The 57,671-nt window shown below is 73.5% G+C and carries 52 protein-coding genes and 1 pseudogene (2 of these 53 cut by a window edge); 37 read left to right on the top strand and 16 right to left on the bottom strand.

The window, feature by feature from the left end; translation table 11 throughout:
• Positions 1-1,036: the 3' portion of a phosphatase PAP2 family protein gene (locus O7600_RS08475; RefSeq protein ID WP_281593120.1), read on the top strand. The gene continues 23 nt to the left of window position 1, outside the view; the window shows 1,036 of its 1,059 coding nt (coding positions 24-1,059); its start codon lies beyond the left edge, outside the window; it ends in the stop codon at positions 1,034-1,036.
• Between the two features lie 7 nt (positions 1,037-1,043).
• On the opposite strand, the gene O7600_RS08470 is transcribed toward O7600_RS08475, so the two are convergent.
• The 3 genes from O7600_RS08470 to O7600_RS08460 form a co-directional block, all read right to left on the bottom strand.
• Entirely contained in the window at positions 1,044-2,312 is a 1,269-nt protein-coding gene (locus tag O7600_RS08470) for a PH domain-containing protein (RefSeq protein WP_281593119.1), read from the bottom strand.
• Between the two features lie 335 nt (positions 2,313-2,647).
• Positions 2,648-3,175, bottom strand: a complete 528-nt coding sequence (locus tag O7600_RS08465) for a PH domain-containing protein (RefSeq protein WP_281593118.1) — start codon at positions 3,173-3,175, stop codon at positions 2,648-2,650.
• Positions 3,176-3,227: 52 nt separating this feature from the next.
• Complete coding sequence (locus O7600_RS08460; RefSeq protein ID WP_281593117.1) at positions 3,228-3,455, bottom strand: hypothetical protein; 228 nt, start codon at positions 3,453-3,455, stop codon at positions 3,228-3,230.
• A 239-nt stretch (positions 3,456-3,694) separates the two neighbouring features.
• Between O7600_RS08460 and O7600_RS08455 the strand changes: the two genes are divergently transcribed.
• The 7 genes from O7600_RS08455 to O7600_RS08425 all read left to right on the top strand — a co-directional run bounded on the left by O7600_RS08455 (position 3,695) and on the right by O7600_RS08425 (position 10,782).
• Complete coding sequence (locus tag O7600_RS08455) at positions 3,695-4,801, top strand: MoxR family ATPase (RefSeq protein WP_281593116.1); 1,107 nt, start codon at positions 3,695-3,697, stop codon at positions 4,799-4,801.
• Positions 4,780-5,772 carry a DUF58 domain-containing protein gene (locus O7600_RS08450; RefSeq protein WP_176559001.1) on the top strand — a complete coding sequence of 331 codons (993 nt, stop codon included), beginning with the start codon at positions 4,780-4,782 and terminating at the stop codon, positions 5,770-5,772. Before O7600_RS08455 ends, O7600_RS08450 begins: the two co-directional genes overlap by 22 nt.
• A complete protein-coding gene (locus tag O7600_RS08445) occupies positions 5,769-6,719 on the top strand; it encodes a VWA domain-containing protein (protein ID WP_091573473.1) in 951 nt (316 codons plus the stop codon). Before O7600_RS08450 ends, O7600_RS08445 begins: the two co-directional genes overlap by 4 nt.
• Positions 6,720-7,303: 584 nt before the next feature.
• A complete protein-coding gene (locus O7600_RS08440; RefSeq protein WP_281593115.1) occupies positions 7,304-8,008 on the top strand; it encodes a beta-ketoacyl-ACP reductase in 705 nt (234 codons plus the stop codon).
• Between the two features lie 24 nt (positions 8,009-8,032).
• On the top strand, positions 8,033-8,800 hold the full coding sequence (gene fabI, locus O7600_RS08435) for an enoyl-ACP reductase FabI (protein ID WP_281593114.1): 768 nt from the start codon (positions 8,033-8,035) through the stop codon (positions 8,798-8,800).
• Positions 8,801-8,934: 134 nt separating this feature from the next.
• A complete protein-coding gene (locus O7600_RS08430; RefSeq protein ID WP_091573476.1) occupies positions 8,935-9,966 on the top strand; it encodes a ferrochelatase in 1,032 nt (343 codons plus the stop codon).
• 36 nt (positions 9,967-10,002) lie between these two features.
• Positions 10,003-10,782, top strand: coding sequence for an HAD-IIA family hydrolase (locus O7600_RS08425; RefSeq protein ID WP_281593113.1), 780 nt, complete (start codon positions 10,003-10,005; stop codon positions 10,780-10,782).
• A gap of 9 nt (positions 10,783-10,791) precedes the next feature.
• On the opposite strand, the gene O7600_RS08420 is transcribed toward O7600_RS08425, so the two are convergent.
• Entirely contained in the window at positions 10,792-11,586 is a 795-nt protein-coding gene (locus O7600_RS08420) for a hypothetical protein (RefSeq protein ID WP_091573478.1), read from the bottom strand.
• 161 nt (positions 11,587-11,747) lie between these two features.
• Here O7600_RS08420 and O7600_RS08415 point away from each other — a divergent pair, with 161 nt between their 5' ends.
• Positions 11,748-12,557, top strand: a complete 810-nt coding sequence (locus tag O7600_RS08415; protein WP_281593112.1) for a DUF3097 domain-containing protein — start codon at positions 11,748-11,750, stop codon at positions 12,555-12,557.
• 635 nt (positions 12,558-13,192) lie between these two features.
• Here the strand turns inward: O7600_RS08415 and O7600_RS08410 are convergent.
• Entirely contained in the window at positions 13,193-14,494 is a 1,302-nt protein-coding gene (locus tag O7600_RS08410) for a serine hydrolase domain-containing protein (protein ID WP_281594097.1), read from the bottom strand.
• An 88-nt stretch (positions 14,495-14,582) separates the two neighbouring features.
• Between O7600_RS08410 and O7600_RS08405 the strand changes: the two genes are divergently transcribed.
• The 4 genes from O7600_RS08405 (at position 14,583) to O7600_RS08390 (ending at position 19,407) form a co-directional block, all read left to right on the top strand.
• The gene (locus O7600_RS08405) at positions 14,583-15,056 is read left to right on the top strand and encodes an NfeD family protein (RefSeq protein WP_281593111.1); all 474 of its coding nucleotides are present in this window, start codon (positions 14,583-14,585) and stop codon (positions 15,054-15,056) included.
• A gap of 5 nt (positions 15,057-15,061) precedes the next feature.
• Positions 15,062-16,168 carry an SPFH domain-containing protein gene (locus O7600_RS08400; protein ID WP_281593110.1) on the top strand — a complete coding sequence of 369 codons (1,107 nt, stop codon included), beginning with the start codon at positions 15,062-15,064 and terminating at the stop codon, positions 16,166-16,168.
• 130 nt (positions 16,169-16,298) lie between these two features.
• Positions 16,299-17,102, top strand: a complete 804-nt coding sequence (locus O7600_RS08395) for a hypothetical protein (protein WP_091573481.1) — start codon at positions 16,299-16,301, stop codon at positions 17,100-17,102.
• 103 nt (positions 17,103-17,205) lie between these two features.
• A complete protein-coding gene (locus O7600_RS08390; RefSeq protein ID WP_281593109.1) occupies positions 17,206-19,407 on the top strand; it encodes a transglycosylase domain-containing protein in 2,202 nt (733 codons plus the stop codon).
• 23 nt (positions 19,408-19,430) lie between these two features.
• On the opposite strand, the pseudogene O7600_RS08385 reads toward O7600_RS08390, so the two are convergent.
• Positions 19,431-19,583, bottom strand: a pseudogene (locus O7600_RS08385) (thymidylate kinase); the annotation flags it as partial.
• 136 nt (positions 19,584-19,719) lie between these two features.
• Here O7600_RS08385 and O7600_RS08380 point away from each other — a divergent pair.
• From O7600_RS08380 to O7600_RS08365, 4 genes are all read left to right on the top strand, one after another.
• Complete coding sequence (locus tag O7600_RS08380) at positions 19,720-20,280, top strand: dihydrofolate reductase family protein (RefSeq protein WP_348651380.1); 561 nt, start codon at positions 19,720-19,722, stop codon at positions 20,278-20,280.
• A gap of 30 nt (positions 20,281-20,310) precedes the next feature.
• Positions 20,311-21,120 carry an RNA methyltransferase gene (locus tag O7600_RS08375; RefSeq protein WP_281593107.1) on the top strand — a complete coding sequence of 270 codons (810 nt, stop codon included), beginning with the start codon at positions 20,311-20,313 and terminating at the stop codon, positions 21,118-21,120.
• A 44-nt stretch (positions 21,121-21,164) separates the two neighbouring features.
• Positions 21,165-22,616 carry an argininosuccinate synthase gene (gene argG, locus O7600_RS08370; RefSeq protein WP_281593106.1) on the top strand — a complete coding sequence of 484 codons (1,452 nt, stop codon included), beginning with the start codon at positions 21,165-21,167 and terminating at the stop codon, positions 22,614-22,616.
• Positions 22,617-22,690: 74 nt separating this feature from the next.
• Complete coding sequence (locus tag O7600_RS08365) at positions 22,691-24,442, top strand: PucR family transcriptional regulator (protein ID WP_281593104.1); 1,752 nt, start codon at positions 22,691-22,693, stop codon at positions 24,440-24,442.
• 125 nt (positions 24,443-24,567) lie between these two features.
• Here O7600_RS08365 and O7600_RS08360 read toward each other — a convergent pair whose 3' ends face one another.
• The gene (locus O7600_RS08360; RefSeq protein WP_281593103.1) at positions 24,568-25,917 is read right to left on the bottom strand and encodes a hypothetical protein; all 1,350 of its coding nucleotides are present in this window, start codon (positions 25,915-25,917) and stop codon (positions 24,568-24,570) included.
• 87 nt (positions 25,918-26,004) lie between these two features.
• On the opposite strand from O7600_RS08360, the gene murD reads away from it, so the two are divergent.
• The gene (murD, locus tag O7600_RS08355) at positions 26,005-27,351 is read left to right on the top strand and encodes a UDP-N-acetylmuramoyl-L-alanine--D-glutamate ligase (protein ID WP_281593102.1); all 1,347 of its coding nucleotides are present in this window, start codon (positions 26,005-26,007) and stop codon (positions 27,349-27,351) included.
• Between the two features lie 59 nt (positions 27,352-27,410).
• On the opposite strand, the gene O7600_RS08350 is transcribed toward murD, so the two are convergent.
• The gene (locus O7600_RS08350) at positions 27,411-28,370 is read right to left on the bottom strand and encodes a hypothetical protein (RefSeq protein ID WP_348651378.1); all 960 of its coding nucleotides are present in this window, start codon (positions 28,368-28,370) and stop codon (positions 27,411-27,413) included.
• A gap of 261 nt (positions 28,371-28,631) precedes the next feature.
• On the opposite strand from O7600_RS08350, the gene O7600_RS08345 reads away from it, so the two are divergent.
• Both O7600_RS08345 and O7600_RS08340 read left to right on the top strand, forming a co-directional pair.
• Positions 28,632-29,933 carry an aspartate aminotransferase family protein gene (locus O7600_RS08345; RefSeq protein WP_281593099.1) on the top strand — a complete coding sequence of 434 codons (1,302 nt, stop codon included), beginning with the start codon at positions 28,632-28,634 and terminating at the stop codon, positions 29,931-29,933.
• Positions 29,930-31,420: a CoA-acylating methylmalonate-semialdehyde dehydrogenase gene (locus O7600_RS08340; protein ID WP_281593098.1), complete on the top strand. Its 1,491-nt coding sequence runs from the start codon at positions 29,930-29,932 to the stop codon at positions 31,418-31,420. Before O7600_RS08345 ends, O7600_RS08340 begins: the two co-directional genes overlap by 4 nt.
• Here O7600_RS08340 and O7600_RS08335 read toward each other — a convergent pair.
• Entirely contained in the window at positions 31,392-32,867 is a 1,476-nt protein-coding gene (locus O7600_RS08335; RefSeq protein ID WP_281593097.1) for an acyltransferase, read from the bottom strand. The two genes, O7600_RS08340 and O7600_RS08335, sit on opposite strands and share 29 nt — an antisense overlap.
• Before the next feature lie 162 nt (positions 32,868-33,029).
• On the opposite strand from O7600_RS08335, the gene ngcE (O7600_RS08330) reads away from it, so the two are divergent.
• The 7 genes from ngcE (O7600_RS08330) to O7600_RS08300 all read left to right on the top strand — a co-directional run bounded on the left by ngcE (O7600_RS08330) (position 33,030) and on the right by O7600_RS08300 (position 38,075).
• Complete coding sequence (ngcE, locus tag O7600_RS08330) at positions 33,030-34,445, top strand: N-acetylglucosamine/diacetylchitobiose ABC transporter substrate-binding protein (protein WP_281593096.1); 1,416 nt, start codon at positions 33,030-33,032, stop codon at positions 34,443-34,445.
• 7 nt (positions 34,446-34,452) lie between these two features.
• The gene (locus tag O7600_RS08325) at positions 34,453-35,361 is read left to right on the top strand and encodes a sugar ABC transporter permease (protein ID WP_091573498.1); all 909 of its coding nucleotides are present in this window, start codon (positions 34,453-34,455) and stop codon (positions 35,359-35,361) included.
• Between the two features lie 128 nt (positions 35,362-35,489).
• Entirely contained in the window at positions 35,490-36,263 is a 774-nt protein-coding gene (locus tag O7600_RS08320; RefSeq protein WP_281594096.1) for a carbohydrate ABC transporter permease, read from the top strand.
• A gap of 86 nt (positions 36,264-36,349) precedes the next feature.
• Entirely contained in the window at positions 36,350-36,877 is a 528-nt protein-coding gene (locus tag O7600_RS08315) for a hypothetical protein (protein WP_281593095.1), read from the top strand.
• 86 nt (positions 36,878-36,963) lie between these two features.
• Positions 36,964-37,338 carry a VOC family protein gene (locus O7600_RS08310; RefSeq protein WP_281593094.1) on the top strand — a complete coding sequence of 125 codons (375 nt, stop codon included), beginning with the start codon at positions 36,964-36,966 and terminating at the stop codon, positions 37,336-37,338.
• Positions 37,331-37,651, top strand: coding sequence for a metalloregulator ArsR/SmtB family transcription factor (locus tag O7600_RS08305; protein WP_091573500.1), 321 nt, complete (start codon positions 37,331-37,333; stop codon positions 37,649-37,651). Before O7600_RS08310 ends, O7600_RS08305 begins: the two co-directional genes overlap by 8 nt.
• A complete protein-coding gene (locus O7600_RS08300) occupies positions 37,644-38,075 on the top strand; it encodes an SRPBCC domain-containing protein (protein ID WP_281593093.1) in 432 nt (143 codons plus the stop codon). The genes O7600_RS08305 and O7600_RS08300 overlap by 8 nt, the downstream gene beginning before the upstream one ends.
• Positions 38,076-38,438: 363 nt before the next feature.
• Here the strand turns inward: O7600_RS08300 and O7600_RS08295 are convergent, their stop codons facing one another.
• Positions 38,439-39,428, bottom strand: a complete 990-nt coding sequence (locus O7600_RS08295; protein WP_281593092.1) for a BadF/BadG/BcrA/BcrD ATPase family protein — start codon at positions 39,426-39,428, stop codon at positions 38,439-38,441.
• Positions 39,429-39,581: 153 nt separating this feature from the next.
• Here O7600_RS08295 and O7600_RS08290 point away from each other — a divergent pair, with 153 nt between their 5' ends.
• From O7600_RS08290 to O7600_RS08260, 7 genes are all read left to right on the top strand, one after another.
• A complete protein-coding gene (locus O7600_RS08290) occupies positions 39,582-40,544 on the top strand; it encodes a MurR/RpiR family transcriptional regulator (protein ID WP_281593091.1) in 963 nt (320 codons plus the stop codon).
• The gene (locus O7600_RS08285; RefSeq protein WP_098747937.1) at positions 40,541-41,290 is read left to right on the top strand and encodes an SIS domain-containing protein; all 750 of its coding nucleotides are present in this window, start codon (positions 40,541-40,543) and stop codon (positions 41,288-41,290) included. Before O7600_RS08290 ends, O7600_RS08285 begins: the two co-directional genes overlap by 4 nt.
• 24 nt (positions 41,291-41,314) lie before the next feature.
• Positions 41,315-42,727 carry an N-acetylglucosamine/diacetylchitobiose ABC transporter substrate-binding protein gene (gene ngcE / locus O7600_RS08280; RefSeq protein WP_281593090.1) on the top strand — a complete coding sequence of 471 codons (1,413 nt, stop codon included), beginning with the start codon at positions 41,315-41,317 and terminating at the stop codon, positions 42,725-42,727.
• A 22-nt stretch (positions 42,728-42,749) separates the two neighbouring features.
• A complete protein-coding gene (locus O7600_RS08275) occupies positions 42,750-43,691 on the top strand; it encodes a sugar ABC transporter permease (RefSeq protein WP_091573506.1) in 942 nt (313 codons plus the stop codon).
• Positions 43,692-43,704: 13 nt separating this feature from the next.
• Entirely contained in the window at positions 43,705-44,661 is a 957-nt protein-coding gene (locus O7600_RS08270) for a carbohydrate ABC transporter permease (protein WP_281593089.1), read from the top strand.
• 157 nt (positions 44,662-44,818) lie between these two features.
• On the top strand, positions 44,819-46,492 hold the full coding sequence (locus tag O7600_RS08265) for a bifunctional 3'-5' exonuclease/DNA polymerase (RefSeq protein WP_281593088.1): 1,674 nt from the start codon (positions 44,819-44,821) through the stop codon (positions 46,490-46,492).
• 143 nt (positions 46,493-46,635) lie between these two features.
• Complete coding sequence (locus O7600_RS08260) at positions 46,636-47,229, top strand: nucleotidyltransferase family protein (RefSeq protein WP_281593087.1); 594 nt, start codon at positions 46,636-46,638, stop codon at positions 47,227-47,229.
• Between the two features lie 30 nt (positions 47,230-47,259).
• Here the strand turns inward: O7600_RS08260 and O7600_RS08255 are convergent.
• Positions 47,260-48,059 (bottom strand): IS5 family transposase gene (locus O7600_RS08255; protein WP_281593086.1). Its coding sequence is split into 2 segments (ribosomal slippage): positions 47,260-47,723 and positions 47,723-48,059, totalling 801 coding nucleotides; the frame shifts between segments, so codons are not numbered across the junction.
• Positions 48,060-48,228: 169 nt separating this feature from the next.
• Here O7600_RS08255 and O7600_RS08250 point away from each other — a divergent pair.
• Positions 48,229-48,561: a TfoX/Sxy family protein gene (locus tag O7600_RS08250; protein WP_281593085.1), complete on the top strand. Its 333-nt coding sequence runs from the start codon at positions 48,229-48,231 to the stop codon at positions 48,559-48,561.
• Between the two features lie 96 nt (positions 48,562-48,657).
• Positions 48,658-49,377 carry a VOC family protein gene (locus O7600_RS08245; protein ID WP_281593084.1) on the top strand — a complete coding sequence of 240 codons (720 nt, stop codon included), beginning with the start codon at positions 48,658-48,660 and terminating at the stop codon, positions 49,375-49,377.
• Positions 49,378-49,440: 63 nt separating this feature from the next.
• Here the strand turns inward: O7600_RS08245 and O7600_RS08240 are convergent, their stop codons facing one another.
• The 5 genes from O7600_RS08240 to O7600_RS08220 form a co-directional block, all read right to left on the bottom strand.
• Positions 49,441-50,343, bottom strand: coding sequence for an amidohydrolase family protein (locus tag O7600_RS08240; protein ID WP_281593083.1), 903 nt, complete (start codon positions 50,341-50,343; stop codon positions 49,441-49,443).
• Positions 50,340-51,149: a metal-dependent hydrolase gene (locus O7600_RS08235; protein ID WP_281593082.1), complete on the bottom strand. Its 810-nt coding sequence runs from the start codon at positions 51,147-51,149 to the stop codon at positions 50,340-50,342. The genes O7600_RS08240 and O7600_RS08235 overlap by 4 nt, the downstream gene beginning before the upstream one ends.
• 199 nt (positions 51,150-51,348) lie before the next feature.
• Positions 51,349-53,766, bottom strand: a complete 2,418-nt coding sequence (locus O7600_RS08230; protein ID WP_281593081.1) for a serine/threonine-protein kinase — start codon at positions 53,764-53,766, stop codon at positions 51,349-51,351.
• Positions 53,767-53,843: 77 nt separating this feature from the next.
• Entirely contained in the window at positions 53,844-55,169 is a 1,326-nt protein-coding gene (locus O7600_RS08225) for a glycosyltransferase family 4 protein (RefSeq protein WP_281593080.1), read from the bottom strand.
• 127 nt (positions 55,170-55,296) lie between these two features.
• Entirely contained in the window at positions 55,297-57,240 is a 1,944-nt protein-coding gene (locus tag O7600_RS08220) for an amylo-alpha-1,6-glucosidase (RefSeq protein WP_281593079.1), read from the bottom strand.
• Positions 57,241-57,282: 42 nt separating this feature from the next.
• On the opposite strand from O7600_RS08220, the gene O7600_RS08215 reads away from it, so the two are divergent.
• Positions 57,283-57,671, top strand: partial view of a glucosidase gene (locus O7600_RS08215; RefSeq protein ID WP_281593078.1) — the 5' portion only. 2,314 nt of this gene lie beyond the right edge of the window; 389 of the gene's 2,703 nt are visible here — the first part of the coding sequence; it begins with the start codon at positions 57,283-57,285; the stop codon falls past the right edge of the window.

The following is a 57,671-nucleotide window of genomic DNA, read 5'->3' as shown; positions in this document are numbered from 1 at the left end:
GCCCCCCGCCCCCGCCGGACCGACCGCGTCCCCCGACGGCGGGCGCCGTCGTGTGATCGCGATGACCGTCTGGGGCATCGCCTTCGTGGCCGCGTGGCTCGCCATCGGCCTGCCCACCGACCCGGCGTACGCGTTCCTGTGGATCTGGGCCGGCACGGTCGCCTGGAACTCGGCCCGGCCGTGGCGCAGCCACCTGCGCTTCGCCCGGGACTGGATCCCGGTGGTGCTGCTGCTCGCCGCGTACAACCTGTCCCGCGGGTTCGCCGACAACGGCGCCACGCCGCACGCCATGGAGCTGATCGTCGCCGACCGGTTCCTGACCGGGTGGTTCACCGGCGGCGAGGTGCCGACGATCTGGCTCCAGCAGCACCTCTACGACCCGGACCAGGTGCGCTGGTGGGACGTGCTGGTGAGCTGGATCTACTTCTCCCACTTCGTGGCGACGCTCGCCGCGGCCGCCGTGCTGTGGATGCGCAACCGGGGGCGCTGGATCGCGTACATGTCGCGGTGGGGTTTCCTCTGCGCGGCCGGCCTGGTCACCTACTTCGCCTACCCGGCCGCGCCGCCGTGGTGGGCGGCGCAGAACGGGCTGCTCACCGAGGTGGCACGGATCTCCACCCGGGGGTGGAAGGAGATCGGCATGCACGGCGCGGGCAACCTGCTCAACGCCGGGCAGATCGCCTCCAACCCGGTGGCCGCCATGCCGTCGCTGCACACCGCGTTCGCGCTGTTCGTGGTGCTGTTCTTCCTGCGCTCGGTGCGCCGGCGGTGGTGGCCGCTGATGCTGGCGTACCCGTTGGCCATGACGTTCACCCTGATGTACAGCGGCGAGCACTACCTGATCGACGTGCTGGTCGGCTGGGCGTACGTGGGGATGACGTTCCTGGTCGTCGGCCTGGCGGAGCGCTGGTGGCGGGCCCGACGGTCCCGTCGGGACGGGACGCCGACCGCTGTGACCGGCGTCACCGCGCCCGCCGCCGGCCCGGACGCCACGCCCGGGGCCGACCGGGACGCCGTTCCCGCCGAACGTCGCTGACCCTTTCTTAGGCCGCCCGGCGCGCGTGGCGCGCCCGCGCGGTCAGCTCGGCCGCCAGCTCCCAGGCGTCGGTCAGGTCCCGGTCGACCGCCGCCGCGCCGGCCCCGCCGGCAGTGTCGGCGTGCACGGTGGCCAGCCGCAGCCGGCGCTGTGCCGGGCCCTGGGTGACCCGCACGCTCTGGATCCGGGCGTACGGGACCAGCGTCAGCCGGCGGGTCAGCAGCCCGGAGCGGGCCACGAAGACCTCGTCGTCGAGGCCGGCGCCGACCGCCGCCCGGCTCAACGGGCGCAGCCAGCGGGCCCGCGGGGGCGGCGGCGTGGCGGGCAACGCCCCCAGCCGTACGCCGGGCAGCACCTCGGCCACGACCAGCTCGCCGGTGCCGGTGTCACCGACCGGGAGCAGCCGGTCCGGGCGGTTGCGGTCGTCCGGCTCACCGGCCGAGTAGCCGGCCACCTCCAGCCGCAGCCGCAGCCAGCCCTTGACCCGCCAGAGCAGCGGCCAGGTCACCCCGACGGTCTGCACCCGGTGCAGCGGCACGGTCTGCATCCGCGTCTCCAGCAGCCCGTTGTGCACCCGTAGGGTGCCGTCGTCGCGGTCCAGCCGGAAGCTCCAGTCGTCCAGCACCCGGCGGACCGGCTGGAGCAGCACACCGGCCATCGCGGTCAGCGTGCTGGCCACCGCGATGAACGACCAGGAACCCTCGGACAGGAACTGCGCCACCACGAACGCCAGGCCGAACGGCAGCAGGAACGCCTGCGGCGTGAGCAGCTGGCTGACCAGCAGGTCCTGATTGCGCACGGCGTGCAACCGGCGGCCGGCCGGAACGGGTGCCGGCGGCGTGGCCGGATCGGCGGGCGCGGACGCCGGCGCGCGACCGGCCACGGCGAGCAGCCGCTGCCGCAGCGCGGTGGCCTCGGCCACGCTGAGATAGGCCAGCGGCGCCTCGGTCTTGCCCCCGCCGACCACCTCCAGCCGCAGCTCCGCCAGGCCGGTGAGCTGGGCCAGCAGCGGCCGGACCACCTCGACCGCCTGCAACCGTTCCAGCGGGATGGCCCGGGTGCGCCGCCACAGCAGCCCCTCGTGCACCCGAAGCTCCCGGCCCACCACGTGGTAGCCGGTGTTCCACCAGCTGATCACCGACAGCACGGTGGCGCCGAGGACGAAGACCGCGACGAGCGCGGCGAACCACCCGAACCCGACCCGGGACAGCGTCGACCAGGAGAGCCCGGCGATCACCACGACCAGTGACTTTGCGCCGTGCACGGCGGGGCTCAACGGGTGTAGGCGCTGCCGCGGCTCCTCGCCGCCGGGTGGCGGACCCCACGGGCCGGGCGCGGGCGCGGCCGGCGCGGCCCACGGCCCGGCAGCCGGTCGGGGCCCGTACCCCGGGTGTGGCGGCCCGTACCCCGGTTGCGGTCCGTGACCGGGCGGTGGTTCGTGGCCCGGCGGTGGTTCGTGGCCCGGCGGTGGTTCGTGGCCCGGCGGCGGGGCGGGCGGGCCGTAGCCGGTCGCGGGCGGCCAGGGGTGTCCGTTCGTCGTCGGCTCCGGACCGGCGGGCCGGTCCTCCCGGGGCGGGGGAGCGCCGCCGGACTCCGGCTCGCTCCGCCCGCTCACAGGCCCTCCGCCCGGTCCTCGCCCAACGCGGTCAACCGGTCCCGCAGCCGGGACGCCTCGGCCGGGCGCAGGCCGGGCACCCGGGCGTCGCTGGCCGCGGCGGCGGTGTGCAGCTGCACCGTGGCCAGGTCGAAGGCGCGCTCCAGCGGACCCGCGCTCACGTCGACGAACTGCATTCGGGAGTACGGCACGATGGAGAGCCGCCGGACCAGCAGCCCGTGCCGGACGAGCAGGTCGTCGTCGCGTTCGGCGTACCCCCAGGCGCGGACCGCGCGCACGATGGTGACCGCGCGCCACACGGACAGCAGCAGCGCCACGCCGATCGCGGCGCCGAGCAGCCAGTGCCCGGCGACGGCCCAGATCACGCCGAGCACCACCAGCGCCACGGCGAGCAGGATGCCGAGCCGGATCAGCTCCACCCAGATCAGGTCGCGGGAGATCGGCTGCCAGCGGACCGTCTCCGGCCAGGGCTCCAGCGGCCCGGGCGGAGTGGGCGGCGGGCCGGCGCGGTCGGCACCGCTCACCGGGCGGACCCGCCGTGGCGGCGGACGGCGCGTGGTCGGACGGTCTGCTCGTTCACGATTCGAGCGTAGGCGATTCCGGCAGCGGCACCACCTCGCGCAGGAAGCCGCGCGCGTCGAGGAAGTCACCGAGCGAGGCGCGGTGCGCCGGGCAGGCCAGCCAGGTCTTGCGGCGCTCGGGGGCGTGCAGCCGGGGATTGTGCCAGCGCAGCTGGAACACCGCGGGGGCGCGACATCCCCGCGCCGAGCAGATCAGCGCCGGGTCCGGGATGGGAGTCGTCACCGGGGCGAGTCTAGGGCCGCACGCCGGAAGTTTGAGCGCCGGGCGGCCACGGGGGGAGCCGCCCGGCGACGGGGTGAATCGTACACACGCCGGACCCCTTGTTGTCCACCCGTGTTCAGCGTTTTCCGCGCGGTGGGACGGCGTGGCGGAATCGTGCCTCTCCCGCCCTCGGCTCTCAGCAAGGCATGACAGTCTTAACGCGCACCACGCCACGACGACGACCCAGCTGTGGAGGACCGGTGGCCCAGCCGACCACGCCCGACGTGCCGAACCCGACCGAGGCGGCGCCGGACGCGCCGCCGCCGGTGACCACCACGCCGGCGCAGGACGCCACGCTGCTGGAGCGGGCGCTGTTCGAGATCAAACGGGTGATCGTCGGCCAGGACCGGATGGTCGAGCGGATGTTCGTCGCGCTGCTGGCCCGCGGGCACTGCCTGCTGGAGGGCGTGCCCGGGGTGGCCAAGACGCTCGCCGTGGAGACGCTCGCCCGGGTGGTCGGCGGTTCCTTCGCCCGCGTGCAGTTCACCCCGGACCTGGTGCCCGCCGACATCATGGGCACCCGGATCTACCGGCAGTCCAGCGAGAAGTTCGATGTCGAGCTGGGCCCGGTCTTCGTCAACTTCCTGCTCGCCGACGAGATCAACCGGGCGCCGGCCAAGGTCCAGTCGGCGCTGCTGGAGGTGATGAGCGAGCGGCAGGTCTCCATCGGCGGCGAGAGTCACCGGGTGCCCGACCCGTTCCTGGTGATGGCCACCCAGAACCCGATCGAGCAGGAGGGCGTCTACCCGCTGCCCGAGGCGCAGCGGGACCGCTTCCTCATGAAGATCGTGGTGGGTTACCCGACCGACGCCGAGGAGCGCGAGATCGTCTACCGGATGGGCGTGGCGCCGCCGGAGCCGACCCGGGTGTTCGACACCCCGGACCTGATCGCCCTGCAGCAGAAGGCCGACCAGGTCTTCGTGCACAACGCGCTGGTCGACTACGCGGTCCGGCTGGTGCTCGCCACCCGCGCCCCGGCCGAGCACGGCATGCCCGACGTGGCCCAGCTCATCCAGTACGGCGCCAGCCCGCGCGCCTCGCTCGGCCTGGTCCGGGCCACCCGCGCGCTGGCGCTGCTGCGCGGCCGGGACTACGCCCTGCCGCAGGACGTGCAGGACATCGCGCCGGACATCCTGCGGCACCGGTTGGTGCTCAGCTACGACGCGCTCGCCGACGACGTGCCGGCCGACCACATCGTGCACCGGGTGATGTCGACCATCCCGCTGCCCGCGGTCGCGCCCCGCCAGCAGGCCACGCCGCCACCGGTGACCGTGCCGCACAACGGTTGGCCCGGGCAGCGGCCGTGACCCCGCCCACCCGGCTGCCGGCCACCGGCGACCGCTCGGGCGCCGTGCTGGCCCGGCTGCAGCTCATGGTCACCCGCAAACTGGACGGGCTGCTCCAGGGCGACTACGCCGGCCTGCTGCCCGGCCCGGGCAGCGAGGCGGGGGAGTCCCGGGAATACCGCCCCGGCGACGACGTCCGCCGGATGGACTGGCCGGTCACCGCCCGCACCACCATGCCGCACGTGCGGCGTACGGTGGCCGACCGCGAACTGGAGACCTGGCTGGCGGTCGACCTGTCGGCCAGCCTCGACTTCGGCACCGGGCGGTGGCTCAAGCGGGACGTGGCGGTCGCCGCGGTGGCCGCGCTGGCCCACCTCACCGTGCGCGGCGGCAACCGGATCGGCGCGGTGGTCGGCACCGGGGCGCCGGCGACGCCCGGCCGGTGGCGGGGCGGCTCCCCACCCGCCGGGCCGGGCTCGCTGCACCGGCTGCCCGCCCGGGCCGGGCGGAAGGAGGCGCAGGGCCTGCTGCGGGCGGTCGCCGGCACCGAGATCCAGCCCGGCCGCAGCGACCTCGGCGCGCTGGTGGACATGCTCAACCGGCCGCCGCGCCGGCGGGGCGTCGCGGTGGTGATCTCCGACTTCCTGTCCCCGCCGCAGCAGTGGGGTCGCCCGCTGCGCAAGCTGCGGGTCCGGCACGACGTGCTGGCCGTCGAGATCGTCGACCCGCGTGAACTGGAACTGCCCGACGTGGGCGTGCTGCCGGTCGTCGACCCGGAGAGCGGGGAGCTGCACGAGGTGCAGACCGCCGACCCGGGGCTGCGCCGCCGCTACGCCGAGGCGGCGGCCGCCCAGCGCGGGGCGATCGCCGCCGAGCTGCGCGCCGCCGGCGCGGCCCACCTGCGCCTGCGTACCGACCGAGACTGGCTGCTGGACATGGTGCGTTTCGTCGCCGCGCAGCGGCACGCCCGTACCCGAGGGACGACCCGATGATCCGATTTCTGCAACCGTGGTGGCTGCTGGCCGTGCTGCCGGTGCTCGCCCTCGCCGCCGCGTACGTCTGGCGGCAGCTGCACCGCCGGCAGTACGCGCTGCGCTTCACCAACGTGGACCTGCTGCGCACGCTGGCGCCCAAGGGGCTCGGCTGGCGGCGGCACGCCGCGGCCACCGCGTTCCTGCTCTGCCTGCTGGTGCTGGCGACCGGGCTGGCCCGGCCGGCGATCGACACCCGGGAGCCGCTGGAACGGGCCACCGTGATGCTCGCCATCGACGTGTCGCTGTCCATGCAGGCCGACGACGTGGCGCCGAACCGGCTGGAGGCCGCGCAGGAGGCCGCGAAGCAGTTCGTCGGCGAGCTGCCGGAGAGCTACAACCTGGGGCTGGTGTCGTTCGCCAAGTCGGCGAACGTGCTGGTGCCGCCGACCAAGGACCGGGGCGCGGTGACCACCGCCATCGACGGGCTGGTGCTGGCCGAGGCCACCGCCACCGGTGAGGCGGTCTTCACCTGCCTGGAGGCGATCCGGTCGGTGCCGGCCGACGGCGCCGCCGGCATCCCGCCGGCCCGGATCGTGCTGCTCTCCGACGGCTACCGCACGTCGGGCCGGTCGGTGGAGGAGGCGGCCGCGGCGGCGCAGGCGGCCAACGTGCCGGTCTCCACCATCGCCTTCGGCACCGACTCGGGCCAGGTCGACATCGGTGGCCAGCTCCAGCGGGTGCCGGTGGACCGCAGCGCGCTCTCCCAGCTGGCGGAGACCACCCAGGGCTTCTTCTACGAGGCCGCGTCGGTGAGCGAGCTGAAGCAGGTCTACCAGGACATGGGCAGCTCGATCGGCTACCGCACGGAGCCCCGCGAGATCACCCAGTGGTACGCGGGGATCGCGTTGCTCCTGGCGCTGTGCGCCGGTGGGCTGAGCCTGCTCTGGACGTCCCGGCTGATCTGAGCCGGGCGCGGGTCGGCGGCGGTCAGTGACCGCCGCCGGCCAGCACGAACAGGACGGCCACCCAGACGGCGGCGAGGGTGAAGCCCAGCGGGGCGGCGTAACGGCTCATGGTTGTGCTCCGTGGCGACGGTCGGCCCGGTGACGCGGGCCGCAGGGTGGACCGGGAGGGACGCACACGAAGTCGTGACCGGGTGCTCCGCCGCGCGGCAGGGCCGACCCCGGCGCGGGCCGGGGAGCGGATGCGGTGCGGAGGGCGGGAAGCGGGTCAGCCGCGTCGACCGAGCCGTGGCTCAGCGGGGCTGACGGTGGGCCCGGCCACGACTGGGAGGATCGCTATCTCGCACAGCGATCACCTCCTGCGTTCGGCGGGGCCCGGAGCGCGGGCGCAGAACGGCCCGCAGACGCGATCATCGTACACCCGGGGCGGGCCGGGCGCGCGCTCGGCCGACCGGCCCCGGGTGGCCCCGGCCGAGCGGTGGATGCCCGCCGGCCGCGCGCGCCGCTGACCTGGTCGGGTTAGCGCTTACCTGTCGGTAACCCCTAGGCTCCGACCGACCGAGAGATCAGGAGCAGAGGGGGGACCCGTGGCCCGTACCGTGCTGGTGACCGGCGGAAACCGGGGGATCGGCCTGGCCATCGCGCAGGCCTTCGCCAAGCAGGGCGACCGGGTGGCGGTGACCTACCGCAGCGGCGAGGCTCCCGAGGGGTTCTTCGGGGTGCGCTGCGACGTGACCGAGGCCGACTCCGTCGACGCCGCGTTCGCCGCCGTCGAGGCCGAGCTGGGCCCGGTCGAGGTGCTGGTCGCCAACGCCGGCATCACCGACGACACGCTGATCATGCGGATGTCCGACGAGCAGTTCACCCGGGTCGTGGAGACCAACCTGACCGGCTCGTTCCGGGTCGCCAAGCGGGCCTCCACGAAGATGCTCCGGGCCAAGTGGGGCCGGATGATCTTCATCTCCTCGGTGGTCGGCCTCTACGGCGGCGCCGGTCAGGTCAACTACGCCGCGAGCAAGGCCGGCCTGGTGGGCGTGGCCCGCTCCATCACCCGCGAGCTGGGCAGCCGCAACATCACCGCGAACGTGGTGGCGCCCGGCTTCATCGACACCGACATGACCGCGGCGCTGCCCGAGGAGCGCCGCACCGAATACCGCAAGGCCATCCCGGCCGGCCGGTTCGCCGAGCCGGACGAGGTGGCCGCCGTGGTCACCTGGCTCGCCTCGGACGCGGCCGGCTACATCTCCGGCGCCGTCATCCCGGTCGACGGCGGCCTGGGCATGGGTCACTGAGAGAGAGCACGGAGGAACTGCGCAATGTCCGGACTCCTGGCCGGTAAGCGGCTGCTGGTCACCGGCGTCATCACCGACGCCTCGATCGCCTTCTCCGTGGCGAAGCTCGCCCAGGAGAACGGCGCCCAGGTCGTGCTCACCGGCTACGGCCGGCTCTCCCTGGTGGAGCGGATCGCCAAGCGCCTGCCCGAGCCGGCCCCGGTGATCGAGCTGGACGTCACGAACGACGAGCACCTCGCCGGCCTGACCGACCGGGTACGCGAGCACGTCGACGGCCTGGACGGGGTGGTGCACTCGATCGGGTTCGCCCCGCAGAGCTGCCTCGGCGGCGGCTTCCTCGACGCGCCGTGGGCGGACGTGGCGACCGCGCTCCAGGTCTCCACCTACTCCTACAAGTCCCTCGCCATGGCGGCGCTGCCGTTGATGTCCTCCGGCGGCGCGGTGGTGGGCCTCACGTTCGACGCGACCAAGGCGTGGCCGGTCTACGACTGGATGGGCGTGGCCAAGGCCGGCCTGGAGTCCGCCTCCCGCTACCTGGCGCTGCACCTGGGCAAGCAGGGCATCCGCAGCAACCTGGTGGCCGCCGGGCCGCTGCGCACCATCGCGGCCAAGTCGATCCCCGGGTTCGAGCAGTTCGAGGACGCCTGGTCCGAGCGGGCGCCGCTGGGTTGGGACCTCACGGACCAGGAGCCGGCCGCCCGGGCCTGCCTGGCGCTGCTCTCCGACTGGTTCCCGGCCACCACCGGCGAGATCGTCCACGTCGACGGCGGCTACCACGCCATCGGCGCCTGAGGTGTAAGGAGGGGCCCCTTGTTAACGCATTCTGCATAACAAGGGGCCCCTCCTAACATTGCCCGCTCCGGCGTTACCGCCATGAGCCGGGGGCGTCGCACGAGCGTCACCGCGGGCGGGGAAGAATAGAGGCCATGGCGTACGACGCGTTGGTGCTGGTCTCCTTCGGTGGTCCCGAGCGGCCCGAGGACGTGCTCCCCTTCCTGCAGAACGTCACCCGGGGCCGGGGCGTGCCGCCGGAGCGGCTGGCCGAGGTGGCCGAGCACTACCTGCACTTCGGTGGGGTGTCCCCGATCAACCAGCAGTGCCGCGACCTGCTCGCGGCGATCCGGGAGGACTTCGCCGCCAACGGCGTCGACCTGCCGGTCTACTGGGGCAACCGCAACTGGGACCCGATGCTCGCCGACACGGTGGCGCGGATGCGCGACGACGGGGTCACCCGGGCGCTGGCGTTCGTCACCAGCGCCTACGGCGGCTACTCCTCCTGCCGGCAATACCAGGAGGACATCGCGTCGGCGCGGGCCGCGGTCGGCCCGGACGCCCCGCTGATCGAGAAGCTACGCCAGTTCTGGGACCACCCCGGCTTCGTCGAGCCGCACGCCGACGCGGTCCGCGCCGCGCTCGCCCAGCTCGACCCCGCGAAGCGGGACAGCACCCGGCTGGTCTTCACCGCGCACTCGATCCCGGCCTCGGCGGCCGCCACCGCCGGCCCGCACGGCGGCCGCTACACCGCCCAGTTGGAGGAGACGGCCCGGCTGGTGCACGCCGCCGCGGCCCCGGACCTGCCCTACGACCTGGTCTGGCAGAGCCGGTCCGGCCCGCCGCAGGTGCCGTGGCTGGAGCCGGACATCAACGACCACCTGACCAGCCTGGCCGAGCAGGGCGTGACCGGCGTGGTGGTGAGCCCGATCGGCTTCGTCTCCGACCACCTGGAGGTGGTCTGGGACCTGGACACCGAGGCGCTGGAGACGGCCAAGCAGCTCGGCCTGGACTTCGTCCGCGCCGGCACACCGGGCACCGACCCGCGCTTCGTGGCGATGGTCCGCGAGCTGGTCGCGGAGCGCACCGCCCCCGACGGGGAGCGGCTGCGCCGCCGCCTCGGCGAGCTGCCGGCCTGGGACACCTGCCCGGCGCTGTGCTGCGTGCCCGCGGCCCGCCGGCCCTGAGCCCGACCGACCACCGACACCCCTGGGGACGACACGATGCATGACCGCAAGCCGGTGCAGAGCTGGCTCACCGACATGGACGGCGTGCTGGTGCACGAGGGGCAGCCGGTGCCCGGCGCCCCGGAGTTCGTCCAGAAGCTGCGCGCCTCCGGCAAGCCGTTCCTGGTGCTGACGAACAACTCCATCTACACCCCGCGCGACCTCCAGGCCCGGCTGGCCCGGATGGGGCTGGACGTGCCGGAGGAGGCGATCTGGTCGTCCGCGCTGGCCACCGCGCAGTTCCTGGCCGACCAACGGCCGGGCGGCACCGCGTACGTGATCGGTGAGGCCGGCCTGACCACGGCGCTGCACGCCGTGGGCTACGTGCTCAGCGACTTCGCCCCGGACTACGTGGTGCTGGGGGAGACCCGCACCTACAGCTTCGAGGCGATCACGAAGGCGATTCGGCTGATCAACGACGGCGCCCGGTTCATCTGCACCAACCCGGACGCCACCGGCCCGTCGGTCGAGGGCGCGCTGCCGGCGGCCGGCTCGGTGGCCGCGATGATCTCCAAGGCGACCGGGGTGGACCCCTACTTCGTCGGCAAGCCGAACCCGATGATGATGCGCTCGGCGCTGAACACGATCGACGCGCACTCGGAGTCCACCGCGATGATCGGCGACCGGATGGACACCGACATCCTCTGCGGCCTGGAGGCCGGGCTGGAGACGATCCTGGTGCTCACCGGCATCAGCAGCCGGGTCGAGGCGGAGCGCTACCCCTACCGGCCGTCCCGGATCGTCGACTCGGTGGCCGACCTGATCGACGAGCTCTGAGCCGGGACGTCACAGCCGCAGCGGGGCGTTGCAGGCGGCCACCAGTGCCTGCCGGCAGGCGGTGGTCAGCGGCCGCAGCGCCGCGTCCCGCTGCTGGGCCTCGAACGTGTTCACCGCGCCGCCGGGCGCGCTCTCCCCGGCCAGGGCGAGCACCCGGTCCAACACGGCCGCGCGGGCGAACAGGCGGCGCGCCCGCGGGTCGAAACCCGGGGGAAGGTCGGTGGTGCCGTCGGGGCGGCGCAGGGCGGCGAGCGCGCCGGCCAGCTCCGGGCGCCACTGGGCGACGTCCAGCCGGGTCAGCGCCGCTGTCGTCTCGGCCAGCGCGGCGGCCAGCTCCGCCTCCGCCTCCGCCGCGCCGGGCGAGGTGAGCGACGCCTTCGGCGCGTCGGCGGGCAGCGGGTGCACCCGCCAGAGCACCGTCTCCCAGGTCATGCCCGAGCCGGAGGTGTGGGTGCGGACCTCCGGCACCAGCCCGAGCCCGCTGGCCACCACGGCCTCGCCGGCGAGCAGGGCCGCGCCGGTGAAGTCACCGGGGCCGGGCAGGCCGCGCGGGTCGCCGGGCGCGGGCAGCACCAGGCGGATCTCGTCCGGGGAGTGCCGGGCCAGGCTGGGCAGCGCCTCCCGCAGGGACACGTCGGTCCAGGTGCCGGGCGCGTCCGCGACCAGATGCTCCTCGTCGCCGGCGATGGCGTCGGCGACCTCGTCGAAGGGCACCAGGCCGGCGCGCCAGGCACGTACCCAGGCGACGAACCGGCTCGACCGGCGCGGAGCCAGCGTGGCCGCGCCCGTTGCGGGGGAGGACATGCGGAAAGGGTACGTGCTCCCCGCCGCTGCTGTCTCGGCTGCCGCTCCGGCGGCGTGACCTGCCCCCAAGTACCCCCTTCGCACCGTTTCGTGTCGCCCGATGGCGTCGCGGTCGGCGCGTCGGCGAGCGACACGCCGGGCCGGTGGTTAGCGTGATCGTCATGGCGGGGCGATACGACGGGGACGTGCTGGCGGGCGACTGGCGGCGGCGGAAGACGATCCCGGAGGTCGACGCCGAACCCGACCTGGTGGTCGAGGACGCCGACTCCGGTTTCTGCGGCGCGGTGGTCGGCTTCGAGTCCGGCGCCGTGGTGCTGGAGGACCGGCACGGGCGGCGGCGCAACTTCCCGCTGCTGCCCGCCGCGTTCCTGCTCGACGGCCGCCCGGTCACCCTGCGCCGGCCGACGCGTGCCCCGGTGCCGGCGGCCCGGCGGCGCACCGCGTCCGGCTCGATCGCGCTGGACGGCGTGCGGGCGCAGGTCGCCAAGGCCAGCCGGATCTGGGTGGAGGGCGTGCACGACGCCGCGCTGGTGGAGCGGATCTGGGGCGACGACCTGCGGATCGAGGGCGTGGTGGTGGAGCCGCTCGACGGCATCGACGACCTGCCCGCGGAGGTGCGCGCGTTCGCGCCCGGCCCGGATCGGCGGCTCGGCGTGCTGGTCGACCACCTGGTGGCCGGCTCCAAGGAGAGTCGGATCGTGGCGCGGGTCGACTCGCCGTACGTGCTGGTGACCGGGCACCCCTACGTCGACGTGTGGCAGGCGGTTCGGCCGGCGGCGCTGGGCATCGCGGCGTGGCCGGTGGTGCCGCCCGGTCGGCCCTGGAAGGAGGGCGTCTGCGCCGCGCTCGGGGTGGCCGAGCCGGCGGACATGTGGCGGCACATCCTGTCCCGGGTGGACAGCTTCGCCGACGTGGAGACGCCGCTGATCAACGCCATGGAGCGGTTGATCGACTTCGTGACCTCGCCGTAGTGGCCGCGCTAGGCGGCCGGGGTCGACCACGCCCGGCTCCGGGTGGTCCGGCCTGATCCCGGTGCCGGTCACGGCCTCCGCCGGGTCGGTCGTGGGCCGCTCGGTGTCCCGGCTCCTCAGTGGACCGGTAGGGCGTCTCCGGGCCGCTCGGACGTTGATGACGTCGACGGACCGGGAGCGAGTCGGTGGCGTCATCACGTTCCTGGCCTGCGGCAGTGTGCCGTGTGCCGGGCGTGGCCCAGCTCGGTGGGGCTGGAGCCGCACCGCGAGAAGGCCAGTGGTGGCCGACGATCACGAGATCGTGGCTTAGTCGGCACGGTCGCCACCTCACCCACCCCGCCCGCTGTCCGTCCATCCCGAGGCCCGCTCGCCCCGACTGTGGTGATCGAAGGGTTCGCGCGGCCCTCTCGACACCTACCCGACGCAAACCCCTAGATCACCGCCCTTCGGAGGGGGATGTTCGCCGATCTTGGAGTTGTGGTCGTTTGACAGATCGGCTGTATCCGGACGAAATGGGCGCCACAACTCCAAGATCGACGATGAGGGCGCGAACACGCGCCACCTCGACGCAGGCGCAGGTCCGGCTCGGCGCAGTCCGCGGCGTCGCGGCGGATGGCGCGGGGACGGTCGGTGGGTCAGGGGGTGCGGGTGAGGACGAAGGTGGCGATGTCGAGGGCGACAGGGGTCCCGGCCTCGTCGCGGACGACGGTGAGGAGCTCGCCGTGCTGGGAGCCGGCGTGGCCGCGCCAGCGGTCCGGCCCCTCCGGGGTGAAACGCAGCGGCGCCCGCCCCGCCGGACCGCCCACCAGGTCGCCGGCGGCGTCGACGTGGAACTCGTGCGACAGGCCCATCCACCACCAGTGACCGGCCAGCTCGGCCGCCTCGGCGCCGGGCGGCGTGGCCGGGCGCCACGGGGCGGGCAGCGGCGGCTCGGCGTCGAGCACGTGGGTGAGCACGTCGCGGCCGAGCCCGGAGACGTGGTGCCCGCCGCGCAGGCCGTACGAGTTGGCGAAGTCGACCACGGCGGTCCCGGTGGGCCGGTGCACGGTCAGGCCGGCGACGTAGCCGGGCATGGAGCCGCCGTGGCCCACGTACACCCGGTCGCCGACCCGGTAGAGCTCCACGCCGAGGCCGTGCCCGCCGGTCCAGGAGTCCAGGTCACTGATCGCCACCGGCGCGCACATCTCGGTCAGGGTGGCCGGGTCGAGCAGCGCCGGGTCCGGTTCGGCCAGGAACGTCGCCCAGCGGGCCAGGTCCGCGACGGTGGACCAGAGCTGCCCGGCCGGCGCCATCGCCCCGGTGTCGGTGCGCGGCTCCTCCCGCAGCGTGTCGTGCCAGGGGTGCACGACGTAGCCCGGGGCGTACGGCTCGGTCGGGTGGTAGGTGGTGCGGCGCATGCCGAGCGGCTCCAGCAGGCGCTCCCGCACCAGGTCGGCCCAGGGCGTGCCGGTGATCCGCTCCAGCGCGCCGCCGAGCAGCCCGTACGCCAGGTTCGAGTAGTGGTAGACGCGGTGCGGCGGGTGGGCGATCTTCGCCGGCGTCAGTCCGGCGAGCAGCGTGTCCAGGTCGGCGCCCTCGGCGCGTTCCCACCAGTGGCCGTCCGGCTCGCGTTGCAGGCCGCTGGCGTGCCCGAGCAGTTGGCGCACGGTGAGCGCGCCGACCGGGGTGCCGGGCAGGTGGGTGTCGAGTGGGTCGTCCAGCGCCAGCCGCCCGGCGTCGCGTTGCTGCATCACCAGCACGGCGGTCATGGTCTTGGTGATCGAGCCGATCCGGTACTGCAGGTCGCCGTCCGGGCGAGGCTGCTGACCGGCGACCGCCAGGTGCGCCAGCCCGCCGTCGCGGACCACGCCGAGGGCGAGCGACGGGGCGTGCCCCTCGGCCTGGGCCCGGGCGACCAGCAGGTCCACCCGGCGCGCGGTCTCGGGCAGCAGAGTCATCTCGTCCTCCTCGTCGGCGGGCACCGCACCGAGCCTAGCGATCATGACAGTTCGATGACACGAGCGTTGACGTGTCACGATTGGTCTCGTGGACGCCGTGTTCTGGATCGTGCTGGGTGTGGTGCTGGCGGTCGCCGAGATCTTCACGACGACGCTCTTCCTGATCATGTTCGGCGTCGGCGCGTTCGCCGCCGCCGGCGCTGCGGCGCTGGGCGCGCCGGTGGCGCTCCAGGCGGTGATCTTCGCCGTGGTCTCGGCGCTGTCGGTGGCGGTGGCGCGGCCGGTGATCCGCCGTAACGCCCGCTCGGCGCTGGAGACCGGCGAGCAGCCGTTCGGCGTCGAGGCGATCGAGGGATCGAGCGCTGTGGTCCTGGAGCCGGTGGACGCCGACCACGGGATGGTCAAGATCGACGGTGAGCTGTGGACGGCCCGGTCGTACGACGCGACGCGACGCTACGCGCCGGGTGAGCGGGTGCAGGTGATAAAGGTCCGGGGCGCGACCGCCCTGGTCTGGCAGGACGACATTTCCGCCCCGGGCGAGCTGCCCGAAGCGAGAGGGTGAACCATATGGAGTTTGCAGCGATCCTGTTGATCGCCGTGGCGGTCATCGTGGTGGTGACGCTGGCCAAGGCGGTGCGGATCGTGCCGCAGCAGCGCCAGGACGTGGTGGAGCGGCTCGGCAAGTACAAGCGCACGCTGAACCCGGGCCTCAACCTGCTGGTGCCGTTCGTGGACGCGGTGCGTACCAAGGTCGACATGCGCGAGCAGGTGGTCAGCTTCCCGCCCCAGCCGGTGATCACCTCGGACAACCTGGTCGTCTCGATCGACACGGTCCTCTACTTCAAGGTGGTCGACTCGGTCCGGGCCACCTACGAGATCTCCAACTTCCTCCAGGCCATCGAGCAGCTCACCGTCACCACGCTGCGTAACGTGATCGGCTCGCTCGACCTGGAGCGCGCGCTGACCAGCCGCGAGGAGATCAACCGGCACCTGTCCGGCGTCCTGGACGAGACCACCGGCCGCTGGGGCATCAAGGTCACCCGGGTCGAGATCAAGGCGATCGAGCCGCCGCCGAGCATCCGCGACTCGATGGAGAAGCAGATGCGCGCCGAGCGGGACCGCCGTGCCGCGATCCTCAACGCCGAGGGGCACAAGCAGTCGCAGATCCTCACCGCCGAGGGTGAGAAGCAGGCCGCGGTGCTGCGCGCCGACGGTGACCGGCAGGCCCGGATCCTCCAGGCGGAGGGCCAGGCCAAGGCGATCCGTACCGTCTTCGACGCGATCCACACCGCCAACCCGAGCCAGAAGGTGCTCGCCTACCAGTACCTGCAGGCGCTGCCGCAGATCGCCAACGGCACCGCCAACAAGGTCTGGATCGTCCCGACCGAGCTAACCAGGGCCCTGGAGGGCATGGGCGGCGCGCTGGGCGGGCTGGCCAACATGGTCGGCGACCAGCCGTCGCCGGAGGCTGCCAAGAGCGCCGGCGAGGTCGAGCGGGAGGCCGCCGAGGCCGCCCAGGCCGCGGCCATCGCGGCCCAGGAGATCCACGACGAGGTACGCGTCGCGGAGGCGCAGGCCACCGGCGGCAAAGCTCCGCAGGGCCTGCCGGCCCCGGAGCCGGTGTCTCCGGCGAGCCTGCTCAACGACCCGTCGGACCAGCGCGAGCGGGGCTGACCGGCAAATCCGAGAATCGCTCATACGGCGCTCCGGCGCCTGCCACCATCGGTGCAGAGGACGGATGGTGACCAGGCCCGGAGCGCCGTTTGCGTGTCCCGGGCGGCCCGTGGCGCGAGCGAGGTGACGCATGAAGGAACCGGCGAACCGGCTCTTCTCCCGGACCCCGGTCCCCGGCGCGCACGATCCCGGTGGACCGCTCGGCTCCCGGCGGACCGGGGGTGGGTTCGGGGTCCTGCCGTTCGTCTCCGAGCCGGGGCGGGGCGCGCCGGCCACGGACGCGAGTTGGGCCTGGTCGGTACGCCGGTTCGCCCGCGCGGCGGTCTGGCTGCTGCCCGCGTACGCGGTCCTCTACGGCGTGGTGGCGATGGCCAGCGACGGCGGGGTGGGCAACGACCCCTACCCGGCCGACGGGCAGCCGCTCTACCTGGTCGGCTGGGTGGCGTCGGTCTGGCTCGGGCTGCTCGCCCTGCTCGCGCTCACCGGCCTGCTCGCCGCCACCCGCTGCCGCCGGATCGCCCTGGCCGGGCTGCTGGCCAGCATCGGCGGGATGGTGCTGATGCTGCCGTTCGCCGGGCTGGCCGAGCAGACGCCGGTGTTCGGGCTGACCGCGCGCGGCATCGTGCTGTTCGGGGCGACCTGCTACAGCGTGGGGTGGTTCCTCACCGGTTGGTCGGTGGCCCGCTCCGGGATGTTCTCCTACGGCGACGGCACCATGCTGATGATCGCCGCACCGTTGCTCGGCCTGGGCGGCGCGCTGATCGGCTCGCTCCAGACGTTCGGGGCGATCTTCGTGCTGGTCGCCGGCATCGGCATCGGCTACCGCTCGGGCCGGCTCGTCCCGGAGACGATCGCCCGGGACGCGGCCACCGCCAGCGTCGCCGCCGCCCCGGCCGCGCCCTCGTCACCGGACGGCCCGCTTGCCGCAGGATGACCGGACTCCCCGGCCCGGCGGAAGCTGAGCGGTTGCCGTGAGGTAACTGACAGTTGCCTGGCGAAGTGGCCGGTAGGCGGCTTTCGCGGCAATCCTGGAGCCCATGCCGTCTCCCCGGTCGCCGCTGTCGCGGCTCCTCACCGTGCTGCTCGCCGGCGTGCTCGCCGGGCTCGTCCTCGCGCTGGCCGCGCTCCCCACCGGCCTGCTCGGCGGGCTCGTCGCCAAGGCGAGCCTCGGGGCGTACGAGGAGCTGCCCGACGCGCTGCGCACCCCCGTGCAGCCGCAGCGCTCCTACCTCTACGCGAATGACGGCAAGACCCTGATCACCACGTTCTACGACGTGAACCGCACCGACGTGCCGCTGGCCGAGATCGCCCCGGTGATGCGGCAGGCGATCGTCGCGGCCGAGGACCGGCGGTTCTACTCGCACGGCGGCGCCGACCTGCGGGGCATCGCCCGCGCGCTGGTCGCCAACGTCAAGGGCGGCGGCACCGAGCAGGGCGGCTCCACGCTGACCATGCAGTACGTCCGCAACGTGCTCAAGACCGACCCGACCCGCACCGCCGAGGAACGCCAGGCCGCCACCGAGCAGACCGTCGGGCGCAAGCTCCAGGAGATCCGGTACGCGAACGCGCTGGAGCAGTCGCTGAGCAAGGACGAGATCCTCAACCGCTACCTCAACATCGCGTACTTCGGCTCCGGCGCGTACGGGGTGGCCGCCGCCGCCCAGCGCTACTTCGGCAAGGCCCCGGCCGACCTGACGCTCGGCGAGGCGGCGCTGCTCGCCGGCCTGGTCCAGTCGCCGGACGCGTACAGCCCGATCGACGGCGACAAGGACCAGGCGACGGCCCGCCGGGCGTACGTGCTGGACTCGATGGCCGAGACCGGCGCGATCACCGCGCAGCAGGCGGCGGCGGCCAAGGCCGAGCCGCTCACGCTGCGCCCGACCCCCCAGCCCAACGGGTGCACCGCGACCGCGCAGGGCCGCGACGACTACGGCTTCTTCTGTGACTACCTGCGCCAGTGGTGGCTCACCCAGCCGGCGTTCGGCAACACCCCGGAGGAGCGGGAGCAGGCGCTGCGCCGCGGCGGCTACCGGGTGACCACCACGCTGGACCCGAAGGTCCAGCAGACCGCGCAGCAGCAGGCCACCAAGGTCTACGGGTACGACGACAAGCGCGCGCTGCCGATCGCGGCGGTCGAGCCGGGCACCGGCCGGGTGCTCGCCATGGCGGTCAACCGGCACTACAGCCTGGCCGACAACCCGGACGGGCAGGCCAACCACCCGAACACGGTCAACCCGCTGATCTCCGGTGGCGCCAGCGTCGACGGCTACCAGGCCGGCTCGACGTTCAAGCTGTTCACCATGCTGGCGGCGTTGGAGGCCGGCAAGCCGCTGGCCACCGGCTTCGACGCCCCGAGCAAGCTGCCCACCCGCTACGCCTCCGGCGACGAGGGCAACTGCGACGGTAAATGGTGCCCGGCCAACGCCAACCCGGAGTGGATGGACGGCTACCGGATGATGTGGGACGGCTTCGGCCGCTCCGTCAACACGTACTTCGTCTGGCTGGCCGAGCAGGTCGGCGAGGACAAGGTGGTGGAGATGGCGCAGCGTCTCGGCATCACCTTCCGGGCCGACTCGGACGCCGCGTTCGCCCGCGACGACGCCGAGAACTGGGGCGCGTTCACGCTCGGCGTGGCCGCCACCACCCCGCTGGACCTGGCCAACGCGTACGCGACGGTGGCCGCCGAGGGCACGTACTGCTCCCCGCTGCCGGTGGTCTCGGTGACCGCGCCGGACGGCGGGAAGGTCGACGTCGGGCAGCCGAACTGCAAGAAGGTGCTGGAGCCGGACGTGGCCCGGGCGGCCACCGACGCGGCCCGCTGCCCGGTGGGCCAGCAGTCGGCGTACGGGCAGTGCAACGGCGGCACCGCGACCGGCGTCGACCGGATCGTGGACCGTCCGGTGGCCGGCAAGACCGGCAGCTCGGAGCGGAACGCCACCGAGACGTTCGTCGGGTTCACCCCGCAGGTCGCCGTCGCAGGCATCGCCGCCAACCCGGACGACTCCACCGACCTGGTCGGCTCCGCCGTGCAGGCGAAGGTGATCGACGCGGTGGCCCGGACCATCAAGGCGGCCGTCGCCGGGAAGCCGGTGCGCGACTTCACCGCGCCCAGCCGGGAGCTGGCCGGCGACCCGCGGCGTCCGCAGCCGCGCGAGGAACCCCAGCGGCCCACCCCGCGCGACGAGAACCGCGACAACCTCCCGTCGGACCTGCTCCGCTGGCTCCAGGGCCGCGGCTAGTAGGTGTAAGGCGGGGCCCCCTGGCGGCCGAGTGCCCGTGCCAGCCGGTTCCACAGGGGCCGACCGCCGGCGTTCTCGAAGTAGCGCGCCGGGACGCCCCGCCCGCGCAGCCGCGCGACGAGCGCCTTCGCCTGGGTCGTCTTGCCGGAGCCGTCGACACCGATCAGCGCGATCATCACGGGGCGGGTCACGCACCCGGAGGCTAGTGGTCCCGGACAAGAATCTTCGCGGGGGTGTCGGATCCGTCGCGGCGGCTCCGACCCACCGATGAGCGCGCCCGTCGGGGCGCACCGGTACGCGGAGGAACACACCATGGGCAAGGTCATCTACTGGGTGCACCAGTCGGTCGACGGTTTCATCGAGGGGCCGAACGGCGAGTTCGACTGGCCGGATATGGGGGAGGAGCTGTCCGCGTACTCCCAGGAGCTGTCCGAGCGGGCCGGCGCGTTCGCCTACGGGCGGCGGGTGTGGGAGATGATGTCCTCCTACTGGCCGCGGGTCGAGTCGATCTCCGACCACCCGCACGACCTGGCGTTCGCGCCGATCTGGCGGCGTACCCCGAAGGTGGTCGTCTCCCGCACGCTCACCGAGGCCGACCACGGCGCCCGGGTGGTCGGCGGCGGCGACCTGGCCGCGGAGGTGGCCGAGGTGCGCGACCAGCTCGACGGGGATCTGCTGCTCACCGGCGGCACCGGCGCGGCGACCGCGCTGGCCGCGCGCGGGCTGGTCGACGAGTTCCAGGTGGTGGTGCACCCGGTGCTGCTCGGCGGCGGCCGGCAGGTGCTGCCCGACCTGGCCCGGCAGGACCTGCGGCTGGTCGACACGCGCGGTTTCGACGGCCGCTCGGTGCTGCTGCGCTACACCCGCGCCTGACCGCCGTCCGGGCCGGGGCAGAATCGTCGGGTGCCCGTCCACGAGATCACCGACCCCGACGACGACCGGATCGCCGACTACCGCGCCCTGACCGACGTGGAGCTGCGGACCCGCTGGGAGCCCCCGCACGGGTTGTTCATCGCCGAGGGCGAGCTGGTGCTGCGGCGGGCGTTGCGCGCCGGCTACCCGGCCCGGTCGTACCTGGTCGACGCGAAGCGGGTGGACCAGCTCGCCGACCTGGACACCGGGGACGCGCCGGTGTACGCCGCGACGCCGGACGTCCTCCAGCGGGCGACCGGCTTCCACGTGCACCGGGGCGTGCTGGCCTCGTTCCACCGCCGGCCGCTGCCGTCGGCCGACGAGGTGCTGGCCGCCGCCGGGCGGGTGGTGGTCCTGGAGGACGTCAACAACCACACCAACCTCGGCGCGATCTTCCGGGGGGCGGCGGCGCTCGGCGTCGACGCGGTGCTGCTGTCGCCGACCTGCGCCGACCCGCTCTACCGGCGCAGCGTACGGGTGAGCATGGGCGAGGTGTTCGCGGTGCCGTACGCGAAGCTGGAGCGGTGGCCGGCGGGCCTGGACCAGGTGCGGAAGGCGGGTTTCACCGTGCTCGCGATGACGCCGGCGCCGGACGCGGTGCCGATCCAGCGGCTGACCCCGGCGCAGCGGGAGCGGGCCGCGTTGCTGCTGGGGGCCGAGGGGCCGGGCCTGACCGAGGCGGCCCAGTCGGCCAGCGACGTGCGGGTGGTGCTGCCGATGCGGCGCGGGGTGGACTCATTGAACGTGGCCGCCGCGGCGGCGGTGGCGTTCTGGGAGTTGGGTCGCGACGACCCGCTCTGACGTTCGGCTTGCATGACCATGCGCCTTGACGCATAATCTTTCCTGTGTCCAAGGTTCTCACCTCCCTGCCCATCGGTGAACGCGTCGGCATCGCCTTCTCCGGCGGCCTCGACACCTCCGTCGCGGTCGCGTGGATGCGCGACAAGGGCGCCGTGCCCTGCGCCTACACCGCCGACATCGGCCAGTACGACGAGCCCGACATCGCCTCGGTGCCCGGCCGCGCGCTCAGCTACGGCGCCGAGGTCGCCCGGCTGGTCGACTGCCGCGCCGCCCTGGTCGAGGAGGGCCTCGCGGCGCTGACCTGCGGCGCCTTCCACATCCGCTCGGGCGGACGGGCCTACTTCAACACCACGCCGCTCGGCCGCGCCGTGACCGGCACCCTGCTGGTGCGGGCGATGATCTCCGACGACGTGCAGATCTGGGGCGACGGCTCCACCTTCAAGGGCAACGACATCGAGCGGTTCTACCGCTACGGCCTGCTGGCCAACCCGCAGCTGCGCATCTACAAGCCGTGGCTCGACACCGACTTCGTCACCGAGCTGGGCGGGCGCACGGAGATGTCCGAGTGGCTGCTCGCCCACGACCTGCCCTACCGGGACAGCACCGAGAAGGCCTACTCGACCGACGCCAACATCTGGGGCGCCACCCACGAGGCGAAGACGCTCGAACACCTGGACACCGGCATCGAGACGGTCAGCCCGATCATGGGGGTCCGGTTCTGGGACCCCGCCGTGGAGATCCCCACCGAGGACGTCACGATCGGCTTCGACCAGGGCCGCCCGGTGACCATCAACGGCAAGGAGTTCGGCAGCGCGGTCGACCTGGTGCTGGAGGCCAACGCCATCGGCGGCCGGCACGGTCTCGGCATGTCCGACCAGATCGAGAACCGGATCATCGAGGCCAAGAGCCGGGGCATCTACGAGGCGCCCGGCATGGCGCTGCTGCACGCCGCGTACGAGCGGCTGGTCAACGCCATCCACAACGAGGACACGCTCGCCAACTACCACACCGAGGGCCGCCGCCTCGGCCGGCTGATGTACGAGGGCCGCTGGTTGGACCCGCAGGCGCTGATGCTGCGCGAGTCGTTGCAGCGCTGGGTCGGCACCGCCGTCACCGGCGAGGTGACGCTGCGGCTGCGCCGCGGCGAGGACTACTCGATCCTGGACACGAGCGGTCCCGCGTTCAGCTACCACCCGGACAAGCTGTCCATGGAACGCACCGAGGACTCGGCGTTCGGCCCGGCGGACCGGATCGGCCAGCTCACCATGCGCAACCTGGACATCGCCGACTCGCGCGCCAAGCTGGAGCAGTACGCCTCCCTCGGCATGGTCGGCGGCGCGGCCCCGCAGCGGATGGTCGGCGCCGCCCAGGCGGCCTCGACCGGGCTGATCGGCGCGATGCCCGAGGGCGGGGCGGAGGCCATCGCCTCCCGGGGCGTCCCCTCCGCCGAGGACGCGGCGCTCGACCGCGCCGCGATGGAGTTCGGCGTCGACTGAGCGAGGCGCGGTGCGTCGAGGGGCGGGCGGTTCCGCGGGGCGGGCCTTCGGCAGCGGCGGTGACGCAGGGTAGCGTGTCGCCCGTGTTCCCTACCGTGCGTGAGGTGCTCGCCCTGGTGCCGGTGCGCCACGGCGCGCCCCGCCTGGTCGCCGGGGACGCCGGACTGGACCGCCCGGTGCGGTGGGTGCACGTGGCCGAGGTGCCGGACATCGCCACCCTGCTCGGCGGCGGGGAACTGGTGCTCACCACCGGCATCGGGCTGCCCGCCGACGACGCGGGGCTGCGCGCGTTCATCGGCGACCTGGCCGACGTTGGGGTCTCCGGGCTGGTCGTCGAGTTGGGCCGCCGCTACGTCAGCGGGGTGCCCCGGGTGATGGCCGCCGCCGCCGAACGGCGCGGACTACCCCTGGTCGAGCTGCGCCGGGCCACCCCGTTCGTGCGGATCACCGAGGCGGTGCACGCGCTGATCGTGGACGCCCAGCTCACCGAGCTGCGCGCCACCGAGGAGATCCACCAGCGGTTCACCGAGCTGTCCGTGGAGGGCGCCGAACCGACCGAGGTGCTCCGCCAGGCCGCCGAGCTGGCCGGCTGCCCGGTCGTGCTGGAGAACCTGTCCCGCCAGGTGCTCGCGTACGACCCGGCGGGGGAGAGCGCGGAACTGCTGCTGGACGGCTGGGAGCAGCACTCCCGGCAGATCCGCCCGGCCGGCCGGACCGCGTACGACCCGGACAGCGGCTGGCTGGTGACCACCGTCGGCGCCCGCGGTCAGGACTGGGGACGGCTGCTGCTGCGCTGGCCGGCGGCCGAGGCGACCCCACCCACCCGGCTCACCATCCTGATCGAACGGGCCGCCTCCACGCTGGCGCTGGGCCGGCTGATCCGGCGCGACGCCGAGGGCCTGGAACGGCAGATCCACCGCACCCTGCTGACCGCGCTCATCGACCACTCCCGCCCGGTGGACGAGGTCGCCCTGCGCGCCAAGGCGCTCGGCGTCACCCTGGACCGCCGGCACCTGGTCGGCGTTGTGGTCCGGCACCGCGCCGACGACGCGGCCGGCGACGCCGCCGACCTGCCCGAGGACTCCGGCCCGGCCCGGTTGCGCGACCTGGCCGAGGCGGTCGGCGCGGCCCTGCGGGAGGCCAAGCTCACGGCACTGACCAGCGCCGTCGACGACCAGGCGGTGGGCGCGCTGCTGGCGCTGGCCGACCCGGCCGACGAGGAGAAGGCACTCGCCGCGTTCGCCGCGGCGTTGCGCCGGGTACGCCTCGACGCCGCCCCGCTCCGCCCGCCCGCGGTCCGCCCGACCCGCCAGGGCGACCCCGGTGCCCGGGGCGGTTCGTCCGGGGCGGCGCGGCCCGTCGACGCGGTGACCCGCCCGGCGGTGGTCGTCGCGGCCGGGTCCGGCGTGGGCAGCCTGCGCGAGGCGCGCCGGTCACTGGTCGAGGCGCGGCAGATCGCCGAGGCGGCCCGGCGCGACCCCCGCGACCTGCCCTGCTTCCGGCTGCCGCACGTCGGGCTGGCCGGTCTGCTGCACCTGCTGCGCGACGAGCCCCGGTTGCAGACGTTCGTCGAGCGCGAACTCGGCCCGCTGCTGGCGTACGACGGCCAGCACCCTCGGGAGCAGTTGCTCGGCACGCTGCGGGCGTACCTGGAACAGGGGCGGAACAAGTCGGCGGCGGCGTCGGCGGCGCACCTGTCCCGGCCGGCGTTCTACGAGCGGCTGGCGCGCATCGGCCGCATCCTCGACGCCGATCTCGACTCCGTCGAGCAGTGCCTCTCCCTGCACGTGGCCCTGCTCGCCCTCGACGCCGTCCGCACCCCCTGACACCCCCCGCCCTCCCGCCCCCGCCGTCGCGCGGACCGGCGGTCGATCATGAAGTTGGCCGGGACGAACCGGGCGGAACGCCGGCTCAACTTCATGATCGACGGCGGAGGTCGGGGTGGGGCGGGTCAGGCGAGCGCGGTGAGGGCCTTGGCGTAGGGGGCGGGGACGAAGTTCGGGCCGCCGGGGGTGAAGACGTCGGAGGTGGACGCCGCCTGCCAGGCGGTGTCCGGCAGCGCCGTCATCAGGGCCCGGACCACCGGGGCGCCGCGCCACTGGTCCTGCTGGGCGAGCAGGCTCAGCGCGACCACCGACTCCTCCACCTCACCGACGCACTCGAACGGCTTGTGGCCGTCGACGCCGAGCAACTCCCGGTAGCCGGGGATCTGGGACTCGTCGGCCAGCAGGTCGCCGCCGAAGATGCCGGTGAGCCGCTCGCGCGGCATGAACGGGGCCATGGCCAGGAACACGAACCGGCACTTCGGGCAGTGGCGGCACCAGCGCTCGCTCGCGTCGCGCAGCTTGAACGCGGCGTTGCAGCTGGTCACCACCGCGTCGTAGCGGTCGATCTCGGCGAAGAGCCGGGCGATGTGCAGCTCGGACAGGGAGCGCAGGAGCGAGAAGTACGGCTCAGTGAGCCCGGCGTGCTCGGCCAGCGCCGCCCGCAGCAGCCCCTCCGCCTCGACGCCCTTGGACCACTGGTGGTTGATCTCGTGGCCCTGCCAGACCAGGTTCGGGTCGGACGCGGACCGCTCGTTCGACATCACCACCGGGCCGAGCCCGTGCAGCACGGCGGTGGCGACCGCGATCAGCGAGTTGATCGCGGTGACCGGGATGTGCCCGTTGCGCGCGCCAGCGGCGTTCAACTCGAACAGCACCGGGTCGAGCCGACGCCGGGCGGCCAGCGGCACCAGGTCGGACGCCTCGTTGACCGAGACGATCACGTGGTTCGGGTTGACCGAGAACGGCACCGGGTCGAGACCGGCCCGGCGCAGCGCCTCCAGCGTGACGATGGAGTCCTTGCCGCCGCCGACGGCGGACAGCGGGCGGCGGTCGGAGTTGTCCAGCGGCGTCGCCGGGTCCACGGTGCCGGGCGGCACCTCGGGACGCAGCTCCAGCACGTGCGGCAGCTGGTTGCGGTACGCGTACTCGGCGAGGCCCTTGCGGTAGACGGCGGTGACCAGCTCGACGGCGGCGGCGCCCAGCGGCGCCGGCAGCACCAGCCGGGGCGGCGCGGCGGCCTTGTAGTAGCTGACGCCGGCGACCACGTGCAGCAGCTCCAGGACCCGGGCGAGCGTGGCCGCGGTGGCGTCGGGCACCGGCTCGGCCGGCAGCGGCAGGGTGATCACCTCGGTGAACCGCTGCTCGCCGTCGGGACCCGTCAGGGCGTAGTCGAACAGGACCTCGCCGGTGGCGAAGTCGATCGAGTAGGACGGGAAGGTGAAGGCGTCCATCCGCCGCAGTTGCTCGTTGGGCACACGCAATACTAGGCCCTGGTTCGTCCGCCCGCGTCCGGCTGGGCCGGACCCCGCCCGCCGAGCACCGACCGAGTCCGAGGAGAGCCTGTGCGCCTGTCTGATCTGCGCGGACGTCATGTCGCCGTCTGGGGCGCCGGCCGCGAGGGCCGGGCGGCGGTGACCGCGATCGCCGCGCACGGCCCGGCCGGCCTGGTCGCCGTGGACGACAGCGCGAACTTCCTCAGCCTGCCCTGGGAGGGGCCGCTCGCCGCGGCGGCACCGCTGGTCGCCGGCGAGGAGGGCTTCGCGCGGCTGGCCGCCGCCGACGTGGTGGTCCGGTCGCCGGGGGTGCCGAACACCCATCCGTGGATGGTGGAGTTGCGCCGCCGGTCCGTCCCGGTGACCCAGGGCAGCGCGCTCTGGATGGCCGACCACGCGGACCGCACCGTCGGGGTCACCGGCAGCAAGGGCAAGAGCACCACCTCCAGCCTGATCAGTCACCTGCTCACCGCGATGGACCGGCCGAACGTCTTCGGCGGCAACATCGGCGTGCCCCTGCTCGACCTGCCCGAGGCGGAGCTGTACGTGCTGGAGCTGTCCAGCTACCAGTGCGCCGACCTGACCGACTCGCCCCGGGTGGCGGTGGTGACCGCGCTGTTCCCCGAGCACCTGGACGCGCACGGCGGTGAGCGCGAGTACTACCGGGACAAGCTCAACCTGGTCGCGCACGGCCCGCACACGGTCGTGGTCAACGGCGCCGACCCGCGGCTGGCCGTGGAACTGGGCGACCGGGCGGCGGTGCGGGCCGGGTCGCCGGACACCACCCACGTGGCGACCGGGCCGGACGGCACGCCGTGGTTCCACCTGCGGGACACGCCGTTGTTCCCGCGCGCGGTGCTGCCGCTGGTCGGGCGGCACAACGAGGGCAACCTCTGCGTCGCGCTCGCCGTGCTCGACGCGCTCGGCGTCGACGTGGTGGATCGCCGGGACAGCCTGGCGGTGGCGGTCGCCGGGTTCCAGGGGCTGGCGCACCGGCTCACCGAGATCGCCGACCCGTCCGGCCTGACCTTCGTCGACGACACCCTCGCCACCAGCCCGTACGCGGCCATGCACGCGATCGACGCGTACGAGGGCCGGCCGCTGACCGTGATCGTCGGCGGCACCGACCGGGGGCTCGACTACAGCCCGCTGCGGGAGCACCTCGCCGAGCGGGAGATCACCGTGATCGGCATCCCGGACAGCGGTCCCCGCATCGTCGATGCGCTGGCCGGGCTGCCGGCGGTCCGCACCGAGCTGGCCGAGGACCTGGTGGCCGCCGTCGGCCTGTCCCGCAAGCTCACCCCGGCGGGCGGGGTGGTACTGCTGTCCCCGGCGGCGCCCAGTTACGGGCGGTTCCGCAACTTTGAGCACCGCTCGGAGGTGTTCGCCCAGGCGGTCGCCGACACGGCCCGCTGAGTGGGCGGCGTCGGCTCCTCGGCGGCGGTCCGCCGGGCGCCGGTCGGCGGTCCGTGCCGTCAGCCGGTGGTCAGCGCGGCGTGCAACGCGCGCATCGACCGCAGCGCGGAGCGGATCTCCTGGAGGTAGCGCCCCGGGGTCAGGGTCGGCTCCGGCACCGGAACCGGCGCGCTCGCCGCCGGGTCCACCCCGACCGTCTCGATGCCGCACCCGTACGGCACGGCCAGCGTCCGCAGCGCGTCGCAGTGCTGGAACGGCACGTAGATCGGTGCGGTCACCATCAGCACCGGGTCACCGGCGCGCAGCCGGACGTGCTCGGCCCAGAACCGCTGCGTGTCGGCGGTGTGCGCGCGACGGCGCTCCGGCTCGCTCGACGGCGCGGCGAGCACCCGGACCGGGGGCAGCCCGGCCGGCCGGTAGGTGCGCGACGACCAGGCGCGGTGCGGGTGGTCGGCCGGCCCGCCGCTCTCCCACGCCGGCTCGTCCACCCCGAACGCCAGCCGTACGCCGGCGTCCAGGACATCCACCTCGGTGGCGCATCCGGGCACCCCGGCCGCGGCCAGCATCGCCGACTCGGCCGGGGAGAGCGGCCGGAAGCTGCCCAGCACCGCCACTTCGCCGGCCACCCGGGCCGAGCGGGCCAGCAGCGCCGCGTACGCGGTGCGCCGCAGGCAGGCGTGCGCCAGCCCGCCGAGCACCAGCAGGTGCGTGTACCCGGAGCGGGCCGGCGGGATGGCCCGGACCAGGCCCAGCGCCGTGGCGGCGGCCAGCACCAGTCCGGCGGTCTCCGGGTCGAACGCCGGTTCCCGGGCGTCCGGGCGTTCCCGCCCCTGGCGGAAGTCCCAGCGCCGGGCGGAGAACACGTCCAGCCCGGCCAGCACCGCCGCCAGGTCGCCGGCCGGCCAGTCGCCGCCGAAGTGGGCCACCAGGCCGCGCAGTGGCGGGGACTCCACCCAGGACCGCACCCCGGACAGCAGCTCCGCCTGGCTCGTCCCCGCCGTGCCGGCCGGCAGCTCCACCTGAGTCGTCCGCACCCGGCGGATGCTACCGGCGGCGCCTGCCGGTCGCGGCCGTGGTGCGTACGCGCTGCGGATCGCGTGGCAGATCGCGTCGATCGGCGACGGGAAGGTCGGCGGATGGGCCTATTCGCTCCGGAAAGCGTGACGACCGCTTGACGTGGTGTCAGGTCGGGGGCGTCGCCGCGCGACACAGTGACAGTTGTCCCTGTCCGGGCGCGGTGGGAGCGTGCGGGGACCAGACCGCCGCTGAAGGGTGCGCCGATGACGTCCGACGACCTCCTCGCCCGGCACCGGGCCGTACTCCCGTCCTGGATGCCGCTCTACTACGCCGAACCGCTGGAACTGGTCGCCGGTTCCGGTCGCCGGGTCACCGACGCGGCCGGTCGCACCTACCTGGACTTCTTCGGCGGGGTGCTGACCACGATGGTCGGCCACGACATCCCGGAGATCCGGGAGGCGGTCGAGCGGCAGCTGCGCACCGGCCTCGTGCACACCTCCACGCTCTACCTGATCCGGCAGCAGGTGGAACTGGCCGAGAAGGTCGCCCGGCTCTCCGGCATCCCCGACGCCCGCGTCTTCTTCACCAACTCCGGCACCGAGGCCAACGAGGCCGCCCTGCTGGTCGCCACCAACCACCGGCGCTCGCACCAGATCCTCGCGGTGCGCAACAGCTACCACGGCCGGTCGTACGCGGCGATGGGCGTGACCGGCAACCGCGGCTGGTCGGCCAGCGCGCTCAACCCGTTGCAGGTGGCCTGGCTGCACTCCGGTGAGCGGCTGCGCGGCCTGCTGGCCCGGCTCGACGCCGACGACCGGGTCGACGCCGCGGTCGAGGACCTGCGCGAGGTGCTCGCCACCCAGACCGCCGGCGACGTGGCCTGCCTGATCGCCGAGCCGATCCAGGGCGTCGGCGGCTTCGTGCACGGCCCGGACGGGCTCCTCGCCGCCTGGAAGAAGGTGCTCGACGAGCACGGCATCCTGCTGATCAGCGACGAGGTGCAGACCGGCTGGGGGCGCACCGGCGAGCACTTCTGGGGCTACCAGGCGCACGGCGTGACACCGGACCTGCTCACCTTCGCCAAGGGCGTCGGCAACGGCTTCGCCCTGGCCGGCGTGGTCGGCCGGGCCGAGATCCTGGAGTCGGTGCCGGCGATCAGCTTCTCCACCTTCGGCGGCAACCCGATCTCCACCGCCGCCGGCAACGCGGTGCTCGACTATCTGCTCGACCACGACCTGCAGGCCAACGCGGCCCGGGTCGGCGCGATCCTCGCCGACGGCCTGCGCGCGGCCACCGCCGAGCTGGACCAGGTCGCCGAGGTACGCGGCAAGGGCCTGATGCTGGCCGTCGAGTTCGTCCGCCCCGGCACCGTCGAGCCGGACGCGGAGCTGACCACCCGGGTCTTCGAGGCGTGCCGCGCCGGCGGCCTGCTGGTCGGCAAGGGCGGGCTGTACGGCAACGTGGTGCGGATGGGTCCGCCGCTGACGCTGACCGAGGACGAGGCCCGCGAGGGCCTGGCCATCCTTCTCGACGCGATCCGGGCGTCGGTCGGGGAGGCGGCGTGAGCGTGATCGGGCACTACGTCGACGGCAAGCCGACCGCCGGAGAGTCCGAGCGGCGCGGCGACGTCTTCGACCCGGCCACCGGCCGCCGCAGCGCCCGGGTGGCGCTGGCCGGCGCGGCCGACGTGGCCGGCGCGGTGGAGGCCGCCGAGCGCGCCGCCCGCGCCTGGCGGGACGCCTCCCTGGCCCGACGCACGGCGGTGCTGTTCGCGTTCCGGGAACTGGTGCACGCCCGCCGGGACCGGCTCGCCGAGGTGATCACCGCCGAGCACGGCAAGGTGCTCGCGGACGCCGCCGGCGAGGTGCAACGCGGGCTCGAGGTGATCGAGTACGCCTGCGGCATCCCCTCGGCGCTGCGCGGCGGGTTCAGCGAGAACGTCTCCACCGAGGTCGACTCCTACAGCCTGCGGCAACCGCTGGGCGTGGTGGCGGTGATCTCCCCGTTCAACTTCCCGGTGATGGTGCCGCTGTGGTTCGTACCGGTGGCGGTGGCCTGCGGTAACGCGGTGGTGCTCAAGCCGAGCGAGAAGGACCCGAGCGCCGCCCTGCTGCTCGCCGAGTGGTTCACCGAGGCGGGCCTGCCCGACGGGGTGCTCAACGTGGTCAACGGCGACAAGGAGGCGGTCGACGCCCTGCTCGACCACCCCGGCGTACGGGCCGTGTCGTTCGTCGGCTCCACCCCGGTGGCCCGGTACGTGCACCAGCGCGGCGCGCTGGCCGGCAAGCGGGTGCAGGCGCTGGGCGGGGCGAAGAACCACATGGTGGTGCTCCCCGACGCCGACCTGGACCTGGCCGCCGACGCGGCGGTCAACGCCGGGTTCGGCTCGGCGGGGGAGCGGTGCATGGCGATCTCCGCCCTGGTGGCGGTGGAGCCGGTGGCCGACGCGCTGGTCGAACGGATCGCCGAGCGGATGGGCCGGCTGCGCACCGGGGACGGTCGACGTGGCTGCGACATGGGTCCGCTGGTCACCGCCGCGCACGCCGAGCGCGTGCGCTCCTACGTGGAGTCCGGGATCGCGGCCGGCGCGGTGCCGGTGGTGGACGGGCGGGACGTCACGCCGGACGGCGAGCCGGGCGGCTTCTGGCTCGGCCCGACGCTGTTCGACCACGTCACCCCGGACATGTCGATCTATGCCGACGAGATCTTCGGCCCGGTGCTGAGCGTGCTGCGCGTCGGCTCGTACGACGAGGCGGTGGAGCTGGTCAACGCGAACCCGTACGGCAACGGCACGGCGATCTTCACCAACGACGGCGGGGCCGCACGGCGGTACCAGCACGAGGTGGAGGTGGGCATGGTCGGGATCAACGTGCCGATCCCGGTGCCGATGGCCTACTACTCGTTCGGCGGGTGGAAGGCGTCGCTCTTCGGCGACCTGCACGCGCACGGCGCCGACGGGGTCGCGTTCTTCACCCGGGGCAAGGTGGTCACCAGCCGCTGGCTCGACCCGCGCCACGGCGGGGTCAACCTCGGCTTCCCCACCCAGACCTGAGCATCCGCAGCAGTCCCGCCCCGGCCAGGTACGTCACCAGCGCCGGGGCGGGCAGGCCGAGCGGCTCGGCCGCCTCCTTCGGCGCGAGGCTGTTCAGCAGCAGGCCGGCGACGAGGGCGGCGTACCCGGCGACGGCCAGCGCGGTCGACACCGGGCCATGCGCCCGGGCTCGGCCGCGGCGGCCGGGCGGACCCGACGGACGGCGGGTGCGGGCCTCGACCGGGCCGAAGACGGCGACCAGGGCGGCCAGCACCACGGCCCGGCCGAGCAGCCACGGGACGCGCCAACCCCACCAGGCGGCCGAGCCGACCGCGGGCGTGGGCAGCACGTCGAGCGCGTCGAGCAGGCCGACCAGCAGCACCGCGGCGGTCAGGTGCCAGAGGAAGACGGTGAGCACCACCGCGTTGACCGCGATCACCGCCTGCCACGGCCCGGAACGGCGCAGCCAGCGCCCGGCCGGACCGCGCAGCAGCAGGATCAGCCCGAGCTGGGCGGCGGCCGCGGCGAGCAGCGCCAGGCTCGGCGGCGCCGCGTTGTCCAGCCGTTCGCCGGGCACGTGCAGCATCGCCACCGGGTACGGCCCGACGACGGTGAGCAGCACCAGCGCGACCAGGCCGCCGGCCAGCAGGCTCGTGCCGGCCCGGGAGGAGAGCGGCAGCTCGCGTCGGCGTAGCCCGGTCCGCTCGTGGCCCCGGCGGGGGCCGGCGTGGCCGTCGGCGTCGTGCGGTCCGACGCCCGTCGCCGCCGATCTGCCGGGGCGGCCGGCGCCGGACGTGTCGCCGGCCGGGTGCGCCGATCGGGTGGCGTCGTACCAGGCGAAACCGAGCTGGTGCACGGCCAGCCAGGCGAACAGGTAGCTGCCGTCGGCAAGGCCGGCCGGGCCGAGGAGCCGGCCGAGGTCACCGAGCGCGACGAGCGCGACCAGCGCCACCGGCACGGCCAGCCCGTACCGGCGGTGCAGCGCCGCCATCGGTGGGGTCAGCGCCACCATCGCGAAGTACGCCACCAGGAACCAGAGCGGGATGGTGGCGAACCAGACCACGGTGCGCACCTGCGTCGCCTCGGCGCCGTGCAGCGTGGCGACCGTGGCGCCGGCGGCGAGCACCAGCAGCAACGTGGTGGTCGGTCGGACCAGGCGGGCGCTGCGGTCCACCAGCCAGCCGGTCGCGGATCCGCCGCGACGCCGGCGGGCGGCCAGCGAGGCGGCGTTGGCATAGCCGCCGACCAGGAAGAACACCGGCATCACCTGGGCCACCCAGGTCAGTGGCCAGGTCCAGGGCAGGTCGGCCAGCGCGGAGCGGCCGGCCGGGCGGCCGTGGTCGTACCCGATCACCGTGACGCCCCAGTGGCCGAGCACGACCATGGTGATGGCCAGCGCCCGGAGCAGGTCGACGTAGCGCTCCCGCCCCGGCGGCGTGCGCTCGGCGAGCTGCCGCAGGCGGCGCATGGGGTCAGGCTATGCCAGCCGTCGGCGACCGGTACGGATAACGGATCGGTCGAGAAGTCTTGTGATCCGCGTCGCGCCAGCGTAGAAATTCTTCAGCAACAACAGCCGATGTGAAGACAAGCGACAGATCCGCCACCCGCGTACCCGAACCGAGGAGTTGCGATGAACAGGCGTGAGATCCTCCGGCGCAGCGCCGCCGCCGGTCTGCTGGCCACCCCCGCCGCCGGCCTGCTCGCCGGCTGCGCCACCTCCGGTGGCGACGACAAGGGCGAGGGTGGCGCGTACCAGGGCACCAAGAGCGAGCAGAACCCGCTCGGGGTGAAGGAGGACGCGCCACTGGAGGTGGTGATCTTCAACGGCGGCTTCGGCGAGGAGTACGCCAAGGCGCACGAGGCCATGTACAAGGAGAAGTACCCGAAGGCGGAGATCAAGCACTCGGCCACCGCGGAGATCAGCAAGACGCTCCAGCCCCGCTTCGTCGACGGCAGCCCGCCGGACGTGGTCAACAACTCCGGCGCCGGCCAGATCGACTTCAACGGCCTGGTCTCCCAGAACGCGATCGCCGACCTGGGTGAGCTGCTCGCCGCGCCCAGCCTCGACACGCCCGGCAAGACGGTCAAGGACACGCTGCTGCCGGGCACCGTCGAGGTCGGCTCCTACGACGGCAAGTTCCTGGTGCTCAACTACACCTACACGGTCTACGGCATCTGGCACTCGACCAAGCTGTTCGCCGACCGCGGCTGGACCTACGCCAAGACCTGGGACGAGCACATCGCGCTCTGCCGCCAGATCAAGGCCGCCGGCATCGCCCCCTGGACGTACGCCGGCGTGCACCCCCGCTACATGAGCTGGCCGCTGATCTCCACCGCGATCAAGCTGGGCGGTCCCTCTGTCGCGCTGGCCATCGACAACCTGGAGCCCAACGCCTGGAAGTCGGACGCCATGAAGACCGCCGCCGACGCCTGGCACCAGATCGTCAAGGACAAGTTCATCCTGGCCGGCTCCCCGGGCCTGGACCACAAGCAGTCGCAGACCGCCTGGTGCCAGGGCAAGGCCGCGTTCATCTCCTGCGGCTCCTGGCTGGAGAGCGAGCAGAAGGACGTGACCCCGGCCGGCTTCAACATGACCGTCGCGCCGACGCCGAGCCTGGGCAGCGGCGACAAGCTGCCGTTCGAGGCGATCCGGGGCACCGCGGGCGAGCCGTTCATGGTGCCGGCGAAGGCGAAGAACGTGGCCGGCGGGCTGGAGTACTTCCGGACCATGCTGTCGCGCAAGGGCGCCCAGGACTTCACGAAGAAGGTCGCCAGCCTGCCCGTGGTCGCCGGCGCCACCGAGGGCATCGACCTGCCGTACGGGCTCAGCACCGTGGTCAAGGCGCTGGACGCGTCCGGCTCCAACGGCTTCAACTGGGTCTACAACAACTACTACCGCAAGCTGGAGCGCAACCTGGTCGACGCGGCCTGCGGCGAGTTCTTCAGCGGCCGGACCTCCCCGGCGGAGTTCCTCGACCAGTGCCAGAAGGGCGCCGACTCGATCGCGCAGGACAGCTCGGTGAAGAAGTACAAGCGGGCCGCGTGACGATCGGATGCGACACGGCCGATACCCGCTGATCCTCAGCTTCCTGCTGCCACCGCTGGCGCTCTACGGCATCTTCGTGCTCTCGCCGTACCTTCAGGCGTTCCAGATCTCGACCACCGACTGGCTCGGCTACTCGGCGGAGGCCGACCCGGTCGGCCTGGCGAACTTCCGCACCCTGCTGCACGACGGGTACGTCTGGAACGCGTTGAAGAACAACGCGATCCTGCTCGCGGTGGTGCCGGTGGTGACCATCGCGCTGGGCCTCTTCTTCGCCAGCATGCTCACCATGGGCGGGCGCAAGGGCCGCGCCGGCGTCACCGGGGTACGCGGGACGGCCGTCTACCGGCTCGTCTACTTCTTCCCGCAGGTGCTCTCCGTGGTGATCATCGCGTTGCTGTGGAAGGAGATCTACAGCCCGACCAGCGGTCTGCTCAACGGCGGGCTGCGGGCGGTCGGGCTGGCCACCCCGGCCTGGCTCGGCGACCCGAGGTTCGCGTTCTGGTGCGTGCTCGCCGTGATGGTGTGGAGCAACGTCGGGTTCTACGTGGTGCTCTTCGGCGCCGCGATGCAGGCCATCCCGCGTGACATCTACGAGGCGGTGCTGCTCGACGGCGCCTCCCGTGCCACCATGCTGCGGAAGATCACCATCCCGCTGCTCTGGGACACCATCCAGGTGGCCTGGATCTACCTGGCCATCGCGGCGCTGGACGGTTTCATCCTGGTGCAGCTCATGACCAACGGCGGGCCGAACTTCTCCTCCGACGTGATCGGCCTGCGCATGTACGACACCTCGTTCGGCAGCGAGAACAAGTTCGGGTACGCCTCCGCGATCGGCGTGGCCATGTTCTTCCTGACCCTCTCGGTGGCGGTGCTGGCGCTGCGGACCGCCCGGCGTGATCGGATCGAGTACTCGTGACCACAGTGGAGACCGGCGCCCCGACCGCCGTCGCGACCGGCGCGGCCCCCCCGGCCGACCGTCCGCCCCGGCGTGAGCTGGGCGTGGCGAACGTCTTCTCGCACGGCTTCCTGCTGCTCTGGGCGGCGATGACGATCCTGCCGCTGGCCTGGATGGTGCTCAGCTCGCTGAAGAGCAACGGGGAGATCATCGCCGACCCCTGGGGCCTGCCCGAGGCGCTGCGGTTCGACAACTGGGGACGGGCCTGGACCAACGCCCACATCGGCCGGTTCTTCGTCAACAGCCTGGTGGTGGTGACCGGCTCGCTGACCCTGACCATGCTGCTCGGCGCCGCCGCCGCGTACGTCTTCGCGCGCTACGAGTTCCGCGGCCGTCAGGTGGTCTACTACCTGTTCGTCGGCGGGATGATGTTCCCGGTGTTCCTGGCCCTCGTGCCGCTGTTCTTCGTGGTGCGCAGCGTCGGCCTGCTCGGCACCTGGTCGGGCCTGATCCTGGTCTACACCGCCTACTCGCTGCCGTTCACGGTGTTCTTCCTGACCGCCTTCTTCCGGACGCTGCCGACCTCGATCGCGGAGGCCGCCATGATCGACGGCTGCGGACACTTCCGGCTCTTCTTCCGGGTGATGCTCCCGATGGCGCGACCGGGACTGATCAGCGTCGGCATCTTCAACTTCCTCAGCCACTGGAACCAGTTCCTGCTGCCCCAGGTGCTCATCCCCGGCGACGGGCAGGACCGGATGCTCGCCCAGGGACTCAGTTCGCTCGCGGTCAGCCAGGGATACGCCGGCGACTACGCCCAGCTCTTCGCCGGCCTCACCATCGCCGTGCTGCCGGTGCTCGTGGTCTACGTGGCGTTCCAGCGGCAGGTCCAGGCCGGCCTGACCGCCGGGCAGCTCAAGTGAGGTCGTTGCCACAGGCAACGGGGCAGTGCGGATGATCGCGCTCCAATAAGGTGAGCCGGCACGCTCACCTTATTGACAGGAATCTCATGTTCTTCCTCATCTACACGCTGCTGTTGCTGCTCGGCGGCATCGCGATGGTCGCCCTCGGCATCGCCGTCAAGGAGCAGGGGACCGGCTCCCGGATCCTCAACGTGGTCGTCGGGCTCGCCATGTTCGCCTACGGCTTCTATCTGTTCTTCCTCTTCGAGGGCGGCCGCTACCAGATCTTCTTCTACGTCTTCGTCCTGCCGATCCTGCTGGCCGTGCGCGCGGTGAAGGCCCGCAAGGAGGCCCGCGAGCAGGCCGCGGCACACCAGTTCGCCGGCGCGCCGCAGCCCGGGATGTTCGCCCCGTCCGCGCACGGCCAGCCGGCTCCCGGCCACCCCGCCCCGGGTCAGGCGGGCGCCCCCTACGGCGCGGCCGGTCAGGGGCATGCGGCGGCGCCGCACGGCCAGCCGGTGGCGCCGCACGGTCCGGGCCGGCAGGGGTACCCGACCGCGCCGCACGCTCCGGGCCCGCAGGGATACCCGACCCCGCCGCAGGGCTCGGGGCCACAGGGGTATCCGACCGCCTGAGCAGGTACGCAGGCCGGTCGCCCGCCGTGGCGGCCGGCCTCTCCTCCGCTTGACCGGTAGAAAATCTCCTACCTATGCTTGCGGGCATGTCCGTCAACCACGTGCAGATCGTCTCCGTACCTGTCAGCGACCAGGACCGGGCCCGCGACTTCTACGTCGACGTGCTCGGTCTGGATCTGGTGCGGGACAACCCGATGGGACCCGGCGGTCGCTGGGTGCAGGTGGCCCCGAAGGGCGCCGCGACCACGCTGACGCTGGTCACCTGGTTCGACAGCATGCCCGCCGGCTCGCTTCGAGGGCTGGTGCTGGAGAGCGACGACCTCGACGCCGACGTCGCCCGGCTGCGCGAGCGGGGAGTCGTGTTCGCCGAGGACGAGATCCAGGTCGCGCCCTGGGGTCGGTACGCCACCTTCGCCGACCCGGACGGCAACGGCATCGCGTTGCAGGAGACCCGTGTCTGAGCCGGACGTCTTCGCGGCCCTGGCCAACCCCACCCGGCGCGAACTGTTGCGGCTGCTCCGCGAGGAGGGTGAGCAGCCGGTGCAGCGGCTCGCCGACCGGTTCGACATGCGCCGACCCAGCCTGTCCGAGCACCTGCGGGTGCTCAAGGACGCCGGGCTGGTCACCGAGCAGCCGGTCGGGCGACAGCGGTTCTACGCGTTGCGCCCCGAGCCGCTGCGCGAGCTGGCCGACTGGCTCACCCCGTACGAGCGGTTCTGGCGCTCTCGCCTGGCCGGCCTGCGCGAGGTGCTGGACGAGCTGCCCGATGAGTGAGCCGGCGCGTATCGCGGTGGACCAGTTCCTGCCCCACCCGCCGGCCAAGGTGTGGCGGGCTCTGACCGATTCTGATCTCCTCGGACGGTGGCTCATGCCGAACGACTTCCGGCCGGCGCTGGGGCACCACTTCACCTTCCGCACGGTCGCGCGCCCAGCTCAGGGTTTCGACGGGGTGGTCCACTGCGAGGTGCTGGAACTTGACGAGCCACGGCGGCTGCGGTGGGCGTGGCGTGGTGGCTCGCTCGACACGGTGGTCACCTGGACGTTGGTCCCCGAGGGCAGGGGCACTCGTCTGTTCCTGGAGCACGCCGGTTTCGACCCGGACGACCTGCTGCAACGGCGGACGTTCACCCTGCTCGACGGCGGCTGGCGTACCCGGGTCTGGACCCGTCTCGCCGCCACGCTGACCGCACTGCCCTGACCGGCTGAATGCCTGAGGCGTCAGGAACGTGGCAGGGCTGCCGCAACCGTCCCAGTGGGCCCGGCTCTGACGGCGGCGTGGTGGGTGGAACGTCGTGGGTGTGGGCGGGCCGGTGTGGCGCCTACGGCTCCACCGAGCCGGTGGCGTTGCGTGCCCGGCGAGTGCGGGTCGTCCACGTCATCGACTTCTCGGTCGCGGACGGGACGTGGCTTCTCCGTCGCCTGTCGAGCTGATATCACCAACGACTCAGCGGCTGTGGGTGAGGGTGAGTCGTTGGTGTTATCAGCTCGACAGGGTGTACGGGGCTCATCGTCCGTCGGCGCGGGGCGCGGGGCGCGGGGCGCGGGGCGCGGGGCGCGGGGGTCAGGCCGGTGGCGGGACGAGGCGGGTGTGCAGCGCGGCCGGGTCGGCCACCTCGGGCAGGTCCCGGGCGGCGAGCCAGGCCGCGGCGGCGGCGCCGTCTCCGGCGCTGTGCAGCGGCGCGTCCGGCCAGCGGACGGTCAGCTCGTTCCGGACGGCGGTGGCCAACGGCGTGTCGCCGGTGAGCAGGCCGCCGCCGAGCACCACCGGATCGGTCGCGTCGGCCGGGCGGATCCGGGAGACACTCTCGGCCAGCAGCGCGGCGGCCTCGCCGATCAGGGCGGCGGCGGTCGGCTCGCCCTCCCGGGCCGCCGTGACGACCAGCGGCGCGAGGCGGGCCAGTTCCACCGGTGGCCGCCGGGTCACGGCCTGTACGACCGCATCGGCGGTCGCGCGGGGTCGGGCGGCCACCTCGGCCGTGCCGGTCAGCTCCGTCAGCACGCGGCGGGCGAGCGCTCCCGGGACGTCGGCCCGGTCCAGGTCGGTCAGGAGTCGGCGGACCGCCTCGCGGCCGAGCCAGAACCCGGAGCCGGCGTCGCCGAGCAGCCAGCCGTGGCCGTCGGCGGTGCGGTCCAGGCGCAGGTCACGCACCTGGGCGGCGATCGCGCCGGTGCCGGCGATGAGCACGGTGCCGTCCGGTGCGGCGGTCCCGGAGGCGTAGGCGACCAGGGCGTCACCGTGCACGGTGTACGGGCAGGCGAGCCCCGCCTCGGCCCAGGCCCGGTCGAAGGCGTCTCGGCCGTGCGGGTCGGCGAGGAGGCGGCCGGCGCCGGCGAGGCCGATCACGCTGGCGCGTACCCGGGTCGGGTCGACCTCGGCGAGCGCCGCGCGGAGGGCGGCGAGCAGTTCGGCGGCGGCCCGCTCGGCGCCGTGACTGGTCGGGTTGCCGCCGCCGGCGCGGCCGTCGCCCAGGCGTACGCCGTCGAGGTTCAGCGCGGTGGCGCGGGTGGACGTGCCTCCGACGTCGAGGCCGACCACGACGGTGTCCGACATGGCTCCCATGCTGGTCGGCCGCGTTCCCCGGCGCAAGATCGCGGCTGTGCGTCAGGTAACAGTTTGAAAACTTCGCCCACACCCTTGACACGGAGGGGCCTTCAGTAAGAACTTTTACCACTAACAGTTAACACTCTTTCCGAAAGGCGTCCGATGGTTGATCACGAGGTGGACACCCCCGCGGGGACCGCGGTGGTCGACGCCGACGCGGTCGACCGGCGGGGTGCGGTGGCCGTCTCCTCGGACGGGGTGCTGGCCAGGGTCCGGGCCGGCGCGGGGGAGCTGACGGGGGCGTTGCGCCGGGTCGCCGAGCACGTGCTCAGCGACCCGGAGGCGGCGGCCCGGGCCACCATCGTCGAGCTGGCCGAGCGGAGCGGCACGTCACCGGCGACCATCACCCGGTTCTGCCGGGCGATGGGCTTCGAGGGGTACGCCGACCTGCGACTCGGCATCGCCGCCGAGACCGGCCGGGCCCGGTCCGCGGGCTGGACCGTCGACATCGGTCGCGAGATCCAGCCCGGCGACCCGCTGTCCCGGGTGCTCGACCAGATCATGGCCGCCGACACGCGGGCCATGCACGACACCGCGGCGCTGCTGGACCTGCACGAGGTGGAGCGGGCGGCGGTGGCCATCGCCGGGGCCAGCCGGGTGAACATCTTCGGCGCCAGCGGCAGCGCCCTGGTCGGCGAGGAGATGCAGTTCAGCCTGCACCGCATCGGCGTCGCCGCCTGGGCCTGGAGCGACGTGCACGAAGGGCTGGCCAGCGCCGCGCTGCTGGGCGCCGGGGACGTCGCGCTCGGCATCTCGCACACCGGGCAGACCCGGGAGACCATCGAGCTGCTCGCCGAGGCGGGCAGCCGCGGGGCGACCACCGTCGCGCTGACCGGCTTCCCCCGCTCGCCGCTGGCCGAGCTGGCCGACATCGTGCTGGTCACCGCCAGCCAGGCGACCACGTTCCGGCCGGACGCGCTCTCCGCCCGGCACCCTCAGCTCGTCGTGCTCGACCTGCTCTACATCGCGGTGGCGCAGCGCACCCACGACCGCGCCCACGCGGCCTTCCGGCGTACCGCCCAGGCCGTCGACGGGCACAAGGCCGCGAAGGGGTCCCTCACATGATCAGTGCCCAGCGGTACGCGGACGCCGTCCGCCCGGTGCTCGACCGGCTGGTCGACAGCCAGGCCGCAGTGGTGGACCGGGCGGCCGACCTGATCGCCGGCGGCCTGCGCGCCGGCGGCGTCCTGCAGGCGTTCGGCGCCGGCCACTCGGAGGCGTTCGCCGCCGAACTGGTGGCCCGCGCCGGTGGCCTGGTCCCCACCAACCGACTTTCCCTGCACGACCTCGTGCTGCACGGCGACGCGCCCCGCGACGTGCTCGCCGACCCCAAGCTGGAACGCGACCCGGCGGTGGCGCACCAGCTCTACGCCCTGGCGGCGCCACAGCCGGAGGACGTGTTCGTGGTCGCCTCCCAGTCCGGCATCAACGGCTCCGTGGTGGAGCTGGCGACGCTGGTCAAGCGGGGCGGTCATCCGTTGATCGCGGTCACCTCGGTCGAGCACACCGCCCGGGTCGCCCCTCGGCACCCGTCCGGGCAACGGCTCGCCGACCTCGCCGACGTCGTGCTGGACAACGGCGCGCCGTACGGCGACGCACTGCTGCCGCTCGAGGGCGGCGGCGCGGTCTGTGCGGTCTCGTCGGTCACCGCAGCGCTGTTGGCGCAGCTGCTGACCGCCGAGGTCGTACGACGGTTCCACCAGGCCGGAGAGGTACCCCCTGTCTACCTCTCCGCCAACGTCCCCGGTGGGGACGAGCACAACCTCGCCCTCGAGTCGCGGTACGCCGGGCGCCTCCGGCGGACCGCCTGACCCGACACCACAAGGAGAGACAAGATGTCGGTTACCCCCGAGAAGTCCGGCGACCTCAGCCGCCGGACCCTGTTGCAGCGCGCCGCCGCGGTCGGCCTGGTCGCGGTCCCGGCCGCCGGGCTGCTCAGCGCCTGCGCCGGCAGCGAGCCGAGCAAGTCCGACGGCGGCGGCGCGGCCAAGAGCAAGGACAACCCGTTCGGCGTCAAGGACGGCAGCGCCGTCAAGGTGGTCGTCTTCAACGGTGGCCTGGGTGACCAGTGGGCCAAGGAAGACAAGGTCATCTTCAACGCCAAGCACGCGAACGTCACGGTCAACATGTCTTCCACCCAGAAGATCAAGACCGAAGAGCAGCCGAAGATGGCGACCCAGCCGAGCGACCTGGTGATGAACTCGGGCGCCGACATGATGGACCGCAGCACGCTGATCAACGAGGGCGCCATCGAGCCGCTCGACGACCTGCTCACCGCGCCGGCCTGGGACAGCGAGGGGACCGTGGCCGACTCGCTGCTGCCGGGCACCGTCGCCGACGGCACCCAGAACGGCAAGTTCTACGTGGTGAACGTGGCCTACACGGTCTGGGGCAACTGGTACAACGCCGCGCTGTTCAAGAAGGAGGGCTGGACCGCCCCGACCACCTGGGACGAGTTCTTCGCCCTGGCGCCGAAGATCAAGGCCAAGGGGATGGCGCCGTACGTGCACGACGCGGCGCACGGCTACTACCCCCGGTGGGCGCTGTTCGCGAGCATCTGGAAGGCGGTCGGCAAGCAGGCCGTCGTCGACATCGACAACCTCAAGGACGGCGCCTGGAAGGCCGACGGCATCGTCGCCGCGCTGGAGCCGTGGGAGAAGCTGGTCAAGGACAAGCTGCTCTTGCCGGGCAAGCTGGACCACACCCAGTCGCAGCAGGCGTGGCTGGACGGCAAGGCGGCGTTCATCCAGGTCGGCACCTGGCTGAAGAACGAGATGGCGGCGACCATCCCGCCGGGCTTCGAGCTCACGATCTCCGACTACTGGAGCAAGCCGGGCGACAAGGCGGCCAAGGACGTCTTCGCCTCCTCCGGCGAGGGCTTCGTGGTGCCGAGCAAGGCCCCGAACAAGGAGGCCGCGAAGGAGTTCCTGCGGGCCATCCTGTCCAAGGCCGGGTCGGCGAAGTTCGCCGAGCTGACCAAGTCGCTGGCTTCCACCAAGGGCTCCGGCGACAACGTCCAGGACAGCGCGCTGGCCAGCGCGAACAACCTGGTCAAGGGCGGCAGCGGGGAGCTGATCTCGGTGAAGTTCCCGGACTTCTACGCCGACCTGGACAAGGAGAGCCAGAACCTCTCCGAGGAGCTGATGGCCGGCCGGCTGACCGCGCAGCAGTTCGTCGACAAGATGCAGGTGGCCGCGGACAAGGTCGCCAAGGACTCGTCGATCAAGAAGCAGACCCGCACCGCCTGACATCGTCGAGGAAGTGAGTCCAATGCGGCACGGAGTCGCGCGTTTCGTCACGGGCTTCCTGGCCCTGCCCGTCGCGCTGTACCTGTTCTACGTGGTGTGGCCGTTCGCCCAGGCGGCGGGCTACTCGCTGACCGACTGGGGCGGGTACTCGGATTCCCAGAACTTCGTCGGGCTGGACAACTACGTCCGACTGTTCTCCGACGAGCTGATCCGGAAGGCGTTCTGGCACAACGTGTTCTTCCTGGTCACCGTGCCGCTGTTCACGATCGCGCTGGCCCTGTTCCTCGCGTTCCTGCTCAACGTGGGCGGACGCGAGGACAGGGCCGGCATCCGCGGGGTGTTCGGCTCCGGGATCTACAAGGTGATCTTCTTCTTCCCGCAGGTGCTGTCGCTGGTCGTCATCGCGGTCATGTGGCAGCAGATCTACCGGACCGACGGGCAGGGTCTGATCAACGGCCTGCTGATCAAGATCGGTCTGGTGGACGCGGACAATCCGATCGCGTTCACCGCCGACCCGGAGCCGTTCCTCGGCGTGCCCGCGGTGCTGTGGTGGCTGCTGCTCATCGCGGTGTGGAGCGGTGCCGGCTTCTACATGGTGCTGTTCTCCGCCGCCATGCAGTCGATCCCGAAGGACATCTACGAGGCGGCGATCCTCGACGGCGCGGGTCGGTTCCACACCTTCTTCCGGGTGACCCTGCCGCTGCTGCGGGACAGCATCTCGGTTGCCTGGGTCTACCTCGGCTTCATCGCGCTGGACATGTACGCGCTGGTCTTCGTCATGACGCCGAGCCAGGGCGGCCCGAACCACGCCAGCGAGATCTTCGCCTCGGTGATTCAGTTCAACGCGTTCCAGAAGGGCCAGTTCGGCTACGCCTGCGCCATCGCCGTCGCGCTGGCCATCTTCACCATCCTGCTGGCCGCGCTCCAGTTGCGGATCACCCGCCGTGAGCGGATCGAGTTCTGAGGAGGTTTGGACGATGAGCACGGTGACACACTCCTCCGGCCGGACCCGACCCGACACGGAGCCGCCGTCCGGCCCGCCGGCGGGTCGGCGGGCCAAGGGCGCCGGCAACGGCCTGGGCGGCCGGTTCTTCAACGGCTTCTCCCACCTGTTCCTCGCGGTCTGGGCGATCATGGTGGTCTACCCGCTGTTGTGGGTGGTGATGTCGGCGCTCAAGACCGACTCGGAGGTGATCCGCGAGCCGCTGTCGCTGATCCCCGCCGCCTTGCAGTGGGACAACTTCGCCCGGGCCTGGACGGCCGGGATCGACAGCTTCTTCCTCAACACGCTGCTCGTGCTCGTCTTCAGCGTGTCCCTGACGATGCTGCTCGGTTCCATGGCCGCGTACGCCCTGGCGCGCTACGAGTTCCGCGGCAACCGGCTGATCTACTGGATGTTCCTGTCCGGGTTGACCCTGCCGATCTACCTGGCCGCGGTGCCGCTGTTCAAGGGCGTCTACAACACCGGGGTCAGCCTGCCGCTGCTCGGCCCGAACAAGCACCTCATGCTGATCCTGGTCTACGTGGCGTGGTCGCTGTCGTTCACGATCTTCTTCATGCACTCGTTCTTCCGGACGCTGCCCGACTCGATCGCCGAGGCGGCCCAGGTCGACGGGGCGTCGCACACCCGCACGTTCTTCAGCGTGATGCTGCCGATGGCCAAGCCCGGCCTGATCAGCATCGGCATCTTCAACGTGCTCGGCCAGTGGAACCAGTGGTACCTGCCGACGCTGCTCATGCAGTCGGTCGCCGGTGAGCCGAAGCACCAGGTCATCGCGCAGGGTCTGATCGAGCTGTCGGTCAACCAGGGCTACAAGTCCGACTGGTCCGGCTTGTTCGCCGGCGTCACGATGGCGATGCTGCCGGTGCTGATCGTGTACATCGTCTTCCAGCGCCAGGTGCAGTCCGGTCTCACCGCCGGCGTCAGCAAGTAGCACCCGCCCCGCCCCCTTCCCCGCTGCGGGAAGGAAGGGCCCCTTCTTAACCGCCCCGGGCCGTTGTTAAGAAGGGGCCCTTCCTCTACCGGAGGCGTTAAGAAGGGGCCCTTCCTTCCCGCGCAGCGTGTCGGTGGGGCGAGGCAGAATCACCTCCGTGCTGGTGGCGGTGGTGGCGGACGAGCGAGGCGGCGGCGTGCTGCAACCGCTCGACGACACCGGTCGCCCGGCCGGCCCGGCCGAGGAGGTCGTCGACCTGGCCGGCGCGGTGGCCGCCCGCGAGGCCGCCGACCGGCCCCGCTGGGTGTGGGCCGCCGGCGGCGGCGTCTATCCGGGGTTGCTGCGTGCCGGCGTCCGACTCGACCGCTGCCACGACGTGGAGCTGACCGAGGCGCTGCTGCTCGGGCACGCCGGCCGCTGGGGCGAGCCGCGGGCGCTGCCCGCCGCCTGGGCCCGGCTGACCGGCGCGCCGGTCCCGCCGGATCCGGCGCCGCGCCCGCCGGAGCCGCCCGGGCACGGCCAGGCCGCGCTCTTCGAGCCGCCGTCCGGCCCTCCGGGTCCGGGCGTCCCGGCCCTGACCCGGGTGTACGCCGACCAGCTCGCCCGGATCGCCGCGACCGCCCACCCCGGCCGGTTCCGGCTCCTCGTGGCCGCCGAGTCAGCCGGCGCGCTGGTCGCCGCCGAGATGGGCGCGGCCGGCCTGCCCTGGCGGGTCGACGTGCACGACGCGATCCTGGCCGAGTTGCTCGGCGAGGCGTCCCCGGTCGGCGGGCCGCCGCGCCGGCTGGCCGAGCTGCAGGCGCGGATCGCCGCCGCGTTCGGCGTACGCCGGTTGCACGCCGACTCGCCCGCGGAGCTGTTGCGGGCGTTCGCCCGGGCGGGTGTGGAGCTGCCCAACACGCGGGCCTGGGTGCTGCGGGGGGTGGAGCACCCGGCGGTGCCGCTGGTCCTGGAATACAAGGAGCTCTACCGGATCTGGACGGCGCACGGCTGGGCCTGGCGCGACGCCTGGGTCTCCGGCGGCCGGTTCCACCCGGAGTACGTGCCCGGCGGCGTGGTGTCCGGCCGGTGGGCCACCCGGGGCGGCGGGGCGTTGCAGATCCCGAAGGTGATCCGCCGGGCCGTGGTGGCCGACCCGGGCTGGACGTTCGTGGTGGCCGACGCGGGCCAGCTCGAACCGCGGGTGCTCGCCGCGGTCTCCGGTGACGAGCGGTTGGCCGCCGCGGGCGGCGCCGGCGACCTCTACGCGGCGCTGGCCCGGGACGCCTTCGGCGGTGACCGGCCCCGGGCCAAGGTGGCGCTGCTCGGCGCGATGTACGGGCAGACCGGCGGCGCGGCGGTGCCGGCGCTGGCGGTGTTGCGGAAGAACTATCCGACCGCGTTCGGCTACGTTGAGGCGGCCGCCCGCACCGGCGAGGCCGGCGGGCTGGTCCGGTCGTGGCTGGGCCGCACCTGCCCGCCCGGTTCGGTCGGGTTCGCCGACGGGGACGACGCGACGCCGGACGGCGAGGTGGATCCACACAGCCCGTCGGCCCGGGCGGCGCGGTCCCGCGGGCGCTTCACCCGCAACTTCGTCATCCAGGCCACCGCCGCCGAGTGGGCCTCGACGCTGCTGGCCACGCTGCGCACCGAACTGGCCGGCACCGGGGCCGAGCTGGTCTTCTTCCAGCACGACGAGGTGGTGGTGCACTGCCCGGCGGGTCAGGCCGCCGCGGTCGCCGAGGCGGTGACCGCGGCCGGCGAGCGGGCCACCCGGCTGTTGTTCGGCGACACCCCGGTCCGCTTCCCGCTCGACCTGTCCACGGTGGACTGCTACGCCGACGCGGCATAGTCCCACAATTTTCCGATTTGCCCCGCTACCCGGCCCTGATCGCGCTCGTTGGGTCCGGTGTGCGTACGACGGGACGGACCGGGCGCGGCTGTGCCCGGTCCGTCCCCCTGGTCGAGGGGGCACCGCTGAACCGGATCGCTGCAATGATCATCGCCGCTGGTGGCGGCCGCCGCATCGGCGGCCCCGAGGCGTTGCTGCACCAGGGCGAGAAGCCGCTGGTGAGCCAGATGATCGACACGATGACCGAGGCGGGCTGCGCGGACGTCGTGGTCGTGCTGGGCGCGGCGGCCGAACAGGTGCGGCAGACCACCGACCTCACCGGCGCCACCGTGGTGGTCAACCGGGCGTGGGGGACCGGTGTGGGCTCCTCGATCCGGGCCGGGCTGGCCGCGCTGACCGACGACGGCATCGAGGCGGTCGTCGTGGTGCCGGTGGACATGCCCGGGCTCACCGCGACGGCGGTCCGCCGGGTGACCGCGTTGCCGTACCCGGACGTGCTGGTCTGCGCGACCTACGACGGCCTGCGCGGCTACCCGATGCTCTTCGGCCGCCGGCACTGGTCCGGCATCGCCACGCTGGCCAGCGCCGACGTCGGCGCCCGGCCGTACCTGCTGGCGCACAAGGACCAGATCGTGGACATCGCCTGCGACTCGGTGGCCGACGGCAGCCGGATCGACAGCCCGGAACTGATGGCGCTCTACGGGCTGTCGATTCCTGAGCAGCGCGTCGGCGCCTGAGGGGTAAGGAAGGGTCCCTTCTTAGAACTCCTAACTCTGGGTGCGTTGGAGTTGGCGCCAGCAGATGAGGGAGCAGGCGAGGCTGAGGAATGCCTGGTGGATGTCGTCGCGGATTTCCCAGCGGATGCGTAGGCGGCGGAACCAGTGCAGCCAGGCGATGGTGCGTTCGACGACCCACCGTTGGGTTCCCAGGCCGGAGCCGTGAGGTGTGCCGCGTCGGGCGATGACGGGGGTGACGCCGCGGGCGCGCACTTGTTGGCGGTGGCTGTCGTAGTCGTAGCCCCGATCGGCGTAGAGCCGGTCGGGGCGCCGCCGTGGTGGGCCAGGCTTGCCGCCGATCGCGGGGATGGCATCGAGCAGGGCGGTGGTCTGGGTGGAGTCGTGTCGGTTGTCGCCGGTCAGCGTGACCGCGAGGGGGATTCCGCCGGCGTCGGTGATGACGTGGTGCTTCGAGCCAGGCTTGCGGCGGTCGACCGGGCTCGGACCGGTTTTGGGCCGCCCTTGAGCGCCCGGATGTGGGAGCCGTCGATCACCGCCCTGGACATGTCCAACTGGCCCGCGCCGCGCAGTCTGGCCAGCAGAATCTCGTGCAGCCGCTGCCACACCCCGGCGTCATTCCAGTCCCGCAACCTGCGCCAGCAGGTCATCCCCGACCCGAACCCGAGCTCCTGGGGCAGGTACTCCCACGGAATCGCGGTGTAGAGCACGAACAAGATCCCGCACAGCACTTTCCGGTCATCCAGCGGTCTACGCCCTGGATAGCGGCTCCGCCGTGGAGGGCGGGGTGGCAGCAGCGGTGCGATCTCGGCCCACAACTCATCCGAGACCATCCACGGCGGCTGCTCACCCCTCCTCACGTTTAGACGAAACGACCCTCACGTCCAGTCGGTTACGCCCAACATCATTTAGTTAGGACCTCTTAACGCCTGCGGTAGAGGAAGGGCCCCTTCTTAACAAGCGCGCACAGCGGGTGTCGGACCCCGGTGCCAGGATGGCACGGTGGCGTACGACGAGGATCTGGCGAACCGGGTGCGGGAGCTGGTCGGGCGCGAGCCCGGCGTCACCGAACGGCGCATGTTCGGCGGCTTGGCGATGATGCTGCGCGGCAACATGTCGGTGGTGGTGCGCGGCGCCGGCGGGCTGATGGTGCGCGTCGATCCGGCCGAGGCCGAGGCGGCGCTGGCCGAGCCCGGCGCCACGGCGACCGTGATGCGCGGGCGGGAGATGCGCGGCCGGGTGACCGTCGAGCCCGCCGCGTGCGAGCGCGACGCCGACCTGGCCCGCTGGGTCGATCGGGGCCTCCGCTGCGCCCGGGCCCTGCGGGCGAAGTAGCCCGCCCCGATATTCGGCTGCGGGTGGCGCCCTTCCGCCCTACGCTCCCGACCTGTCGACAGACGCTCGGACGGCGGATCGGAGATGGGCACCGCGATGACGAGTCACCTCTTCGCGATCAGTGTCGACGCGACGGAGCCGCTGCGGCTGGCCCGGTTCTGGGCGGGGGTGCTGGGTCGGGAGATCGTCGACGACCCGCGCGAGGGGGTCGCGCTCCTGCCCGACGGCGAAACCGGCTTCCGCGTCCGCTTCCTCCCGAACCCGGATCCGAAGACCACGCAGAACCGGGTGCACTTCGACCTGACCAGCGGATCCCCGCGGGACCAGCGGGAGACGGTGGCCCGGGCGCTGGCCCTGGGCGGGCGGCACATCGACATCGGGCAGGGCCCGGACGACGGGCAGGTGGTGCTCGCCGACCCCGAGGGCAACGAGTTCTGCGTCATCGAGGCGGGCAACACCTTTCTCGCCGGCTGCGGGCCGATCGGCGCGGTGAACTGCGACGGCACCCGGGCGGTCGGCTACTTCTGGCGCGAGGCGCTGGGCTGGCCGCTGGTCTGGGACCAGGACGAGGAGACCGCGATCCAGTCGCCGGGCGGCGGCGCGAAGGTCACCTGGAGCGGCCCGCCGCTGATGCCCAGCGACGGACGGGACCGCCTGCACCTGGACGTCGTCCCGGCGGGCGGCGACCGGGACGCGGAGGTCGACCGGCTGCTCGCGCTCGGCGCGACCCGGGTCGGCGTGGGCCGGCACACGGCCGACGACATGGTGCTCGCCGACCCCGACGGCACCGAGTTCTGCCTGCTGACGCCCCGCTGACCGGCTCGATCGCCGCCCGGCCGCCGCAGGGGAGGGGGCCGGGGGGCGGGCGCGGCCGGTCGCTCAGGTCAGGTCGAACAGCGCGGCCGCGTTGCCCCAGCAGACCGCGCGCAGCCAGTCGTCGCCCAGGTCCAACCGGGCCAGCCCGTCGAGCTGCTCGGCGTACGGGTAGGGGATGTTCGGGAAGTCGCTGCCCAGCAGCACCTTGCCGGCCAGGCCCAGCTCGCGCAGCCGGGGCCGCTGCGCCGGCGGGAACGGCACGAACCGGTCGAAGAACGCGGTGAAGGCCATGGTGGTGTCGAGCCGGACCTCGGCGTACCGGTCGGCCAGGTCGAGGAACGCGACATAGTCGGGCGCGCCGAGGTGGGCCACGACGGCGGCCAGCCGGGGGTGCCGGGCGAGCAGCGCGGCGAACGGCTCCGGCCCGGTGTGCGCGGTGCCCACCGGCGCGTGCCCGGCGTGCACGACCACCGGCACGCCGGCGTCCGCGAGCAGGCCCCACACCGCGTCCAGGGCCGGGTCGGTGGGTCGGAAGCCGCCCACCTGCACGTGCACCTTGAACACCCGGGCGCCGGCGGTGAGGGCGTCCGCGACGTACCGGGCGGCGTCCGGCTCGGGGAAGAACGTCGCCGACGGCAGACACCCCGGGGTACGCGCCGCGAAGTCCAGCGTCCACCGGTTCAGCGACTCAGCCATGCCGGGCCGGTGCGGGTACGCCAGCGCGGTGAACGCCCGCACGCCGAGCCGACCCAGATACGCGACCCGGGTGTCGTCGTCCCAGCGGTAGCGGATCGGCCACTCGGTGCCGACCAGCGGGCCGGCCGCGTCGAAGTAGGCCCACACCCTGGCCAGCAGTCGGGGCGGCAGGAAGTGGGTGTGCACGTCGGCCAGGCCGGGCAGCCCGAGCCGCCGCCAGAACGCCGGCACCGCCTCGTCCTCGACCGGCGCCGGGAAGGCCCCGGTCACACCTGGATGTCGAAGCGTTGCAGCACCGACGGCGCGACCAACCCCACCGCGGCGAGCACGGCCAGCACGGTCAGCGCGCCCCGCAGCACGACCGTCTCGGCCTTGCTGCCGGTGCGCAGCGCGATCTTGTTGGGCAGCCCGATCATGGTCCACATCCGGCGTCTGATCGGGATCGGCCAGAGGATCGGCACGCCGGCCCGGGTGATCATGTCGCCGAGGATGTGCACGAAACAGCCCACCCCCATGGCGAGGCCGATCATCGGATAGCCCCGGTCGCCGGGCAGGTTGGCGAACGTGAACCAGGCCGCGGCGGCCGAGACCAGCGTGACCACGACCCAGCCGGCCCGTTCCGCCCACTCGTCGAAGAGCCCGCGCAGCGCCAGGCCGATCATGAAGAACAGGATGCCGACCACCGCCCACTTGCCGTAGTGGGCGCAGAGCGCGGTGGTGCCCCACCCGACCAGCACGGTGAACGGGATCGTGTGGGTCAGCGTGCGGTGCCCGTTGTTGCGGCGCGGGTCCTTGCTGAGCTTGGTGGCGTAGTAGACGCCGAGGGAGATCTTTTCCATCACCTCGGCGACGAAGAGGCTGAACACGCCGAACGTCCGGGCGACGGTGGCGCCGCCCTGGTTGCGGGTGACCTTGCCGGAGAGGTCGAGGTCGGGGAAGAGCGCCCCGCCCGCGCAGACCGCGGTGCCCACCGCCAGTGCCAGCGGCGTCTGGTGGTAGTCGGCGAACTGGTCCAGCGCCCAGGAGCCGGTCAGCCACACCGCCGCGCCGGACAGCGCGTGGGATGGTCCCATCATCTCGGCTCGCCCTCCCCAGAGATCTTGATCGAGAAAACTACGCCACTGTAGTCAGGGCGTGCGACGGTGGGGCATCATCCGGTCGGTCCACTGGGGAGGGCCACCGGGGCGTCCCGGTGACGCCCGCCGGACCACCAGGAAGTATGTCGCCCCGGACCGGCCCGCCGGCACCGACTGTCGGTGATGAGACGCCTGCCGGTCACCCCGCGGTACGGGTGGGCCGGATCGGTCGGATGCTCTCGCGGATCAGCGCGAACTGTGCGGCGGCGGCGGGCCAGTCGGCGTCGGAGGTGGTCCACCCCAGCGTCCAGCCGGCCTCCTCGCCGGGCAGCACCCGCAACGCGTGCATGCGTTCGCCGTACGGCGCGGTCCACCGGCACTCCCACTCCGCGCCGTCGCCGTCGGCGGCCAGCCGCACCCTCTCGTACTGAAACAGCCGGCCGGCGGACGTCAGGTCACGCTCGGACGACCGCAGCCGGCCGACCGGGTCCCCGCCCGGGTAGGGCTCGACGCCCAGGATGCGCCGGGTGGCTGGGTCCTGGAAGCAGGTGGTGTCGCCCGAGCGCAGCTGGAGCCAGCCGGCGGGCAGGGCGATGTGGAACCCGCCGGTGTCGGCCGGCCAGACCCAGCCGGCGGGCACGGTGATCGCCGGGTCGGCCGGGGGCGGGCCCTTCTGCACGGGGGTGCCCGCCACGTCGGGGCGGATGCAGGGGAAGGGTGGCGCCGGCACGCCGCCGGGCCCTCCGGGCGGGCCGGGCGGGCGGTTCCAGGGCTGGCCGGGGCCGTCGCCGCGCCCGTCGGCGTCCGGCGGGTGCGCGTGGTCGTCGGCGACGGCGAGAGCGGTGCCGACCCCGGCCGCGACGGCCAGCACCACGGCCGTGGTGGCGAGCCCCCAGCGCCGGGCCGCCGTCCGGCCCGCACCGCCGGCCGGTGGCTGGCCGTGGGAAGCGGTCGCGCTGCGGACGCCGCCGCCGGGGACCGGCCCTCCCGGTCCGTCGCCGCTGCCGGGCGATTCGCTGCGCGTGGGCACACGGCCGACCTCGCCGCCCCGCCCGGGGACGCCGGGGAGTTCGCCGCTCACCACCGTGCTCCCAGGGGCGCCGGGGCCGAGCCGGCCGTTGTGGGTGACCGGGGCCGGAACCGGCGCGGGCGACGTCTGCCCGCTGGTGTGCACCGGACTGAACGCGTCGGCCCGGGCCGACGGGCCCACCGGTCCGGACGGGCTGCCCGGGTCCACGAAGCTGGTCAGGACCGTGGGGCCGAGGCTGCCGCTCGGGCGGTCGGCGGTGTCCCGGGTCGGGCCGCCGGCGCTCGTCCCGACCGGCTCGTCGGCTCGGCCCGGTTCGACCGGCCCGGCCGCGTCGTCCGGCTCCGGCGGCGAGTCGGTGGGGTCCGCGTCGGCGGGCGGCGCCCACTCGCTGCGCAGCGCCGCCCGGCTCCAGGCGCGCGCGGCGGCGGCGGGCGGCATCAGGTCGGGATAGTCGACGGGCGGCCCGGCCGCCGTGCCAGTGCTGTCCCAGCCGTCCGCGTCGGTCCCGTCCGGCTCGTGGGTCCGGCCCAGATCGTGGGTCCGGCCCTGCACGTCGGTCCGGTTCGGCTCGTGGGTCCGGTTCGGCTCGTGGGTCCGGCCCGGCACGTCGGTCCGGTTCGGCGGGTCAGCTGCGCCGGCGGATCCGGTCCGCGCCGGCACGTCCGCGCCGGCCGATGGGCCGGGCGCCTCGCCGGCCGACCAGCCCGACCTCCCGGCGGCCGGCCGGTCCGCCACGTCGGCGCCCGCCACGTCGGCGCCCGGCACGTCGGCGTCCGGCGCGGTGGCGGCGGTGAGCAGCCGGGCGGTCTCGTCGTGGCCGAGCCGGTTGCGGGGATCGCGGCGCAGCAACCCGACCAGCACCGGCATCAGCGGACCCGCGTGCGGGGCCGGGTCCGGGGGCTGGCTGGCCAGCGCCGCCAGCGTGGCCATCGCGGTGCTGCGGGCGTACGGCGAGCGGCCCTCCACGGCCGCGTGCAGGGTGGCGCCCAGCGACCACAGGTCCGCCTCCACGCTGGACGCACCCTCGGCGGCCCGTTCCGGGGCCACGTACTGCGGGGAGCCGAGGACCAGCCCGGGACGGGTCATGGCCCCGTCGCCGCCCTCGAACACGGCCAGCCCGAAGTCGGTGAGCAGGACCCGGCCGTCGCGGGCCAGCAGCACGTTGGCGGGCTTGACGTCGCGGTGCAGCACCCCGGCCTCGTGCGCGGCGCGCAGCGCGGCGAGCACGGCCAACCCGATCCCGGCGGCCCGCCGGGGCGGCAGCGGGCCGTCACTCTCGATGATCTCCTGAAGCGAGCGGGACGGGACATACTCCATGATCAGCCACGGGTCGCCCTGGACCCGGACCACGTCGTAGACCCGCACCACGTTGGGGTGGCTGAGCCGCGCGGCCGTCCGCGCCTCGCGCAGCGTGCGCGCGCGCAGCTCGTCCCGCTCGTGCTCGGCGAGCCAGTTCGGCGGCACCACCTGCTTCACCGCCACCTCGCGGTGCAGCTCGTCGTCCCGAGCGCGCCAGACCTGGCCCATCCCGCCGCGGCCGACCAGCTCGAGCAGGCGGTACCGCCCGGCGATCACTACCTCCCGCACCGCACTCCTCACCGCTGGTCGTGGTCCACAATAGCCAACGGATCGGACGGTACCTATCGTTCGTCGGGGCGGCGTCCCTAGCTCGCCGCGCCGGCCAGCAGATTTCCGTCCGGAATGGCGACGGCGGACCGGTTGCCGGCCAGCAGCGCGGCGGCCCGGCGGGCCTGGAACGTGTGGTGCTCCCGGCGGGCGACGGCGTAACTCCCGGCGGTGCGGGCGGCGATGGCCGACCAGGCGTAGCGCCGGGTCACCATGGTCCGCGCCCGGCGCGCCACCCGGCGGGCGAAGACCTCGTCGCCGAGCAGCCGGTCGACCGCGCCGGCCAGCGCGTCCGGGTCGCCGTGCGGGAAGGTCACCCCGGTCACGCCCGGTTCGACGATCTCGGCCAGCCCGCCGGTGCGCGCCACCGCGAGCGGCGCGCCGGCGGCGGCCGCCTCCAGCGCGATCATCCCGAACGGCTCGTAGAGGCTGGGGATCACCGTGGCGTCGGTGGCGGCGAGCACCGCCGGAAGCTGGGTGGCGTCCAGGAAGCCGGCGAACCGGACCGTGTCGCCCAGGCGCAGCCGGTCGACCTGGTCGACCAGCTCGTCTCGGTACGGGCCGTCCCCGGCGATCACCACCCGCAGCCCCGGATGCCGGTCGGCCAGGTGCGGCACGGCGTGCACCAGGTGCTGCACGCCCTTCTCGTAGACCAGGCGGCCGGCGTACCCGATCAGCGGCCCGCCGGCGGCGAAGCGCGCCCGGGCCGAGGCGACCGCGTGCGGGCGGGCCCGCCAGGCCCGGTCGTCCACGCCGTTGGCGACCACGTCGATCCGGCCGGACGGCACGTCGAACAGCCGGGCCACCTGCTCGCGCATGTAGCCGGAGCACGCGATCACCCGGGCCGAGGCGTTGCTCAGCCAGTGCTCGACGCCGTGGATGGTGCGGTTCATCTCCGCCGGCAGCCAGCCCTGGTGCCGGCCGGCCTCGGTCGCGTGGATGGTGGTCACCAGCGGCACGTCGAGGTGTTCGACCAGGGTGACGGCGGTGTGCGCGACCAGCCAGTCGTGGGCGTGGATCACGTCGTAGCCGCCGGAGCCGGCGGCGCGCAGGGCGGCCCGGGTGAGCGTGTGGTTGAACGCCATCGTCCAGGCCAGCAGCGAGTCGGTGGCCAGCGGGAACCGGACCGGGTCCTCGGCCGCGCGGACGATGCGGACGCCGTCGGCGTACTCCTCCAGCGGCGCGCCCTCGGCGTGCCGGGTGACCACGGTGACCTCGTGCCCGGCGGCGGCCAGGGCGACGGAGAGCGCGTGCACGTGGCGGCCGAGCCCACCGACGAGCACGGGTGGGTACTCCCAGGAGAGCAGCAGCACCCGCAGGTGCCGGGCGGGCTGGATGTCGATCACTTCGGCGTCAGCTGACACGCGGCCCCCTTTGAGTTGTGGTGTCCCCGCCCCACGGCGTCGCCGCGGGGTTCCGGTGGGGTCGCCACCCATCCTGCCCAGGGGTCGATAACCAGCGGCGACGCGCCGGTTGCCGGTCTGTAACGCGTTACCGGCGGGCGCGCCGCGCGCGCAGCAGCTCCGCCACCGACCAGGCCTGGAACGGGCAGCCGGTGGCGGTGTGCGGCGCGACGCCGTCGGCGGTCTCGCTGACCGAGCCGAGGCCGACCTCGGTGAGGTGGCCCTCCAGGCCCACCAGCAGGTCGTCGGTGGGCAGGCCGGCCCGGCGGTACGCGTCCACCAGCGGGCCGGTCAGCCAGGGCCAGACCGTGCCCTGGTGGTAGGCGGAGTCCCGCTCGGCCGGGCCGCCCCGGTGCCGCCCGACGAACCCGGGGGAGTCGGGGGCGAGGCTGCGCGGCCCGAGCGGGGTGACCAGCGCCTCGGCGACGCGGCGCAGCGTGGCCTCGTCCGGCTCCAGCGGCGCGTACGGCAGGGACCAGGCGAGCAGCTGGTTGGGGCGCAGCAGGTCGTCGTCGTGGTGCGGGGCGCCGCCCAGCGGGTAGGCGGGCGCCGGGGCGTCCACCACGTCGTGCAGCCAGCCGGCCGGCGCGGGGAAGCGGGAGCGGAACGACGTGGTGGCCCGGGAGTGCAGCGCCCACAGCGCGCCGGCGTCCCGACCGGCCAGCTCGGTCAGCTCGGCGAGCCCGGCCAACCCGTTGACCCACAGCGCGTTGACCTCGACCGGCTTGCCGGTGCGCGGGGTCACGGGCACGCCGTACACGCGGGCGTCCATCCAGGTCAGCGCCACGTCCGGCGGGCCGCCCTGGGTGAGCAGCCCGTCGGCCGGGTCGACGCCGATGCCGTAGCGGGTGCCGGCGACGTGCGCCTCCACCACGCCGTGCAGCGCGGGCAGCAGCTCGTCGCCGAGGTCGGTGTCGCCGGTGACCGTGACGTGCCGGTTGACCGCGTGCAGGAACCACAGCGTGCCGTCGACCGTGTTGTGCTCGACCCGGCCGGTGTCGGCGGTGTTCGCCAGCATGCCCTCCGACAGCGTGCCCGCGTACGCCCGCAGCAGGTCGCGGCCCTCGTCGGCGCGGCCGGTGCAGAGGAACAACCCCTCGTAGGAGATCATCGTGTCCCGCGACCAGGCCCCGAACCAGGGGTAGCCGGCCACCACGTCCGGGCCGGTGGCGGCGCGCACCACGAACGCGTCGGCGGCCAGCGCGAGCGTCGCCTCGACCGCGTCCTCGGGCTTCGCCGCGGCCACCACCGCGCGGTGCCGCCGCCGGGCCGCCTCGATGACGGCGGTCGCCGGCGGCGGCTCCTCGGCCAGGTCGTCCGCCCAGGCCAGCACCGTCACCGTCGCCCCCGGCTCGTCCAGCGCGCCGGAGAACCGGCCGGCGTACCAGAGGTCCTCGTCCGGGTGCAGGCCGCGGGCCGCCTCCTCCCGGTGGCGCACGCCGTGCCACCACTGGCCCTCCGGCGTCCAGTCCGGCCCGGCGAGCCGGAACGCGCCGTCGACCACCGCGCCGCCGGCCGCCGGCTCCAGCCGGGGCGCCGGCCCGTCGGCCCGCCGCTCACCGTGGGCGTCCCGCCAGGTGCAGGCAGCGGCCAGGTCCAGCCGGACCGGGCCGCCGGAGACCAGCCGGTGCACCACGGCGACGCACGACCGGCCGTACGTCATGGCGATCTCCCGCTCGATCACCACCTCGCCGATCCGCCACCGCCAGCGCGGCAGCCCGTCGGCCAGGTCGAAGCGTTCCAGCTGCTCGAAGCCGCGCGGGTCGACCACCCCGGAGGACCACTCGTGCGCGCCGAGCCGGACCTGCCGCCCCGACGGCAGGGTCACCGCCGGGTCGAGGCCGGCCAGTCCCACCTTGCGGGACGCCGGCGTTTCGCCCGCCACCACGAGCAGGCCGTGGTAGCGGCGGGTGCGCAGCCCGGCGACGGTGCCCATGGCGTAGCCGCCGCGCCCGTCCGTGACCAGCCATTCCCGGCCGGCGGACGCGGACAGCTCACCACAGACCTGCGGGCCGAAGCGGATGTCGATCAACTTTCCTCCACCGGCAGCGAGGTGTGACATGCCACGGCGACAATGGCCGCTGTGGAGAAGTACCCCGGAGGCGTCGAAGATGTGCGGGTGATCACCGACCGCCCGACCTCCGCGACCTCCGACCCCGAGCGGCACCGGCTCGCCCAGGCCGACGCCGGGGAGCGGGACTGGCGCGCATGGGGCCCCTATCTGTCCGAGCGGGCGTGGGGGACGGTACGGGAGGACTACAGCGAGCACGGCACGGCGTGGGACTACTTCCCCCACGATCATGCGCGGTCCCGAGCCTACCGGTGGAACGAGGACGGCATGGCGGGCGTCTGCGACGACCGGCAGACGTTCTGCTTCGCGCTGGCGCTGTGGAACGAGCGGGACCCGATCCTCAAGGAGCGCATGTTCGGCCTCGGCGGCGACGGCGGCAACCACGGCGAGGA

The sequence above is a fragment of the Micromonospora sp. WMMA1998 genome, from assembly GCF_027497375.1.
Taxonomy (GTDB): Bacteria; Actinomycetota; Actinomycetes; order Mycobacteriales; family Micromonosporaceae; genus Micromonospora; species Micromonospora sediminicola.
Note: the sequence above shows the minus strand (reverse complement) of the source record. Positions and strands in the feature narration are given on the sequence as shown.

Coding starts and splice junctions, on each gene's coding strand:
- O7600_RS08445 (WP_091573473.1), top strand. CDS start 5,769: ATGATCCGATTTCTGCAACCGTGGTGGCTGCTGGCCGTGCTGCCGGTG.
- fabI (WP_281593114.1), top strand. CDS start 8,033: ATGTCCGGACTCCTGGCCGGTAAGCGGCTGCTGGTCACCGGCGTCATC.
- O7600_RS08430 (WP_091573476.1), top strand. CDS start 8,935: ATGGCGTACGACGCGTTGGTGCTGGTCTCCTTCGGTGGTCCCGAGCGG.
- O7600_RS08425 (WP_281593113.1), top strand. CDS start 10,003: ATGCATGACCGCAAGCCGGTGCAGAGCTGGCTCACCGACATGGACGGC.
- O7600_RS08420 (WP_091573478.1), bottom strand. CDS start 11,586: ATGTCCTCCCCCGCAACGGGCGCGGCCACGCTGGCTCCGCGCCGGTCG.
- O7600_RS08415 (WP_281593112.1), top strand. CDS start 11,748: ATGGCGGGGCGATACGACGGGGACGTGCTGGCGGGCGACTGGCGGCGG.
- O7600_RS08410 (WP_281594097.1), bottom strand. CDS start 14,494: ATGACTCTGCTGCCCGAGACCGCGCGCCGGGTGGACCTGCTGGTCGCC.
- O7600_RS08400 (WP_281593110.1), top strand. CDS start 15,062: ATGGAGTTTGCAGCGATCCTGTTGATCGCCGTGGCGGTCATCGTGGTG.
- O7600_RS08395 (WP_091573481.1), top strand. CDS start 16,299: ATGAAGGAACCGGCGAACCGGCTCTTCTCCCGGACCCCGGTCCCCGGC.
- O7600_RS08390 (WP_281593109.1), top strand. CDS start 17,206: ATGCCGTCTCCCCGGTCGCCGCTGTCGCGGCTCCTCACCGTGCTGCTC.
- O7600_RS08380 (WP_348651380.1), top strand. CDS start 19,720: ATGGGCAAGGTCATCTACTGGGTGCACCAGTCGGTCGACGGTTTCATC.
- O7600_RS08345 (WP_281593099.1), top strand. CDS start 28,632: ATGACGTCCGACGACCTCCTCGCCCGGCACCGGGCCGTACTCCCGTCC.
- O7600_RS08335 (WP_281593097.1), bottom strand. CDS start 32,867: ATGCGCCGCCTGCGGCAGCTCGCCGAGCGCACGCCGCCGGGGCGGGAG.
- ngcE (WP_281593096.1), top strand. CDS start 33,030: ATGAACAGGCGTGAGATCCTCCGGCGCAGCGCCGCCGCCGGTCTGCTG.
- O7600_RS08325 (WP_091573498.1), top strand. CDS start 34,453: ATGCGACACGGCCGATACCCGCTGATCCTCAGCTTCCTGCTGCCACCG.
- O7600_RS08320 (WP_281594096.1), top strand. CDS start 35,490: ATGACGATCCTGCCGCTGGCCTGGATGGTGCTCAGCTCGCTGAAGAGC.
- O7600_RS08315 (WP_281593095.1), top strand. CDS start 36,350: ATGTTCTTCCTCATCTACACGCTGCTGTTGCTGCTCGGCGGCATCGCG.
- O7600_RS08310 (WP_281593094.1), top strand. CDS start 36,964: ATGTCCGTCAACCACGTGCAGATCGTCTCCGTACCTGTCAGCGACCAG.
- O7600_RS08300 (WP_281593093.1), top strand. CDS start 37,644: ATGAGTGAGCCGGCGCGTATCGCGGTGGACCAGTTCCTGCCCCACCCG.
- O7600_RS08295 (WP_281593092.1), bottom strand. CDS start 39,428: ATGTCGGACACCGTCGTGGTCGGCCTCGACGTCGGAGGCACGTCCACC.
- O7600_RS08290 (WP_281593091.1), top strand. CDS start 39,582: ATGGTTGATCACGAGGTGGACACCCCCGCGGGGACCGCGGTGGTCGAC.
- O7600_RS08285 (WP_098747937.1), top strand. CDS start 40,541: ATGATCAGTGCCCAGCGGTACGCGGACGCCGTCCGCCCGGTGCTCGAC.
- ngcE (WP_281593090.1), top strand. CDS start 41,315: ATGTCGGTTACCCCCGAGAAGTCCGGCGACCTCAGCCGCCGGACCCTG.
- O7600_RS08275 (WP_091573506.1), top strand. CDS start 42,750: ATGCGGCACGGAGTCGCGCGTTTCGTCACGGGCTTCCTGGCCCTGCCC.
- O7600_RS08270 (WP_281593089.1), top strand. CDS start 43,705: ATGAGCACGGTGACACACTCCTCCGGCCGGACCCGACCCGACACGGAG.
- O7600_RS08260 (WP_281593087.1), top strand. CDS start 46,636: ATGATCATCGCCGCTGGTGGCGGCCGCCGCATCGGCGGCCCCGAGGCG.
- O7600_RS08245 (WP_281593084.1), top strand. CDS start 48,658: ATGACGAGTCACCTCTTCGCGATCAGTGTCGACGCGACGGAGCCGCTG.
- O7600_RS08235 (WP_281593082.1), bottom strand. CDS start 51,149: ATGATGGGACCATCCCACGCGCTGTCCGGCGCGGCGGTGTGGCTGACC.